At 55.3% G+C, this 56623-nt stretch carries 56 protein-coding genes and 1 pseudogene (1 of these 57 cut by a window edge); 43 read left to right on the top strand and 14 right to left on the bottom strand.

Annotated features, from left to right (window positions below; translation table 11 throughout):
* The 15 genes from coxB to EDC90_RS12765 form a co-directional block, all read left to right on the top strand.
* Nucleotides 1-503 carry the 3' portion of a cytochrome c oxidase subunit II gene (coxB, locus tag EDC90_RS12830; protein ID WP_132312209.1) on the top strand. Its footprint begins 394 nt before the window's first position, so the window shows 503 of its 897 coding nt (coding positions 395-897); the start codon falls outside the window, past its left edge; it ends in the stop codon at nt 501-503.
* Nucleotides 504-516: 13 nt separating this feature from the next.
* Nucleotides 517-2166: a cytochrome c oxidase subunit I gene (ctaD, locus tag EDC90_RS12825; RefSeq protein WP_132312207.1), complete on the top strand. Its 1650-nt coding sequence runs from the start codon at nt 517-519 to the stop codon at nt 2164-2166.
* A gap of 87 nt (nt 2167-2253) precedes the next feature.
* Nucleotides 2254-3189: a heme o synthase gene (locus tag EDC90_RS12820; protein WP_132312205.1), complete on the top strand. Its 936-nt coding sequence runs from the start codon at nt 2254-2256 to the stop codon at nt 3187-3189.
* 14 nt (nt 3190-3203) lie between these two features.
* Entirely contained in the window at nt 3204-3338 is a 135-nt protein-coding gene (locus EDC90_RS21435; protein WP_281015411.1) for a hypothetical protein, read from the top strand.
* Between the two features lie 83 nt (nt 3339-3421).
* A complete protein-coding gene (locus EDC90_RS12815; RefSeq protein WP_132312203.1) occupies nt 3422-4012 on the top strand; it encodes a cytochrome c oxidase assembly protein in 591 nt (196 codons plus the stop codon).
* Between the two features lie 115 nt (nt 4013-4127).
* On the top strand, nt 4128-5012 hold the full coding sequence (locus EDC90_RS12810; RefSeq protein WP_132312201.1) for a cytochrome c oxidase subunit 3: 885 nt from the start codon (nt 4128-4130) through the stop codon (nt 5010-5012).
* A 31-nt stretch (nt 5013-5043) separates the two neighbouring features.
* Nucleotides 5044-5322: a GNAT family N-acetyltransferase gene (locus EDC90_RS12805; RefSeq protein ID WP_132312199.1), complete on the top strand. Its 279-nt coding sequence runs from the start codon at nt 5044-5046 to the stop codon at nt 5320-5322.
* Nucleotides 5323-5357: 35 nt separating this feature from the next.
* A complete protein-coding gene (locus EDC90_RS12800) occupies nt 5358-5750 on the top strand; it encodes a DUF983 domain-containing protein (protein ID WP_245511049.1) in 393 nt (130 codons plus the stop codon).
* The gene (locus EDC90_RS12795; RefSeq protein ID WP_132312195.1) at nt 5743-6486 is read left to right on the top strand and encodes an SURF1 family protein; all 744 of its coding nucleotides are present in this window, start codon (nt 5743-5745) and stop codon (nt 6484-6486) included. The genes EDC90_RS12800 and EDC90_RS12795 overlap by 8 nt, the downstream gene beginning before the upstream one ends.
* Entirely contained in the window at nt 6479-6967 is a 489-nt protein-coding gene (locus tag EDC90_RS12790; protein WP_132312193.1) for a mismatch-specific DNA-glycosylase, read from the top strand. Before EDC90_RS12795 ends, EDC90_RS12790 begins: the two co-directional genes overlap by 8 nt.
* 94 nt (nt 6968-7061) lie before the next feature.
* Entirely contained in the window at nt 7062-8057 is a 996-nt protein-coding gene (ispH, locus tag EDC90_RS12785) for a 4-hydroxy-3-methylbut-2-enyl diphosphate reductase (RefSeq protein ID WP_132312191.1), read from the top strand.
* A gap of 4 nt (nt 8058-8061) precedes the next feature.
* Entirely contained in the window at nt 8062-9030 is a 969-nt protein-coding gene (locus tag EDC90_RS12780; protein ID WP_132312189.1) for a homoserine kinase, read from the top strand.
* Nucleotides 9027-9464, top strand: coding sequence for a ribonuclease HI (gene rnhA / locus EDC90_RS12775; RefSeq protein ID WP_132312187.1), 438 nt, complete (start codon nt 9027-9029; stop codon nt 9462-9464). Before EDC90_RS12780 ends, rnhA begins: the two co-directional genes overlap by 4 nt.
* Nucleotides 9465-9509: 45 nt before the next feature.
* On the top strand, nt 9510-9818 hold the full coding sequence (locus EDC90_RS12770; protein WP_132312185.1) for a Dabb family protein: 309 nt from the start codon (nt 9510-9512) through the stop codon (nt 9816-9818).
* A gap of 227 nt (nt 9819-10045) precedes the next feature.
* Nucleotides 10046-10534 carry a superoxide dismutase family protein gene (locus EDC90_RS12765; RefSeq protein ID WP_432420005.1) on the top strand — a complete coding sequence of 163 codons (489 nt, stop codon included), beginning with the start codon at nt 10046-10048 and terminating at the stop codon, nt 10532-10534.
* A 192-nt stretch (nt 10535-10726) separates the two neighbouring features.
* Here the strand turns inward: EDC90_RS12765 and EDC90_RS12760 are convergent, their stop codons facing one another.
* Both EDC90_RS12760 and EDC90_RS12755 read right to left on the bottom strand, forming a co-directional pair.
* Nucleotides 10727-11218: a peroxiredoxin gene (locus EDC90_RS12760; RefSeq protein ID WP_132312181.1), complete on the bottom strand. Its 492-nt coding sequence runs from the start codon at nt 11216-11218 to the stop codon at nt 10727-10729.
* A 41-nt stretch (nt 11219-11259) separates the two neighbouring features.
* Nucleotides 11260-12093, bottom strand: a complete 834-nt coding sequence (locus tag EDC90_RS12755) for a protein-disulfide reductase DsbD domain-containing protein (protein ID WP_132312179.1) — start codon at nt 12091-12093, stop codon at nt 11260-11262.
* 219 nt (nt 12094-12312) lie between these two features.
* On the opposite strand from EDC90_RS12755, the gene EDC90_RS12750 reads away from it, so the two are divergent.
* Both EDC90_RS12750 and EDC90_RS12745 read left to right on the top strand, forming a co-directional pair.
* Nucleotides 12313-12852 (top strand): YqgE/AlgH family protein, encoded by a 540-nt coding sequence (locus EDC90_RS12750; RefSeq protein WP_245511048.1) that lies wholly within the window; start codon nt 12313-12315, stop codon nt 12850-12852.
* Between the two features lie 67 nt (nt 12853-12919).
* Complete coding sequence (locus EDC90_RS12745; protein WP_132312175.1) at nt 12920-13993, top strand: zinc-binding metallopeptidase family protein; 1074 nt, start codon at nt 12920-12922, stop codon at nt 13991-13993.
* 106 nt (nt 13994-14099) lie between these two features.
* On the opposite strand, the gene EDC90_RS12740 is transcribed toward EDC90_RS12745, so the two are convergent.
* The 4 genes from EDC90_RS12740 to thrC form a co-directional block, all read right to left on the bottom strand.
* Nucleotides 14100-17000, bottom strand: a complete 2901-nt coding sequence (locus EDC90_RS12740) for an EAL domain-containing protein (RefSeq protein ID WP_132312173.1) — start codon at nt 16998-17000, stop codon at nt 14100-14102.
* Nucleotides 17001-17009: 9 nt separating this feature from the next.
* Nucleotides 17010-17594: a GNAT family N-acetyltransferase gene (locus EDC90_RS12735; RefSeq protein ID WP_132312171.1), complete on the bottom strand. Its 585-nt coding sequence runs from the start codon at nt 17592-17594 to the stop codon at nt 17010-17012.
* 93 nt (nt 17595-17687) lie between these two features.
* Nucleotides 17688-18983, bottom strand: coding sequence for a M16 family metallopeptidase (locus tag EDC90_RS12730; RefSeq protein WP_132312169.1), 1296 nt, complete (start codon nt 18981-18983; stop codon nt 17688-17690).
* Nucleotides 18984-19006: 23 nt separating this feature from the next.
* Entirely contained in the window at nt 19007-20404 is a 1398-nt protein-coding gene (gene thrC / locus EDC90_RS12725) for a threonine synthase (RefSeq protein WP_132312167.1), read from the bottom strand.
* A gap of 330 nt (nt 20405-20734) precedes the next feature.
* On the opposite strand from thrC, the gene EDC90_RS12720 reads away from it, so the two are divergent.
* On the top strand, nt 20735-21277 hold the full coding sequence (locus tag EDC90_RS12720; protein WP_132312165.1) for a hypothetical protein: 543 nt from the start codon (nt 20735-20737) through the stop codon (nt 21275-21277).
* Between the two features lie 67 nt (nt 21278-21344).
* Here the strand turns inward: EDC90_RS12720 and EDC90_RS12715 are convergent, their stop codons facing one another.
* The 4 genes and pseudogenes from EDC90_RS12715 to EDC90_RS12700 all read right to left on the bottom strand — a co-directional run bounded on the left by EDC90_RS12715 (nt 21345) and on the right by EDC90_RS12700 (nt 25156).
* The gene (locus tag EDC90_RS12715) at nt 21345-22034 is read right to left on the bottom strand and encodes an HAD family hydrolase (RefSeq protein WP_132312163.1); all 690 of its coding nucleotides are present in this window, start codon (nt 22032-22034) and stop codon (nt 21345-21347) included.
* Between the two features lie 123 nt (nt 22035-22157).
* Nucleotides 22158-23074, bottom strand: a pseudogene (locus tag EDC90_RS12710) (NAD-dependent epimerase/dehydratase family protein).
* Nucleotides 23071-23931 (bottom strand): glycosyltransferase, encoded by an 861-nt coding sequence (locus EDC90_RS12705; protein ID WP_132312159.1) that lies wholly within the window; start codon nt 23929-23931, stop codon nt 23071-23073. The pseudogene EDC90_RS12710 and the gene EDC90_RS12705 overlap by 4 nt, the downstream one beginning before the upstream one ends.
* 4 nt (nt 23932-23935) lie before the next feature.
* Nucleotides 23936-25156: an NAD-dependent epimerase/dehydratase family protein gene (locus EDC90_RS12700; RefSeq protein ID WP_132312157.1), complete on the bottom strand. Its 1221-nt coding sequence runs from the start codon at nt 25154-25156 to the stop codon at nt 23936-23938.
* Nucleotides 25157-25368: 212 nt separating this feature from the next.
* On the opposite strand from EDC90_RS12700, the gene ybgC reads away from it, so the two are divergent.
* The 11 genes from ybgC (at nt 25369) to EDC90_RS12640 (ending at nt 38272) form a co-directional block, all read left to right on the top strand.
* Nucleotides 25369-25845: a tol-pal system-associated acyl-CoA thioesterase gene (gene ybgC, locus EDC90_RS12695; RefSeq protein ID WP_132312155.1), complete on the top strand. Its 477-nt coding sequence runs from the start codon at nt 25369-25371 to the stop codon at nt 25843-25845.
* Nucleotides 25846-26137: 292 nt separating this feature from the next.
* Nucleotides 26138-26857, top strand: coding sequence for a protein TolQ (gene tolQ, locus EDC90_RS12690; RefSeq protein ID WP_132312143.1), 720 nt, complete (start codon nt 26138-26140; stop codon nt 26855-26857).
* 27 nt (nt 26858-26884) lie between these two features.
* Nucleotides 26885-27337, top strand: a complete 453-nt coding sequence (tolR, locus tag EDC90_RS12685) for a protein TolR (RefSeq protein ID WP_132312141.1) — start codon at nt 26885-26887, stop codon at nt 27335-27337.
* Nucleotides 27338-27346: 9 nt separating this feature from the next.
* Nucleotides 27347-28456 (top strand): hypothetical protein, encoded by a 1110-nt coding sequence (locus EDC90_RS20905; RefSeq protein WP_165972836.1) that lies wholly within the window; start codon nt 27347-27349, stop codon nt 28454-28456.
* 77 nt (nt 28457-28533) lie between these two features.
* Entirely contained in the window at nt 28534-29841 is a 1308-nt protein-coding gene (gene tolB, locus EDC90_RS12670; protein WP_132312137.1) for a Tol-Pal system beta propeller repeat protein TolB, read from the top strand.
* 307 nt (nt 29842-30148) lie between these two features.
* Nucleotides 30149-30697: a peptidoglycan-associated lipoprotein Pal gene (gene pal, locus EDC90_RS12665; RefSeq protein WP_132312135.1), complete on the top strand. Its 549-nt coding sequence runs from the start codon at nt 30149-30151 to the stop codon at nt 30695-30697.
* Nucleotides 30698-30854: 157 nt separating this feature from the next.
* On the top strand, nt 30855-31715 hold the full coding sequence (ybgF, locus tag EDC90_RS12660; RefSeq protein WP_132312133.1) for a tol-pal system protein YbgF: 861 nt from the start codon (nt 30855-30857) through the stop codon (nt 31713-31715).
* Nucleotides 31709-33079, top strand: a complete 1371-nt coding sequence (tilS, locus tag EDC90_RS12655) for a tRNA lysidine(34) synthetase TilS (RefSeq protein ID WP_132312131.1) — start codon at nt 31709-31711, stop codon at nt 33077-33079. Before ybgF ends, tilS begins: the two co-directional genes overlap by 7 nt.
* 94 nt (nt 33080-33173) lie before the next feature.
* Nucleotides 33174-35135, top strand: a complete 1962-nt coding sequence (gene ftsH / locus EDC90_RS12650; RefSeq protein WP_207903905.1) for an ATP-dependent zinc metalloprotease FtsH — start codon at nt 33174-33176, stop codon at nt 35133-35135.
* A 317-nt stretch (nt 35136-35452) separates the two neighbouring features.
* On the top strand, nt 35453-36811 hold the full coding sequence (glmM, locus tag EDC90_RS12645) for a phosphoglucosamine mutase (protein ID WP_132312129.1): 1359 nt from the start codon (nt 35453-35455) through the stop codon (nt 36809-36811).
* Nucleotides 36812-37165: 354 nt separating this feature from the next.
* On the top strand, nt 37166-38272 hold the full coding sequence (locus EDC90_RS12640) for a linear amide C-N hydrolase (protein ID WP_132312127.1): 1107 nt from the start codon (nt 37166-37168) through the stop codon (nt 38270-38272).
* Nucleotides 38273-38425: 153 nt separating this feature from the next.
* On the opposite strand, the gene EDC90_RS12635 is transcribed toward EDC90_RS12640, so the two are convergent.
* Entirely contained in the window at nt 38426-39250 is an 825-nt protein-coding gene (locus EDC90_RS12635) for a glycosyltransferase family 25 protein (RefSeq protein WP_165972835.1), read from the bottom strand.
* Between the two features lie 279 nt (nt 39251-39529).
* Nucleotides 39530-40531, bottom strand: coding sequence for a tyrosine-type recombinase/integrase (locus tag EDC90_RS12630; protein ID WP_132312123.1), 1002 nt, complete (start codon nt 40529-40531; stop codon nt 39530-39532).
* A 301-nt stretch (nt 40532-40832) separates the two neighbouring features.
* Between EDC90_RS12630 and EDC90_RS12625 the strand changes: the two genes are divergently transcribed.
* Nucleotides 40833-41920 (top strand): IS3 family transposase gene (locus EDC90_RS12625; protein WP_132312121.1). Its coding sequence is split into 2 segments (ribosomal slippage): nt 40833-41082 and nt 41082-41920, totalling 1089 coding nucleotides; the frame shifts between segments, so codons are not numbered across the junction.
* 214 nt (nt 41921-42134) lie between these two features.
* On the opposite strand, the gene EDC90_RS12620 is transcribed toward EDC90_RS12625, so the two are convergent.
* The gene (locus tag EDC90_RS12620; RefSeq protein ID WP_245511045.1) at nt 42135-43472 is read right to left on the bottom strand and encodes a deoxyguanosinetriphosphate triphosphohydrolase family protein; all 1338 of its coding nucleotides are present in this window, start codon (nt 43470-43472) and stop codon (nt 42135-42137) included.
* 895 nt (nt 43473-44367) lie between these two features.
* Between EDC90_RS12620 and EDC90_RS12615 the strand changes: the two genes are divergently transcribed.
* A complete protein-coding gene (locus EDC90_RS12615) occupies nt 44368-45042 on the top strand; it encodes a hypothetical protein (RefSeq protein WP_132312119.1) in 675 nt (224 codons plus the stop codon).
* Between the two features lie 4 nt (nt 45043-45046).
* Nucleotides 45047-46132: an XRE family transcriptional regulator gene (locus EDC90_RS12610; RefSeq protein WP_132312117.1), complete on the top strand. Its 1086-nt coding sequence runs from the start codon at nt 45047-45049 to the stop codon at nt 46130-46132.
* 34 nt (nt 46133-46166) lie between these two features.
* On the opposite strand, the gene EDC90_RS12605 is transcribed toward EDC90_RS12610, so the two are convergent.
* Nucleotides 46167-47006: a S24 family peptidase gene (locus EDC90_RS12605; protein ID WP_165972834.1), complete on the bottom strand. Its 840-nt coding sequence runs from the start codon at nt 47004-47006 to the stop codon at nt 46167-46169.
* Nucleotides 47007-47266: 260 nt separating this feature from the next.
* Between EDC90_RS12605 and EDC90_RS12600 the strand changes: the two genes are divergently transcribed.
* The 11 genes from EDC90_RS12600 to EDC90_RS12555 form a co-directional block, all read left to right on the top strand.
* The gene (locus EDC90_RS12600) at nt 47267-47734 is read left to right on the top strand and encodes a hypothetical protein (protein WP_132312113.1); all 468 of its coding nucleotides are present in this window, start codon (nt 47267-47269) and stop codon (nt 47732-47734) included.
* Complete coding sequence (locus tag EDC90_RS12595) at nt 47731-48366, top strand: GcrA family cell cycle regulator (RefSeq protein WP_132312111.1); 636 nt, start codon at nt 47731-47733, stop codon at nt 48364-48366. The genes EDC90_RS12600 and EDC90_RS12595 overlap by 4 nt, the downstream gene beginning before the upstream one ends.
* A complete protein-coding gene (locus tag EDC90_RS12590) occupies nt 48363-48866 on the top strand; it encodes a hypothetical protein (protein ID WP_132312109.1) in 504 nt (167 codons plus the stop codon). The genes EDC90_RS12595 and EDC90_RS12590 overlap by 4 nt, the downstream gene beginning before the upstream one ends.
* Entirely contained in the window at nt 48859-49230 is a 372-nt protein-coding gene (locus EDC90_RS12585) for a hypothetical protein (protein WP_132312107.1), read from the top strand. Before EDC90_RS12590 ends, EDC90_RS12585 begins: the two co-directional genes overlap by 8 nt.
* A complete protein-coding gene (locus EDC90_RS20900) occupies nt 49221-49391 on the top strand; it encodes a hypothetical protein (RefSeq protein ID WP_165972833.1) in 171 nt (56 codons plus the stop codon). The genes EDC90_RS12585 and EDC90_RS20900 overlap by 10 nt, the downstream gene beginning before the upstream one ends.
* A complete protein-coding gene (locus tag EDC90_RS12580) occupies nt 49360-50622 on the top strand; it encodes a hypothetical protein (protein WP_245511044.1) in 1263 nt (420 codons plus the stop codon). Before EDC90_RS20900 ends, EDC90_RS12580 begins: the two co-directional genes overlap by 32 nt.
* A complete protein-coding gene (locus EDC90_RS12575; RefSeq protein ID WP_132312103.1) occupies nt 50615-52624 on the top strand; it encodes a phage/plasmid primase, P4 family in 2010 nt (669 codons plus the stop codon). The genes EDC90_RS12580 and EDC90_RS12575 overlap by 8 nt, the downstream gene beginning before the upstream one ends.
* 426 nt (nt 52625-53050) lie before the next feature.
* On the top strand, nt 53051-53845 hold the full coding sequence (locus EDC90_RS12570) for a hypothetical protein (protein ID WP_132312101.1): 795 nt from the start codon (nt 53051-53053) through the stop codon (nt 53843-53845).
* A gap of 219 nt (nt 53846-54064) precedes the next feature.
* Nucleotides 54065-54805 carry a hypothetical protein gene (locus EDC90_RS12565; RefSeq protein WP_132312099.1) on the top strand — a complete coding sequence of 247 codons (741 nt, stop codon included), beginning with the start codon at nt 54065-54067 and terminating at the stop codon, nt 54803-54805.
* 170 nt (nt 54806-54975) lie between these two features.
* Nucleotides 54976-55617, top strand: coding sequence for a hypothetical protein (locus EDC90_RS12560; RefSeq protein ID WP_207903904.1), 642 nt, complete (start codon nt 54976-54978; stop codon nt 55615-55617).
* A partial coding sequence (locus EDC90_RS12555) for a phage terminase large subunit family protein (protein WP_207903903.1) occupies nt 55614-56623 on the top strand: 1010 nt, incomplete at its 3' end. The genes EDC90_RS12560 and EDC90_RS12555, both read left to right, overlap by 4 nt.

Below are 56623 nucleotides of genomic sequence, written 5' to 3'. Positions count from 1 at the left end.
CCCAGTGGCTGTGGTCCTACGATTATCCGGAAATCGAGGATGGCGAGATTTCCTACTCATCCTACATGCTGACTGAAGATCAGCGTGCAGAATACGGCAAGGAAAACAAAGCCGAATATCCCCGGCTGTTGGCTGTCGATAATGAAATGGTCGTGCCTGTAGGTGAAGTCGTCCGGCTGCTGGTCACAGCTGCGCCGACTGATGTTATTCATTCCTTCGCTATGCCTGCTTTCGGCATCAAGATCGACGCGATACCCGGTCGTCTGAATGAAACCTGGTTCAAGGCTGAGGAAGAAGGCATTTATTACGGTCAGTGTTCCGAGCTTTGCGGCAAGGACCATGCCTTTATGCCGATCGCCATCAGGGCTGTTTCCCCGGAACAGTTTGAAAGCTGGCAGGCCGAGGCCAAAAACGACGTTGAAGCTGCAAATCAGGCACTGATGGCGTCCATTGAACAACATAAGCAGGCAGGCGGTTCCGTTCTGCTTGCGGATAACGAATAAGGGAGGGTGAACCATGGCTGATGCAGGCGCACACGTTGCTGACGATCACAAGCCCGGCTTTTTCGCCCGGTGGTTTCTATCCACCAACCATAAAGACATCGGAACCCTCTACCTGATTTTCGCGATCTGCGCGGGCATCATTGGCGGTGGCCTTTCCATCGCAATGCGCATGGAGCTGCAAGAGCCGGGGATCCAGATTTTCAACGGTCTGGCTGCCATGGTTTATGGCGATTCCGGTGCTGCGGCAATGGATCAGGGCAAGCACCTTTACAACGTCTTCACCACGGCCCATGGTCTGATCATGATCTTCTTCATGGTCATGCCAGCGCTGATCGGCGGTTTTGCAAACTGGATGATCCCGATCATGATCGGCGCACCGGATATGGCATTCCCGCGTCTGAACAATATCTCGTTCTGGCTGCTCGTACCTGCCTTTATCCTGCTGCTCCTGTCTATGTTTGTGGAAGGGCCTGCCGGGTCTTATGGCGTTGGCGGCGGCTGGACTATGTATCCGCCGTTCTCAACAACCGGTATGCCCGGGCCTGCGGTCGATCTCGCGATCTTCGCGCTGCATGTCGCCGGTATTTCCTCGATCCTCGGCGCAATCAATTTCATTACCACGATCCTCAATATGCGTGCGCCGGGCATGACGCTGCATAAAATGCCGCTGTTTGCCTGGTCGGTATTGGTCACGGCTTTTCTGCTGCTGTTGTCACTTCCTGTTCTGGCAGGCGGCATTACGATGCTTCTGACCGACCGAAATTTTGGTACGACCTTCTTCTCGCCGGATGGCGGTGGCGATCCTATACTCTACCAGCACCTGTTCTGGTTCTTCGGTCATCCGGAAGTCTATATTCTGATCCTGCCGGCTTTCGGCATCGTCAGCCATATCGTTTCGACGTTTTCGAAAAAGCCGGTCTTTGGTTATCTCGGCATGGCTTATGCCATGGTTGCTATCGGTGCGGTCGGCTTCATCGTCTGGGCGCATCACATGTATACGGTGGGATTGTCGCTTGATACGCAGCGTTATTTTGTGTTTGCCACGATGGTGATTGCCGTTCCCACCGGCGTGAAAATCTTCTCCTGGATTGCGACAATGTGGGGTGGATCGATCAGCTTCAAGGCACCCATGGTCTGGGCGATCGGCTTTATCTTCCTGTTCACCGTTGGCGGTGTAACCGGCGTTCAGCTGGCCAATGCCGGGCTTGATCGCTCGCTTCACGATACTTATTACGTGGTCGCACACTTCCATTATGTCCTGTCGCTCGGGGCCGTGTTTGCGATATTCGCCGGTTGGTATTACTGGTTCCCGAAGATCACGGGCTATATGTACAGCGACCGGGTGGCGGTTCTCCATTTCTGGGTCATGTTTATCGGTGTGAACCTTGTGTTCTTCCCGCAGCATTTCCTCGGCCTTTCCGGGATGCCGCGCCGCTATGTGGATTACCCTGATGCCTTTGCCGGATGGAATGCGGTTTCATCCTACGGTTCCTATATCTCGGCAATTGGCGTTTTGATTTTCCTTTATGGCGTGTATGAAGCCTTCGCCAAGAAACGGATTGCAGGGGATAACCCGTGGGGTCCCGGTGCGACAACGCTGGAGTGGCAGCTGTCTTCACCGCCGCCCTATCACCAGTGGTCGGAACTGCCGCGTGTCCGGTAACGACAGCGGCGGGGAAATTTTAAAATATTCTGCGCGTCTGTCAGACCGGGCGTGCAGGCGCTTTAAAAAAGGCACACAGAGAAGCGAATGACAGTAGTGAATGACGAGGCCGGTTATGCCTCTGCCGATATCGGGCTTTCGGAAGCCACAGCGCGGGATTATTTCGATCTCCTGAAACCGCGTGTGATGTCGCTTGTGGTATTCACGGCCTTTGCCGGACTGTTTCTGGCACCGGGTGGCATGAACCCGGTCATGGGTGCTATCGCGATTTTGTGCATTGCCATCGGTGCCGGTGCCTCGGGTGCACTGAATATGTGGTATGATGCTGATATCGACGCGATTATGACGCGCACGGCCAAACGTCCGATCCCGAGCGGGCGTATACGCCGCAGTGAGGCGCTTGCGTTCGGCGTTGCGCTTTCGTGTTTTTCGGTTGCCACACTCGGGCTGGCCATAAACTGGTTTGCAGCTTTTCTGCTTGCTTTCACAATTGTTTATTACGCGCTGTTTTACACCGTCTGGCTCAAGCGTTCGACCCCACAGAACATCGTCATCGGCGGTGCCGCGGGTGCCTTTCCGCCAATGATCGGCTGGGCCTGTGTGACCGGCGGTGTCTCGATCGACAGTATCATCCTGTTCTCGATCACCTTTCTGTGGACGCCACCACATTTCTGGGCCCTGGCTTTGTTCAAAATGCGCGACTATGGCGATGTCGGTATTCCGATGATGCCGAATGTGGCGGGGCAGGCTTCGACCAAGCGCCAGATGTTTGTCTATGCGGTTCTCACTGCATTTGCAGGCGTTGCGCCAGCACTGACAGGACTTGCAAGTCCGGCATATGCCGTTTTCGCAGGATTGCTTGGTCTTTATTTCATCTATGGTTCCATCCGTGTCTGGCAGATGCCTGAGACGGATGAAAAAATGATACCGGCCAAGAAGCTGTTCGGTTTCTCGATTTTCTATCTCTTTGCGATTTTTGCTGGTCTGATAGTCGACCGTGCCGTTGCGTTGTTGATTGGCTGAGGTGGCTTTGTCTGATGATTGAAACAGTCAAACTGACGGAAAAGCAGAAGAAGGCCCGGCGCGGACGCAATATCGCGCTCGGTTTTGTGCTCGCCGCGCTGGTGGTGCTGTTTTATATTATTACAATGGTTAAAATCGGTGCCAATTAGAGCGCCGGACACAAGCAATGAGACTCGGAAGTTATATAAAGTGATGAGGCAGAGCCGGAACAGCTGAGGAGGGCGTGAAGGCGATGAGCGAAGAAGACAGAACACCGGAGAAGCGCAATAACGGTCTCATCGTTGCGATGTGCCTTTTTTTCGTGGTTGGCATGACGGGCATGAGTTTTGCCGCTGTTCCGCTTTACCGGATTTTCTGCCAGGTGACCGGCTATAACGGCACGATCAGCCGCACAGAGCAGTTTTCAAATACGATCCTCGATAAAAAGATCAAGGTTACGTTCGATGCCAATACCGCGCCCGGGCTTGATTGGGCGTTTAAGGCCGATCAGCCATCCGTATCACCACGGATCGGTGAAACCGTACAGGTCTCGTTCACCGCGACAAACACCAGTGACGAACCGGTCACCGGTCAGGCAATCTTTAATGTGACGCCACTTCAGGCCGGCGCCTATTTCAATAAGGTTGAGTGTTTCTGCTTCACCGAAACCGAGCTGCAGCCCGGCGAAACGCTTGATATGCCAGTGGTCTTTTTCGTTGATCCGGCAATCATCGAGGCTGAAGAAACGAAAGATATCAGGGTCCTGACCCTGTCCTACACCTTTTTTGAGCATGAACGCCCGGTCGCAGCCCGGGTGTCGGAAGAAAGCGGCAGCAATATATAAGCGGCATTGAACGCAGCTTTGAGGAGTGGGCTGCGGGCATGTCGATAAACGGGGATTGAAAAGGGCGGTATTTTCACATCAAAATGCCGTCAGGAGAGAGGAAACGGGGACTGATATGGCGAACGCGCACCAGAAGAACCACGATTATCATATTATGGAGCCCAGTCCGTGGCCGCTCGTTGCGTCAATTGGCGTGTTTGTCATGGCCTTTGGTGGCGTCGGTTATATGCGCTATCTCTCCGGTGGTTCTTTCAAGCTTCTGGGGCTGGAACTGGCGCAGCCCTGGATGTTCTTCATTGGTCTCGTTCTGGTGGCCTATGTTCTATACGAATGGTGGGCCGATACGATCAAGGAAGGGCGTGAAGGTCATCACACGCCGGTGGTTTCGCTGCATCTTCGCTATGGCATGATCATGTTCATCGCCTCAGAGGTGATGTTTTTTGTCGCCTGGTTCTGGGCGTTTTTTGATGCAAGCCTGTTTACCGGTGAGGCGATACAGGCCACGCGCGCCGAGGTGACTGGCGGAACATGGCCGCCTTCGGGTATCGAGGTCATCGATCCGTGGCATTACCCGCTCTATAATACCGTCATTCTGCTCCTGTCCGGCACGACCCTGACATGGGCGCATCATGCGCTTTTGCATGGGGATCGCAAAGGGATGATCCAGGGCCTGTCTCTGACTGTTGTTCTGGGCCTGCTGTTTACCTGTGTTCAGGCTTACGAATATTACGAAGCGCCTTTTGCGTTTAAAAACTCGATCTATGGCGCAACCTTTTTCATGGCAACCGGATTTCACGGCTTTCATGTGGTGGTCGGTACGGTATTCCTGATTGTCTGCCTCATTCGGGCAACGCGAGGGGCTTTTACACCAGAGAAGCATTTCGGACTGGAGGCTGCAGCCTGGTACTGGCACTTTGTGGACGTTGTCTGGCTGTTCCTGTTCTTCTCGATTTATATCTGGGGCGGCTGGGGTGCTCCGATAGCCGAGACCGGTCATTGACCCCACGGCAGGCAACAGGGAAAGCAAGACCATTCATATTAGCGAAGAGAATACCGAAAGTGGCGGTCGTTATGTCGCGCATGTCGATGGCTTTGAGGCGGAAATGACGTTTTCACGCGCTTCCGGTCACCTTATCATTATCGATCATACCAGAGTGCCGGATGCATTGCGTGGCAAAGGCGTCGGTCAGGCACTGGCCGAATATGCCGTCAGCCGCGCTCGTGCGGGCGAATGGAAGATTGTTCCGCTTTGCCCTTTCTTCAAAGCGCAAAGCAGACAGCATCCGGAGTGGAGTGATGTCCTACAATAGACCTTGTTTCTGATGACCAGACGACCGGATTGATGATGGATAATCAAGAAAAGCAGCCTTCCCATTCCAAGCTGATTATGGATGGGCTGAATGGCAGATGCCCGCGTTGCGGCGAGGGAAAGCTTTTTGATGGATTTCTGGCGATCAAACCACAATGTGATCATTGCGATCTGGATTACGGGTTTGCCGATTCCGGCGATGGGCCTGCCGTTTTTGTCATGTTCGCCGTCGGCTTTTTGATGATTGCTCTGGTGTTGTGGTCGGAGGTCAGTTGGTCGCCACCGCTGTGGCTTCATGTGGTTGTGTGGGCACCACTGACCGTTGTTCTCAGTCTGGCAGCCTTGCGGGCGTTCAAGGGCGCGCTGATCGCACTGCAATATCGCCATCGCGCTGCCGAGGGTGTGATCGACAGGTCCGGGGATGAGTGAACCGGAATACAGGCGCCTCTCACCTCTGCGTATTTTTGGACTGGTTCTCACCATCCTTGCGTTCTTGTGCCTGATCCTGCTGGGAAACTGGCAGGTCCGGCGTTTGCACTGGAAACAGGATCTTCTGGCAGCCGTCGAAGACCGGCTCGCGAAGGCGCCGGTTTCACTTGCTCAGATTGAATCCTTGAAGGCTGCCGGAGGAGAAATCGAATACCGCCCTGTGGCGGTTTCCGGATATTTCCTTCACGACCAGGAGAAGCATTTTTTCGCGACCTTCAACGGGCAGTCCGGTTATTATGTCTACACGCCGCTGAAGCTGGATGATGGCCGTTTCATCTTCGTCAATCGCGGTTTTGTTCCTTTCGACATGAAGGCGCCTTCGCTGCGCCCGGAAGGTCAGATTGATGGCAGAGTTACCATTGATGGTCTCGCCCGCGACCGGCTTTCGACGAAACCGTCTTTCATCGTGCCGGATAATGATGTCGAGCAGAATATATATTACTGGAAAGATCTGGATGCGATGGCGGCCCGGAGCGGCCTTGATCGTGAGGTTGTACTGCCTTTCTTCATCGATGCCAATGATGCGAAGAACCCCGGTGGTCTTCCTGTTGGTGGTGTGACCCGGATCTCCTTTCCGAATAATCACCTCCAATACGCGCTGACCTGGTACGGGCTGGCGGTGGTTCTGGCGGCTGGCGTTGGTATTCTGATCTTTCGGCGGCGGCGCGATGACTGATTTGCTGGTGCATGATCTGAAAATTGTTTTCTGCGGCACGGCCAAGGGAAAGCTTTCCGCGCAAACGGGCTCGTTTTATGCCCATCCGTCGAACAGGTTTTACAAAACGCTTTTCGACGCCGGGCTGACGGACCGCATGCTTATTCCCGAAAATTTTCAACACCTTCTGAAATACGGGATTGGCCTGACCGATCTCAATCAGACAGAAAGCGGCATGGACCGGTCTTTGTCTCTGGATGGCTTCGACATTGCCGGATTTCACCAAAAGATGCTGACTTTCAGTCCGAAGATTGTAGCGTTTACCAGCCTTAAGGCAGGGCGGGTCTATTTCGGCAACCGCCATATATCCTGCGGTTTGCAGAGACAGAAGATCGGGACATCGCTGACCTGCGTCCTGCCGTCGACATCGGCGGCAAATGGTCATTGGACAAGAGACCGGCATCATTGGTATCAGTTGGCTGAGCTTCTGACGGAGACCTGAGCAGCAGAGTTCAGGCTTGTCTCCGGCTTTTTGCACCGGTATCACACACGCCGGATTAAGATTGACCCGCTACCGGGAGCCTAAGGGCCGATATATGACACTCTCACCACTTCAGATTCGTCTTTGCGGGCCACGTGGCTTTTGCGCAGGCGTCGACCGTGCCATTCAGATTGTCGTTCTGGCGCTCAAACGCTATGGCGCGCCGGTGTATGTGCGCCATGAAATTGTCCATAACCGCTACGTCGTTGAGGGGCTTGAAGCCAAAGGCGCGGTTTTCGTTGAGGAACTGGACGAAATTCCGGCAGAGCATCGCGATCAGCCTGTGGTTTTCTCCGCCCATGGCGTGCCTAAATCTGTTCCAGCTGATGCCGAGAGCCGCAATCTGTTTTACCTCGATGCAACATGCCCGCTGGTGTCCAAGGTTCACAAACAGGCCATGCGTCACGAGCGCTTGGGCCGCCACGTCGTGCTGATCGGCCATGCGGGGCATCCGGAAGTCATTGGAACGATGGGGCAACTGCCCGAAGGGGCTGTTTCTCTGGTCGAGACTGTTGAAGATGCCGAGACATATCAACCGGAGGATCCGGATAATCTTGGCTTCGTGACCCAGACAACTTTGTCGGTTCAGGATACGGCGGCTGTGATTGCCAAGCTGAAAGAGCGATTTCCCAATCTGACAGCACCGTCTGCCGATTCGATCTGTTATGCGACGACCAACCGCCAGGAAGCTGTCTCTGCTGCTGCGCCGGGCTGCGATCTTTTCATCATTGTCGGTGCGCCGAATTCATCCAATTCACGACGTCTGGTTGAGGTTGCACTTCGGGCCGGTGCAAGGCGTTCCATGCTGGTGCAGCGTGCCTCGGAGCTTGACTTCGATGAAATCGGTGCGATTGCAACGCTTGGGATTTCCGCTGGTGCGTCAGCGCCGGAAGTGGTGGTCAATGAAATCATCGAGGCCTTCAAAGCACGGTTCGACGCCTTCGTTGAACTGGCTGAAACGGCTGTCGAAAACGAACATTTTCTTGTTAACCGGGAGTTGCGCGATGTCGAGCTCACGGTTGATGATATGGCTTTTGTAAACGGAAAATAATCAGGTGGCAGTTTATACTGAAATCAATGAGGTTGATCTGAAAGACTTCCTCAAAGCCTATGATGCTGGCGAACTGATGTCTTTCAAAGGCATCACTGAGGGTGTCGAGAATTCCAATTTTCTGCTGCATACTGATCGGGAGGCCCTGATCCTGACGCTTTATGAAAAGCGCGTGGATGAGGGAGATCTTCCGTTTTATCTTGGCCTGATGGAGCATCTGGCAGAGCAGGGGCTATCCTGCCCTTTGCCGTTGCCGCGCCACGATGGCGCGCTTTATGGTCTCCTGTGCGGCCGCCCGGCAGCGCTGATTTCCTTCCTTGAGGGGATGTGGCTTAGAAAGTCCGAGGCGAAACACTGCCGGGAGGTCGGGGTCGCCATGGCAAAGATGCATCTGGCTGGTCAGGATTTTGCCATTCGGCGTGAGAATGCCTTGTCGCTGAAAGGCTGGGTCGATCTTTGGGATAAATCGGCTGCCCGCGCTGATGAAGTTGAGGCCGGGCTTGAAGATGAGATTACCAACGAGCTGGCCTATCTGGAAGATCACTGGCCGGTCGATCTGCCGGAGGGCGTGATCCACGCTGACCTTTTTCCCGACAACGTGTTTTTCATTGGCGATGAGCTGTCCGGGCTAATCGATTTTTACTTCGCCTGCAATGATTTCTTCGCCTATGATCTTGCGATATGCCTGAATGCGTGGTGCTTTGAAAAGGACGGTGCCTTTAATGTGACGAAGGCCAGAGCGTTGATTGAGGGGTATCAATCGGTGCGTTCCTTAAGCGCTGCAGAAGTCGAAGCGCTGCCTTTGCTCGCGCGTGGTTCGGCGCTCAGATTCTTTCTGACGCGACTCTACGATTGGTTGATGACACCGGAAGGTGCGATGGTGGTGAAGAAGGATCCGTTGGAGTATCTCCGCTATCTCCGGTTCCATCGTTCTGTGAAAAGCGCCAGCGAGTATGGGCTCGTAAAAGCATGAAGAAGGTCGAGATTTTCACGGACGGTGCGTGTTCGGGCAATCCCGGCCCGGGTGGCTGGGGCGCTGTTCTTCGTTACGGCGAAAAAGAACGTGATCTTTGCGGCGGCGAGAAGAATACAACCAATAACCGCATGGAGCTCATGGCGGCGATCGAGGCACTCAAAGCTCTCAAGGAGCCTTGCGAAGTCGAGCTTTACACCGATAGCGTCTATCTGAAAGATGGCATCGGCAAATGGATTTACGGCTGGAAAAAAAACGGCTGGAAAACCGCCGCGAAAAAGCCCGTCAAGAATGCTGAGCTTTGGCAAATGCTGGAAGAGCAACGCAACCGGCACACGGTGAACCTTCACTGGGTGAAAGGCCATGCCGGGCATGAAGAGAATGAGCGTGCCGATGAACTGGCGCGTAAAGGGATGGAACCATATAAAGCATGAACCTTTTCAGGTGACGTGCGTTTTAAAAACGGGAGGCCTGTTTCAATGATTATGCATTGTGTTCTTGTTCGTTTTCGCTCCGAGGTCCAGGCGGAGGAAAAGCAGGCCATTTATGATGGTATCGCAGCGCTGCAATCCGTTATCGACGGGATCGTGGATGTGAAAGCCGGTCCGAATGTTTCGCCCGAAGGGCTGGATTGCGGCTATATGGATGGTTTCGTCGTTACCTTTGAGAACGCGGGTGCACGCGATACTTATCTGGATCACCCCGATCACAAGGCAGTCGGGTACAAGCTGGTCGAAGCCGCAGCTGGTGGTCAGTCAGGTATTCTCGTGTTTGACTGGAAAGTCTGACTTTCAAGCATTTTGCGGGCTGGCTTTGAAAAGTGAAGCGCCATTGCTGCGCGGTCGGGGCGATGTTGCGTACGTCGTCACTTCTATAACGAAAATCGTTTTCGTTATCCCGGCGCCTTTGAGGAAAAACCGCTTACACAATGCTTGAGAGGAGATCCGTATTGTTTAAGATTGGAATTCCATCTGCCGCCCTTTGTTTCTTCGCCGTGCCTGCTCTGGCTGCTGATATGCCCACACCAGACTGGATGCTTCAGGATGCTACCACGGCGCAAGCTACCATTGCCTTTCTCGGCACCGATGGGTCAGAGATCGGTACGGGTGTTTTGACCCAGACCGCTGAAGGCGTTCTCGTTCAGGCTGAAGTGAACGATCTTCAACCGGATATGTGGCACGCATTTCATATCCATGAAAAAGGTGTCTGCGAAGCAGAAAATGGCTTTAAAACCGCTGGCGGGCACTTTGCACCCGAAGGCCATGCGCATGGCTATCTTGCAGAAAGCGGTGCCCATGCAGGCGATATGCCGAATCAGTATGTTCCGGCGAGTGGCACTTTGAAAACGCAGATCCTTAATGACGCCGTTACGCTTGCAGATGCAAAAAACGGCATCGACGGACATGCGATCGTGATCCACGCCGGGGCGGATGATTATAAATCCCAGCCGTCCGGAGCAGCCGGATCGCGTTTGGCCTGCGGCATCATCCACGTCGTGAAGTGAAACGAGGCCTCCATTCAGGCCAATTTCGCTCGAACCAAAAAAGCCGGACGGCTGATGCATAGCTGTCCGGCCCGTTAATAGAGCGGTTCCGCCTTTCATGAAAACGCGCAACCGCTCTATCTCTTTGTTTTGACGCATTTTCGCGGACGTCAGATGTTTCCATCTGACTGCGAAATGCTCTAGATGCCGAGGTCAGTCTTGAAGCTGGCCAAGGATCGTAGCCGCAGCCGAAACCGTTGCCTGGCTGGAGTCGTCTTCGATGTTCAGTTCTTTTACCACGCCATCATCAATGAGCATGGAATAGCGCACCGAGCGTGTTCCGAGTCCGGCGCCGGAAAGGTCCAGTTCCATCCCGACAGCCTTGGTGAAGTCTGCATTCGGGTCGGAAAGGTAGCGGATTTTACCTTCACCACCGGTCGCCTTTGCCCAGCCCCCCATGACGAAGGGATCGTTGACTGCAACAACAACGATTTCATCGACGTTGCGCGAAAGGATCGCGTCACGGTTTTCCAGATAGGTTGGCAGATGATTGATAGAGCAGGTGGGGGTGAACGCGCCGGGTACGGCGAACAGAACGACGCGCTTGCCTTTGAATATATCTTCGCTGGCGACTTTTTCCGGCCCGTTTTCCGTCAGCTCCATAAGGGTTGCTGAAGGCAGGGTGTCTCCTTTGGCAATCGACATTTCAAAATCCTTCTCGTGAGCGTGAAAGGTCTCTAAGCGTTTTAGTTTTGCCTTGTGTCAAAAACAAGCAGTGTTTCCATGGCACGTCCACCGGACTTCACAAGCACTGACCATTCTGCGTCTGTTCCTGTTGCGCCTTCTGGAATCTGAGATGCCGGGATTGCCACCGCGTAAACATGGTCCTTCCACGCGCCATCCGGCGCCGCAATCACGAAGCCTTTCGAGCTTGCGATAATGATTTCAGGTTTTCCATTTCCGTTTGGGAGGTTTAGCGAAAGCGCGATGCCTTCTTCGGAAAGCCTGGCGCTTTTCACATCGAAGTCTGATGACGGATTTTCGGGAAGCCTGGTTTCGGCCACGGCCAGAATGGCGGTCTCGACCGGAGAGGTTTTATAGGCTCCAGCCTCCGGGGGAATGTTGAAAGAGGCCTGAAACGGAATGCAGATATTCTTGCAGAGCCCGATAAATGCCGAAACGCTCATATCTGGTAATCTGCCGGCCTTTGCTGAAAAGGTCAGCGGAAATGTTACCGGTTGATCATAGCCCATATCGTAGCCGCCGGCGATTTCCATACGTTCAGGTGTCGGATATCGCATCCTGGAAAGGCGGACATCATCGCTTCCTGAAACGCTGATATGCGGCGGGATGCCACTTTCACCGGGCTCACGCCAATAGGTGATGAAACCGGGGGCAGGCTCAACCTGAAGCGCACCACGGATCGTCCCGTCTTCGTCCGGGGCGGTCACAATGAGCCGCATTCGTCCGCCCGTGTCCTCTGCCCAGTCGGTAACCGCTGCGAATACATGCGATGAAACGAGCGTGGCGAAAATCACGAGAGCTGCGCGAAAACTGTGTTTCAGGTGCGTTTCTTTCATGAAATGGTTTTTACTCTGCCTTTCTTGTCGGCGCCACCGGTTTGCAATCCGGTTAAAGACAAATTGAGTTGAATGCGGTGTGAGCTTGCCCCATCTTCAGATATAGGCGATGCTGTTGGCTCATGATCTGGTGCCAACTTGCGAAAGGAGGCCCGTGTGCTGGAAAATTTCAAAGCTGATCGCGAGCGCGGCCCTTTTGATGGCCAGTTCCTGATCGCAATGCCGCAACTGTCTGATAGTACGTTTGAGCGCAGCGTCGTTTATATCTGTGCCCACTCTGATGAAGGCGCAATGGGCTTTGTGATCAATCGAACCCAGCAGGTTACCTTCCCCGAAGTTCTGAAGCAGCTTAAACTGGTGGGCGAAGATACAGAGCCGCTTCAGTCGCCCTCACTGGCCGATTTTCCGGTCCTGTGTGGCGGGCCGGTGGAGCCCGGACGCGGATTTGTTCTCCATTCCGATGATTATGCCTGCGAGACGTCCATGCCCATCAGTGACGAACTCTACATGACCGGCACTCTGGATGTGCTGAAGTCTGTCGCGGCGGGAACGGGGCCGCAAAAGGCAATCCTGTTACTGGGCTATGCCGGATGGGCACCGGGACAACTGGAAGCCGAAGTGCTGAATAACGACTGGCTGACATGTCCCTCAAACGATGATCTGGTTTTTGACCGGGCACTTGAAAGTAAATATGAGCGGGCGCTTCTGACCATGGGGGTCCAGCCCTCTCTTCTGTCTTCCAGTGCCGGGCACGCCTGACTGTCCTGCCGAACGAAACGCAGAACTCCTATCGTCAAATAAAAGCAGACATGCAGCAGAGGTCGATATGAAGCTCTTCGAATGCGACCATTGCGGTCAGACCGTATATTTTGAAAACGGAACATGTGTATCTTGCGGTCACCGACTTGGCTTTGATCCCGGGACAACGTCGCTGATTGCCCTTGAAGTTGAGGGTAATGGCGCATGCCATAAAACTACAGACCCCACGCAACGGTTTTACTTCTGCGCCAATGCCGAGCTGCAGGGCTGCAACTGGCTTGTGTCAGCAAATAGCGGGGACAGTTTTTGTCCCGCCTGCCGGTATAACCGTCTTGTGCCAGATATTTCCACCGACAGGGGGCAGGAGCGTTTCCGGCGCATCGGTGTCGCCGAACGGCATTTTTTCTATTCGCTTTTGCGGTGGAACATTGCCCCGCCCGGTCTTTCGGAAATGCCGGATGGTGGGCTCGTTTTCGACTTTCTGGAAGATGAGGTCGACGGGAATGGAAACGTCACGCCTGCCATGACCGGCCATCAGGAAGGGGTTATTTCGCTGCGGGCGGCTGAGGCTGATGATGTTACCCGTGAGATCGCCCGCACCGAAATGAATGAACCTTACAGGACACTACTCGGGCATTTCCGGCATGAAGTGGGACATTACATCTGGAACCTGATGGTTCGGGATGCGGGGCGGTTAGATACCTGCCGCGCTGTTTTCGGGGATGATCGTGAAGATTATGGAGAGGCACTTGAACAGCACTACCGGAATGGTCCGGTGGATGGCTGGGAGAAAAACTTCGTCAGTGCCTATGCGTCGACGCACCCCTGGGAAGATTTTGCCGAGACATTTGCCCATACGCTGCATATCGTTGATACGCTGGAGACAGCAAGGGCGTTTGGCTTATCCGTCGATGGCAATGAGGACAGCCCGCTTGGAGATCCTTATGCCTGTTCCAGCGCTAAACGCCTGGCAAAGGCCTGGGTGCCTCTCACACTGGCAATGAATTCCATCCATCGCAGCATGGGGCAGCGCGACTTTTATCCGTTTGTGCTGACGCCGCCAATCGTCGGGAAAATCGATTTTATGCTGACACTTCTGACGAGTGGTCACCCTCATAATGTCGAAGGTGTTTCCGTATAAGCGCGGTTCTGTCGTGATCTTCTGAGCATTCGGCGAACGCCGGATAAAGTGGTGGTCGCCCGTCAGGGCGCCACATGGCATATCGCGTATGTCCAACGCCTGATGCTCAGCCTTTGTCCCGGCCGAGTTCATCGCGCAACAAGCGCTGAACGGCAGTTGAGTCTGCGGAGGTGCCGTAGAGAGGGCCGGTCGCAAATGTGCATCCGGACTGCGCAAGCAGCGTTGTGTCGGCTTCCGTGGTGACATTGCTGACGCCAACATCAACGCCGAGTTTATCTGCCAGTGCTGCGAAGGTCTGCAAAAGCCCCGCCTGTTCTTCCTGATGCTGCCTGAACAAAGAAATATCGATGAAGGCCGAGTCAAAATGAAATCGGTTCAGCAATGTCAGTGAGCCATGCCCATCGCCAAACCGTGTCAGTGACAGGCCTGTTCCGATTGAGCGCAAGTGCTGAAGGGCAAGCCTTGCCTGCTCCGGTGCTTCGAGAGCAACATTTTCCGGAAGCGCGAACACGATCTGACGTGGTGCGATCTCGGACTGGCGCACTATGTTTTCCAGCTCAATCAATGTGCTGGTCCTCAGCATCTCGGCGCAGGCAAGCTCGATAATGACGAAAGGTTTGGCTTTCGGCATAGCCTGCTGCCAGACTGAGAGATCTTTGGCGGCCTGACGCACCGTATAAAGAACAAGTTCCGGTGCCGTGCCATTCTCCTCGCTCATTTCAAAAATCTCAGCCGAACTGATTTCACCGCGCTGCGGGTGTTTCCAGTTCAGCATGCATTGAAAACCGGTGATGGAGAGCCCGTTTACCCTGATCACTGGTCGATAGAGGACCGACATTTCCTTACGATCAATTGCCCGTGTGAGATCAGCCTGAACCTGCTCACGCTCATCCAGAAGCATTCTGAAAGACGGACGATAGGTTTCTACAGAGCCGCCACCGGCCCGTTTTACGCGGTGCATAGCAAGGCGAGCATCTTCAATCAGTGCGTCGGCGGTTTCCTGTTCATCGTGCCAGGATGCGATGCCGATTGAAGCGGTGAGAACAATTTCCCTGTTATCGAAACTCACCGGAACTGCGATGGCTGAAGCAAGTGCTTCTGTGAATTCGGCAATGTCTTCCGGATCTGTCTGGGACAGGAGAACGATTGCGAAACTGTTTCCGGAAAGTCTGGAAAGTGTATCTTCCGGGCGCAGCAGTCGCTGAATGCGTCGGGTCAGCGCAATCAGAATATTGTCGCCCGCAGCGAAACCAAGCGTGTTGTTGATGTCTGCATAGCGGTCAATATCAGCAATGATAAGGGTGGGGCGCAGGGCCGGGGCAAACGCAGACAGGCCGATCAGCGATTGCAGCCGGTCAACAAAGATAGTGCGGTTGGGAAGGCCGGTCAGGTTGTCGATGACTGCATCCTGAAGCAGGCGCTGGGTACTGACCTTCCGGTCGGTCATGTCTGTCAGCGAGCCGACGCAGCGTATGACTTCGCCATCTGTGCTGAGCACCGGGCGTGCCTTGATCAGCATCCAGTGATAGTGCCCATCGCTGGCACGAATTCTGAACTCCAGTTTGAGCTTGCCGCGCTTCCACTCCAGAAACATGTCCAGCGTTGAACGGAACCTGTCACGATCTCCGGGATGCAGGTAATTCAGCCATGAACGTGCCGGTCCGTTTAATGTGCCACCTGACAAGCCAAGCTTGGGTGAAAAATCCGGCTCGGTGATAATCCGGTCACGGCTGACATCCCAGTCCCATACGACGCCATCGGACCCCAGAAGGGCCAGTGCCTGTCGTTCAAGATCAGAAAACAAGCCTGTCTGATATCCACCGCTGGCAAAGGCATGCTGGATAACCGTGAACCCCAGAAGCAGAACCAGCAGAACGAGGCCGCCGTCAAGCGCAGGCTGGACAATATCATTGTCTATTCGGCCGGTGACAGTCATCCATGCTGCAAACAGCCAGGCCGAAATCAACGCCCATGCAGGCATTAACAGGATCGCGCGGTCGTAACGGCGGAAACTGAGGTAAAGGATCAGAGCAATGCCAGCCCCGACGGTCAGGGCTCCCGAAAGGCGCGCAATACCGGCTGCTGCAGGCGGGTCAAAAATTGCGACACCAAACAGTGCCATCAGGATAACACCCCAGACCGCAGCGCCATAACCCAGATGGACATGCCAGCGCGAAAGGTTGAGATATGTAAACAAAAACACCACGAGACTGAATGCGATGGCCACATCCGCGCTTGCCCGCCAGATTCTGAGATCGCCGGCAGAAAGCGGTATCAGCATATTCAGAAAGCCAAAATCTATTGCCACATAAAGAAGAACAGACCAGGCGAGCATGGCTGTCGCAGGCAATACCGAGGTGCCTTTCACGACGAACAGGATTGTCAGAAAAACCGCCAGAAGTCCGGCAATGCCAAGCACGACGCCGTGGTAGAGGGTGAAGGCATTTTCAGTGTCTTTATACGCATCCGGTTGCCAGAGATAGAGCTGCGGCAGGGTTGGGCTTTCCAGTTCTGCAACGAAGGTGACAACGGCACCGGGATTCAGCGTGATCGAGAAAACATCAGCCTCGGCATTTTTTTCACGTGTCAGGGCAAAGCCTTCGCTTGGCGTGATCGCGGCGATGCGAGCAGAGCCAAGATCGGGCCAGAAAAGTCCTGAATCAGGAAGCCGGAAATGCGGCGCAACGATCACCCGTTCCAACTGTTCATCAGATATATTGGCCAGCGAGAAGACTGCCCAGTCACCGGGGCCGTTACTGTCTGTTGCACGAACCTCGATACGGCGGCGGATTCCGTTGGCGTCCGGCACTGTCGACACTTGAAATGCGTTGCCCTGACCTTCATGGATTTCAACGCTGTTTGTCAGGTCGATGGCAACATCGTCTCGTGACACTTCGACCGGATCAAGTGCGAAAGTAGGCAAGGCCGTAGTCAGCAGCATGACGATCAATATAAATGGCAGAAAAGCGATCTTGACGATCCGGTCGGGCAGGCGGCTTGGGCGCATTGTCAGCTTTCAGTTTGTGTTGGCGTCAAAGTCTTCGCGCAGCAGGGAGAATATATAATGATCCTGCCAGACTCCGTTTATGCGAAGATATTTGCGCAACAGCCCCTCCTGTGTGAAACCGGCTTTTCTCAGCAGCGATGCGCTGCGATCATTCGAAGGGATACAGGCCGCTTCAATACGGTGCAACCTCAACTCATCGAATACAAAAGGAATAACAAGGCCAAGTGCGGCAAACATATGGCCTTTTCCGGCATATTCCTCACCCATCCAGTAACCCAGCATGCACATTTGTGCCACGCCGCGCCTTATAAGCCCGATGGTTATGCCCCCAACGAGCATTTCCGGCTTACGCATAAAAATAAATAATTGGATACTTGTGCCGGAATCATACTCGCGATTAAGGCGGGCCACTCTTTTGCGAAATGCCGCCTCACTCATGTCGTGGACACTCCACAGCGGTTCCCATGGCTGAAGAAAAGAACGCCCGCGCATACGCAAAGCACGCCAGTCCTCAAAGTCCGACATGCGTGGCAGACGAAGCATATGTTCGTCCGATTCGAGAGCAAAGCGTCGACGCTTCAACGCGCCGGGCATAGGCACAACATTAAGCACCGGCGTCCCTCCACAATTTCACACAAGGTATCTCCGACCACCGCAACAGCGGGAGAACCTCGTCAGTTGCGGCACTTACAAAGCCTTTATAGACTTGTGTTCGTGAAAGGAAAGGTTCTCGATAATGTCTTCCAGCGGTGCCAGATATTCCAGCGGACCAATGGCTGAGAGTGTTGGCATCGTGTCGTAAAACGTCCGGCCTGCCAGGTCGGTCAGGCGTTTGGGCGTGATGTTCTCAATCCGCATCATCATTTCTTCATTGGGGATCGGTCTGCCCCAAAGCATGATCTGGCGGGCAATCTGCCCGGCACGGGCTGCCGCGCTTTCCTGGCCCATCAGGAGTTGCGCGCGGATCTGAGCGCGCGCCCGCTCGATTTCCACCTGGTCTACGCTGTCTGCGGCACGATGAAGCTCATCGATGACCACGGGAATCAGTTCGGGCAGCTGTTCGCCGCCGGTTGCTGCGTGAACGGCGAAGACCCCCGAATCAGAAAAACCCCAGTGAAACGAGTAAACCGAATAGCAAAGCCCGCGTACCTCGCGGACCTGTTGAAACAGTCGCGATGACATGCCGCCGCCCAGAACATTGGCGAGAATCTGCGAACAGTAGAAATCCTGAGCGTGATAGGCCGGTCCTTCAAAGCCAAGGATCACCTGAGCATCTGACAGCGTTCTTGTTTCGCGCATTTCTCCGCCGGTGTAGTCAGCTGCTTCCATCAGGGGCGGTGTTTCCGGCTTTTGCGGCAGGCCTGCAAATTTCTCCTCGATCATCTTAACGAAGGCGTCATGATCAACAGCACCGGTTGCGACGATGAAAATTCTGTCGGTCGTATAGTTGCGGGCCAGATACCGGCGAATATCATTCGGGCTGAACGCCATAACCGTTTCAGGCGTTCCAAGAATCGGACGTCCGATCGTCTGATCACGATAGGCAGCACCTGCAAAATTATCGAACACCACATCATCGGGAATATCGCTGGCTGCACCGATTTCCTGCATGATGACATTCTTTTCCCGCGCCAGCTCTTCTTCATCGAACTGTGAGTTGGTCAGAATGTCTGCGAGAATATCAACGGCAAGCGGAAGGTGATCCTTCAGAACACGTGCATAATACGACGTTGTCTCGGTCGATGTCGCGGCATTGACCTCACCACCGACGTTCTCGATTTCCTCCGCGATCTGGCGGGCTGAGCGCCGTTTGGTGCCTTTGAAGGCCATGTGTTCCAGCAGGTGGGCAATACCATGTTCGTTTTCCAACTCATTCCGCGCGCCCGATTTGATCCATGTTCCCATGGCGACGCTTTCGATATGCGGCATGTTCTGGGTGACAACGGTAAGCCCGGAACCAAGCCGGGTAAACTCTACGGTCATGCGATCCTGCTTTCGTCTTTTTATCAGCTTTCCGATCCGCGCTGGGCGCGAATAAAGGCCTCAAGCATATCCAGATCGGGGGACAGGACGCTGAATTGCTCCTCCTTGTCCATCAGGCCAGCAAGCCATGCCGGAAGCGCCGGGTCAATACCACTTGCCGATTTTACCGCAGCCGGGAACTTGGCCGGATGCGCTGTTGAAAGTACGACCATGGGGGCTTGGCTCCGCTCGTGCTGACGGGCAACGGCGTGCGCGACGGCGGTGTGTGGATCGATCAGAAGGCCTGTTTCTTCGAGCGTTCGTTTGATTTCCGAGGCCACGGCGTCTTCATCCGTTCGTCCCGCGGCAAAGCTCTTGCGGATCGTTTTAAGCGTTTCAGATTCGATATCGAAAGCACCCGACTGCTTCAGGCCGGCCATCGCCCGGCGCACATATTCGCTGTCGCGTGCGCTGGCTTCAAACAGGAGTCGTTCGAAGTTTGATGAAATCTGAATGTCCATCGAAGGAGACGTCGTGGCCTGCACACCGCGCATCTCATAGCGACCGGTTTCAAGCGTTCGTGCCAGAATGTCGTTTTCATTGGTGGCAATGATCAGTCGACCAATCGGTAGTCCCATCTTTTTGGCGACGTAGCCTGCAAAAATGTCACCGAAATTCCCTGTTGGGACTGTGAAGTCGATTTCGCGATCAGGCGCACCCAGCGAAACCGCCGAGGTGAAATAATAGACCACCTGCGCCATGATCCGCGCCCAGTTGATCGAGTTGACGCCTGAAAGCTTCACCTCGTTGCGAAAGCTCGTGTCGGCAAACATGGCTTTGACCAGATTCTGACAGTCGTCGAAGTGTCCCTCAATCGCAAGTGCGTGAACGTTTGCAGCGCCCACGGTCGTCATCTGGCGCTGCTGAACCGGCGAAACCTTGCCATGCGGAAACAGGATAAACATGTCGGTTCGGGTGCTTGCGGCAAAAGCGTCGATTGCCGCACCGCCAGTGTCGCCGGAAGTCGCCCCGACAATCGTGGCGCGCTGGCCGCGCTCCGCCAGAACGTGATCCATCAGACGGGCAAGAAGCTGCATTGCGACATCTTTAAATGCCAGTGTGGAACCATGAAACAGCTCCAGAATGAAACGATTCGAATCTGCCTGCACAACCGGGGCGACTGCTTGGTGGCGGAAGGTTGCATAGGCATCATCGATCATGCCGCGAAGACGGTCATCGGCAATTTCCCCGCCAATAAAGGGCTTGAGGATGGCGAAGGCGATTTCCTGATAGGGTTTTCCACGCAGTGCCCTGATGTCTTCGAACGTCAATGCTGGCCATTCGCGCGGAAGGTAAAGGCCGCCATCAGCGGCCAGTCCGGCCAGAAGGGCGTCGGAAAAATTCAGGACCGGAGCGTCGCCCCGCGTTGAGATGTAATCCACGGAAAGCCCCTTTTGCGCTTGCCACCACCAGATGCGCCTGCGGGTTTGGCGCGCCGCCTGCCGCCTGCCTCCTGAAAAATGTCAGGTCTTGTCAGCAACAGCGCTTGAAAACCGTGTTTCAGGCAATCGAAATTTTCTGTCGGCGCTGGTATAGACTAAAGCCAAAGCTCTTGAAAAGACCCGATACCCGCGAGGCTGGCAGCTAAAGGCTTTTCTTGTTTCTTTTAATTTGCTTAAACGCTTCTGAGGATTAAAATTTCTGAGCTTTTCGTGAAAGTGCCGAGGCCGTATTTTCAGGGAAGGCCGCTGCAGAAAAAAGGAAGAATGCTCGTGACAATGCGCCAATCTCGTCGTCTTGCCGCAGTTCTGCTGGTTTTCGGACTGGCTGGCTGTGCGTCGGATCAAGCCGCGCCTGAGCCGGAAGCCAGTCAGGCACTGAAGGTAACACCGGGAATGAATCTGACGGCTCTGGCGCGTCTGTGCCCGCCAGCCGTTATCGATGACGAGGACGCGTATCGGCAGGTCTTCTCACCGTCCAGCTCCACAGATCAGGCAAATCTGGTTTACCAGGCATCTCTGGTTAAGTATGCCCGAACCTGTGCGCCGGCGGCTTCAGGTGATCAGCTTGAGGCCAAGATTGCTGTTGCCGGGCGTGTTGTCGGTGGACCCAAAGCAAAAGCCGGTCCTTTGACGCTTCCGATCCGGGTTGAGGTCGTTAATGGTTCTCAGGTCTATTACGACAAGGTGATCAATCAGCAGGTGACGCTTCCGCCGGATAGTCTGACGACACAGTTTCTGTTCAAGGCTGTAAATCTGCCGGTCCCGCTCAATGTCAGTGATACTGCACGTATTCGTGTTGGCATCGAAGACTGAAATAAAACATAAGCGGCGGCCATATCGACCGCCGCTTACGTGTTTTCTGCTTTTCCTATATGAAAGCTTATACCAGTCCCGACCACTCATTCAGGGCGGTCAAAACGGCATGAAGGTCTTCCATCCGGTTGATGGTTGTTTCCGCACCGGCTTCCATAAGGCGGTCTGCATGGGAAGGATATGTGTGTGATCCGCCGGTAAAGCCGATCACCCGCATGCCAGCAGCTTTCGCCCCGGTGATACCGTGTACGGAATCCTCAATCACAATGGTCTTTTGCGGCTGGGCGCCCATTTGTTCTGCACCATGCAGGAAGATATCAGGTTTGGGCTTCACGCGATCCGGCCCAAGGTCTTCAGCTGAGAAAATGTTGGGTGCGAATAGGTCGTAAAGGCCAACTTTGGTCAGCATCATTTTCAGGCGGCCGGTACTGGAGTTCGAACAGATGCAGCGCGGTTCGCTCACCTGGGCGACGGCCTGACCAGCACCGGGAATCGCTTTGAGCTCTTTTTTGATCCGCTCATCAAGAATACTGTGAGACTGGTCCAGAAGCGTGGCCTGCAACGGAATAGAGGCCTCATGCTCGACTGCCAGCAGAATATCGCGCCAGGTCAGGCCAGCGAAGCGTTCACCAATCTCTCCTGCGGTAATCGGATAGCCAGCGTCGGTCAGAAGCTTGGCTTCAACCTGAGCTGCGAGAATTTCGGAATCGACCAGAACGCCATCACAGTCAAAAATCACAAGATCAAAACGGCTCATTAAAATATCCTGTCGGTCATATAGGTTTGTGAGCAAAAGTCTGAGCTTTTGAAACTTTCTATCAGATCTAGTTGTTTCAGGCCGTCTTCTCAAGGAAAAGGCGGTCGCCCGGTTGCACAATAATCACGTTCCAGCTTTTAGCTTCGGCGATCGAGGAAGTCGGAAATCAATGCCTCAAGTGTCGCATCAAAGAGGGGAATGCCACCGGTGCGCCACCCCAGAGCATTCAGCTTTGCGGTGGTCATTACGCTGACGCCTTCATGATCGCCCCGTTCCGGCAGGGGGCGGGACCCCGCGATAGCAGATTTCAGCGGCGATAAAATTGCGCGCGTGTCGGTGACGATGTCCGAGACGTTGAAGGCTTTTCCGCTGACCTTATAGACAGGGGCGGCAGCGACGGTGAGAGCGGCTCGGGCAAGGTCGCGTCCGTGCACCTCGCTGCCAGCCCGTGCTGCAACCGGTTCACCTTTCATATAACGCTCAAACAGATCGTGCCACTTATTCGGCGACAGGTCGCCGTAAACGCCGGTCGCACGCAGGCTGGTCGGGACAAAGCCCGGCGCGGCAAGTTCGGCGATGGCCTGTTCGGCCTCCCATTTGACTTTGCCATAAAGACTTTCCGGCTCTGGCGTCATGCTTTCGGACAGTTCCGTGCCAGCTGGATAGCCATCATAGACGGCGCGGCTGGACAGAAAGACGGCACGATTGATACCCGCACGTCTGGCGGCCCTGAAGAGAGCGATTGTGCCATCGCGGTTTTGCCGGATGAAGCCTTCCGGGTCATCGCCTTCGCCACCGCGATAGCGCCCTGAAACATGCTGAAAAGCGGCGTGGACAAAAATATCGATGCCATCGAAAATCGCGGTCTGATCGCGGTCCGGATCAAGTGTCAGCGGTCTGAAACCGACTTTGCTGTAAAACAGATCCTCCGCAGGACGTGTGCGCCCTGCGACGGTGACGCTGAAACCGGCAGCCAGACATTCTTCGACAATATAACGGCCGACCAAACCTGTGCCGCCGCTCACAAGGACGTGCTTCATTTTGCTTCGGCTGGGTTCTCAAGCGTTGTTACGTCGGGAATGGCATCACCATCGAAATAGGCCCACCAAAGGTCGATCAAGGGCTTCAACTGCTCTGCGCGTGGATTCTCTTCTTCCCACGGTTTTTCATACTGGTAGTGCAGCACGCCAATTTCATCCCAGCGCCAGAGTTCCGGCAGGTTGAACCAGACATATTGCAGCATATTCATGAAGACCGGCAGGCCGTGCCAGTCCGGGAAAAACGCCTGAAGAAAGGTCTGGTCGGTGCGCCGCCAGAAGGCGTCCGTTGCGTCCAGCGCTTCCAGCATCGCTTCGAATGTTGCTTCTGACGGCCGCGCGACAAAAACCCCGGAGTTCAGCCGGTGAAAGTCCGCGATCGTTTCATAAACATTCGGGGCGGCTGAAAATTCCGGATAGAAAAACAGTTTATCGATATTCTGCAGGACCAGTGCATCAGCATCAATGAAGACTGTTGCGCTGTATTCCACCAGCTGCCAGAGGCGCAGCTTGCAGAAATTGTCGAGCGGCGTGTGAAATTCCGGCTTGCGGCCCTTGGTGAACGGGGCGTTGCCATGAATCTCCTTGCGTGCATGGCGCGCGTTGAATGCGTCAGATGTTGGAAGATGATCTGCGGCAATCAGCCGGCAACCGATCTCTTCCAGTGGTTTCAGCGCAGCATCCGGTGTGCCACCGGTATAAAGCACGACAACATCGGCAGGCGTGCCGGTCAGAAAGATGGAGCGCGCCAGTGCCAGCGCGCCCATGGCATAGTCATTGTTGGTGACAAGCGTGACGAACGCAAAAGGAGAGTTTGCCTCCGCCGAGCGGCGAAGGCTTTCATTCTGTATCTCAGCCATATTTTCAGGAAACCGATTTCAGTGATTTGCCTTCGGGATCGCGATTGATCGTCGATGCGATATCCTTTGTCCAGGCCGAAACGGCCGGAACACGGCTGCGGTCGACGCGGTAAGCATACTTTTTGGCAATTTCCACGATCTCTTCCAGAAGGCCTTCTTTCAGCGTGATCGGGTCGAGGCCGAGGGCGATGAACTTGTCGTTTTTCACGATCAGCTCGTTTTCCGGTGCTTCCTTGCGTGGGTTGGGCAACCAGGCGATTTCAGTTCCGCTCATTTCAGAAATCATTTTTGCCAGATCACGGACCCGGTGGGTTTCCGTCATCTGATTGAAGATTTCGACGCGCGAATTACGTTCCGGCGGGTTTTTAAGCGCCAGCTCGATGCACCGAACAGAATCCTGAATGTGAATAAAGGCACGCGTCTGGCCACCAACACCATGGACAGTCAGCGGATAGCCGATTGCAGCCTGTATAAGGAAGCGGTTCAGTACTGTGCCGTAGTCACCATCATAATCGAAGCGGTTGATAAGCTGCGGGTGACGCTTGGTCTGTTCTGTATGTGTGCCCCAGACAATGCCCTGATGCAGGTCGGTGATCCGCAAACCGTCATTCTTGGCATAAAAGGCAAAAAGAAGCTGATCGAGGCACTTCGTCATATGATAGATCGAGCCGGGATTGGCCGGGTACAGGATCTCCTGCGATACCTTCTCGCCCGTGACCGCTGTGATGTCGACTGGCAGGTACCCTTCCGGGATGGCAGCGCCAACCGTGGAATAACCGTAAACACCCATCGTGCCGAGGTGAACGATGTGAGAATCAAGGCCAACTTCAACGATTGCGTTCAGCAGATTGTGCGTAGCACTTACGTTGTTATCGACCGTGTAGTTTTTGTGCCGGTCCGACTTCATTGAGTAGGGGGCTGCACGCTGTTCAGCGAAATGGATAATCGCATCCGGCCGCTCATCCGCCAGCCACTGCTTCAGGATCTCGTAATCCTTTGCCAGATCGATCAGATGAAAATGAATGCGGCGACCGGTTTCGGCCTGCCAGATACGTGTACGTTCCTGGATGGAATCCATCGGTGTCAGCGACTGAACGCCAAGCTCGGTATCGATCCAGCGGCGCGAAAGATTATCGATGATGTGGACATCGTGTCCGGCATCCGAAAGATGCAGGGATGTCGGCCAACCGACAAATCCGTCTCCGCCCATAACCGCGATTTTCATTGGCGTCTCTCCGATCAGTTCTAAAGAAAACTCAGGATTCAGTTTGTATTGAATTCAGTATGACATAAATGCGATGAAATTGTTACACAAGCGCCCTTTGCCATAACCTGTACGCCTCTTGCAGCTTTGCCCCGTGCGCCTCAATGGAGCGCTTGCGGAGCATTCCGGGCGTGGCGTATGAAGCGATCTGATACACGACAGTGAGGTGTGCCATGGGTTCGAGCAGCAATATCGATTTTGAAGCGGTGCCGTTGAGCGGCTGGCTTGAAGGGGGTGAGCACCGCCTGCGTCAACGCATTTATTATGAAGATACCGATTTTTCCGGCATCGTCTATCACGCGCGGTATCTGCACTTCTTTGAACGCGGGCGGACGGACTATCTGCGATGCCTCGGCGTTGAGCAGGGTGCGCTACATGATTATGATGAAGAGGGTCTTGCCTTCGCGGTTCATCATATGGATCTGAAGTTCATCCGTCCCGCGCGCATGGATGATATACTGCTGATCACGACCCGGACAAAGAAGGCGACCGGTGTACGCCTTATCCTTGAGCAGGCGATTTATGCTCATGATACGCTTCTAACCACAGCAACAGTGACAGTCGTGATTATCAACAAGGCGGGCCGGGCGCGCCGTATGCCCGATGATCTGGCCAAGACGCTGCAAAGCGGCGGGCTTGATAAAACTTGAATATTATGTGAAGGAATTGCGCCGCAATTCGGTTCTCCACCTTCCTTGCCCTGAAAATCACAGGTTTTCGTGCCGGGGGGCGGGCTGGAAGTAACCGGGCGTTAACTACGTCTGTGTTTAATGCGTTTTCAGGTTTATTGGGCATGAATGCCAACCTTTCACCACGTTTGTGTTAGAGGAAGGCGATAAATGATGTTTCCAAGCACACCGGAAGTTCAAACCGCGTCTTGCAGGCGACTCTAATCTGTACTGCCCGGTGCGCCGGGCTCATATATTCAAGGACACGCGTCACATGGAACAGCTTGGGTTGGAAGCAGCACATACCGATGTCGGCCTTCTGGCGCTTTTTTGGCAGGCCGGTCTGATTGTCAAACTCGTCATGCTGGGGCTGATCGCAGCTTCAGTCTGGACCTGGGCAATCGTGATCGAAAAGATCATCGCCTATAACAAAGAGCGTCGCGCCTATAACCAGTTTGAAGATGCTTTCTGGTCCGGCACATCGCTGGAAAAGCTCTACAGTACACTTTCGGAACGGAAGACCTCCGGCATGGCTGCAATTTTTGTTTCCGCCATGCGCGAATGGAAGAAATCATTCGAGCGCGGGGCACGCACGCCGGTCGGCCTGCAAATGCGCGTCGATAAGGCCATGGATGTTGCGATCCAGCGCGAATCCGATGCGCTTGAGGCCCGGTTGGGCTTTCTGGCCAGTGTCGGTTCAGCAGCGCCATTCATCGGCCTTTTCGGTACCGTTGTGGGTATCATGACGTCGTTTCAGGCCATTGCGGGTTCGAAATCGACCAATCTGGCGGTTGTCGCGCCGGGTATTGCCGAAGCGCTTCTGGCGACGGCGATCGGTCTGGTTGCGGCTATCCCCGCGGTGATTGCCTATAACAAGTTCTCCGCTGATGCCGGCAAGCTTTCTGCCCGCATGGAAGGCTTTGCAGACGAGTTCTCCGCGATCCTGTCACGGCAGATCGATGAGAAAATGCAGTCCCGTCCGGCTGCCGAGTAACGCCTGAAACCAAAGGAGATCAACGATATGGGAATGTCCATGGGATCGGGCGGATCAGGCGGCGGACGGCGTGGGCGCCGCCGCGGCCATCGCGCTCCGGTCAGTGAAATCAATGTCACACCACTCGTCGACGTCATGCTGGTGTTGCTGATCATCTTTATGGTGGCTGCACCAATGATGACAGTTGGCGTACCGATCGATCTACCTGAGACACAGGCACAGGCGATGAATTCCGATACGCAGCCGATCACGATTTCGGTGACGCCTGACGGAAAGATATTCCTGCAGGAAAGCGAAATCGGCATTGATGAAGTGGTTCCAAAGCTCGAAGCAATTGCGACAACGGGATACAGCGAGCGCATTTATGTGCGCGGCGATGCCAATGCCGGTTATGGCACGGTCATGAAGGTGATGGCACGTATTTCGTCTGCGGGCTTTAATAATATCGGGCTTGTGACACTACAGGAACAGGATAGCTGATTAGCCGCCATGAAGCGCAGCCTCGCCATTTCATTTGTTCTGCACTGTCTGGTCCTTGGCTGGGCAGTGTTTCTGCTTGGCGCACCTGCCTCATTCGAGGTTGCAGATGTCGAGGCGTTGCCGGTTACCCTCATACCGGTTCAGGACGTGACGCAAGTTCAGCAGGGCGATGACAGTGCCGAACTGACGGATCAGCCCGCACCGGTGCCAACCAAGCGTCCCGATGAAGTGGCCGACGCCACAAATGTCGGCAATAACGATATCGATCTGGACACGCAGGAAAATGCCGAGGCTTCCGATGTGGAGCAGGAAGCCGCCGCTCCGCCGAAGCCCTCGGAGAGCGTTCAGAATGAGGTTGCGCCGGAAGAAAGTGCTCCGCCGCCGGTTCCCGAGCCTGCGCCTCAGCCGGAGCCTGAAGCTGCGGCTGCACCGGAGCCGGAGCCAACCCCGGAACCAGAACCGAAACCGGCGCCTGCTCCTGAAGCTGTAGAGACCCCTGAACCTGCGCCGGCACCAACGCCGGAACCGCAGGTCGCGGAGAACGAACCGGAAGCCCAAGAGCCGCCGCAAGAACTCGTCTTTCCGGACCAGGCGCCGCTTCCTGAAAGACGGCCGCAGCAACAGGTTGCCGAGCAGCCGCCGAAGCCTGATACAGATACGCAGACGACTGCATCAACGACGAGCGAAAGCAGTGATAATTTCAACGTCGATGAAATCTCTGCACTTTTGAACAGGGCAGACAGTCAGGGCGGTGGTGCCGCGCGCTCTCAGGCGGAAGCCTCACTTGGCACGCAGACTTCGACAAGTGCTGCCCAGTTATCTCAAAGTGAACTGGATGCCCTTCGCGGGCAGATCCAGCGCAACTGGTCGATCCTTGCCGGGCTCGATGGCGCGGAAGGCGTTCGGATCCGTATTCATATTCGTCTCGATCCTTCCGGGGCTATTATCGGGCAACCGGAAGTCACCGCGACGGGTGGAAGCGAAAGCGCCCGCAACATTCTGGCCGGTGGCGCGCGCCGTGCCGTGCTGAAAGCATCACCATTCGTCAATCTTCCGCCTGAAAAATATGAAGCCTGGAGAGAAGTCATCGTGAACTTTGATCCAAGTCAGATGTTATAACTGAATAATCCGGAACCGCTGGGGTGCGCTCTATCAATCGCAGCAACCGGCAGAATCGCTGAAAGGCAAGTCCGATCATGCTAAAACGCTGTCTAATGTTCCTTTCTGTCACCTATGCAGGGCTGTCTCTGCTGTTTGTGGCGCCCGCAAATGCTCTGGTGGAGATCGATGTTTCGCAGGGCAATGTCCAGCCATTGCCGATTGCGATTACCGATTTTGTCTCCGATGACGGGTTGGGAATTCAGATATCAGATGTGGTCGCAGCAGACCTGAAACGTTCCGGTCTTTTCAAGCCGATCGACAAGTCTGCGTTTATCCAGAATATCGCCAACCCCGATGATATGCCACGCTTTGAGGACTGGCGGCTTCTGAATGCCGAGGCGCTCGTCGTTGGGCGCGTCACGCAGGAGGCCGATGGCCGTCTAAACGTTCAGTTCAGGCTCTGGGATACCTATGCAGGGCAGCAGATCATTGGCCAGCAGTTTTATACGCAGCCGGACAAGTGGCGCCGCGTTTCGCACATCATTGCTGATGCAATCTACAAGGCGCTGACGGGTGAGGACGGTTACTTCGACAGCCAGATTGTGTTTGTTTCTGAATCCGGTCCCAAGACCGACAGAAAGCGCCAGCTGGCGATCATGGATCAGGACGGCCATAATGTCCGCATGCTGACCAACGGGCAGTATATGGTTCTGACGCCTCGTTTTTCACCGACACAGCAAGAGGTGGCCTACATGTCCTACGAGACCGGCCAGCCCCGTGTTTACCTCTGGCAGGTCGACACAGGTCAGCGTGAGGTTGTCGGTAATTTTCCCGGTATGACGTTTGCACCGCGTTTCTCGCCAGACGGCCAGCGCATTATCATGAGCCTCCAGCAGGATGGCAATGCCAATATCTATACGATGGATCTGCGGACCCGCGCGACAACGCGGCTGACAAGTTCGAATGCCATCGATACCTCGCCATCATATGCGCCTGATGGTCAGCAGATTGTGTTTGAAAGTGACCGTGGCGGCCGTCAGCAGCTTTATGTCATGAACGCAGACGGTTCCAACCAGCACCGCATTTCCTTCGGTGACGGCAGCTATTCGACCCCTGTCTGGTCTCCGCGTGGTGACCTGATCGCATTCACCAAGCAATCCGGTGGAAAATTCTCGATCGGTGTGATGAAACCTGATGGCAGCGGTGAGCGGATTCTCACGACAGGCTTCCATAATGAAGGGCCGACATGGGCGCCAAACGGCCGGGTTATTATGTTCTTCCGACAGAATGCCGGTGAGGGCGGTCCGCATCTCTATTCAATCGATCTGTCCGGTTATAACGAGCAGAAAGTGCCGACACCGAACTATGCTTCAGATCCGGCCTGGTCGCCGCTTCTGAACTGATGGAGGAAGGGGGCGGTCCGTTCAGCAAGCTTTGCCTGCGGACCGTTTTTTACCAGATGTTAACGAAGTTTGTTTGTTACAGGTTAACGATGCTATGGTATCGCAAATGACAGACCAGTTGTCCCTTCGAGGTCTGCCGGGCGGTCGATGACCTGTCCTGCTTGAGGGGGAACCCGGATTGTGCGCCGGGCAACCGTAAAAAGCGCTGCAAGAGATTGATGATTGCCGACATTTAAACGAGTTCTTTTGATGAGTGGGCGTCGTTTGTTAGGTCGGAAGAGTTTTAAACGCATGAAGGAGAGCGGCGATGCGCCGAGCCATGTCCGGGGCACAAACCCTGTCGAAAAAGAACGCAATGAAGCCCGCCATTGTCGCGCTTTGCGCGGTTATGGCGCTGGGGCTTGCAGGTTGTGCCTCGCGCGGTGATCAGCAATTGCCGGGCAGTGGTGCTCAGGCTGCCGGTGCCAATGGTGGTATTGCTTCACCGGGTAGCGCCCAGGATTTTGACCTGAACGTCGGTGATACCGTCTACTTTGAAACCGATTCTTCCGCGATAACACCGATTGCTGCGAAGACGCTCGACAAGCAGGCGCAGTGGCTGATGCGGTATCCGAACTACGGCATCCGTATCGAAGGCCATGCCGATGAGCGCGGGACGCGCGAGTATAACCTGGCGCTTGGTGCGCGCCGTGCCACCGCAACCAAGAACTATCTCGTCTCACGTGGTGTTCCCGCATCACGCATCAGCACGATTTCCTATGGGAAAGAGCGTCCTGTCGCGACCTGCGACAATATCAGTTGCTGGTCGCAGAACCGCCGGACTGTCACGGTCCTGCAGGGTGGGGCTGGAAGCTGAGACCTGCCGACTTGAATTTTTCAGAAAACCGGCATTCGTGCCGGTTTTTTTGTATCTTGTGATGAAGATGTCCGGGTTTTGTCCTAAATAAGGACAGAAAGTCTGGCTACGCGGTCCAGAAATACGTCACGTGATATTGCGGATTGGAACATTTGCTATGAAAAAAGCTGTTTTATGCCTTTTGACAGGCTTTGCTATGGTCAGCGTTCAGCCCGCTGCATACGCGCAGGGTTTTTCTCTGTTTCCCGGCAAGGGCAACCAGAATGGCGGCAATCAGGCTGTGCAGGTTCAGGGCACCGATTCCTCGATGCGGGTCATGCAGCTTGAAGAACAGGTGCGTGATCTGACAGGTAAGATTGAAGACCTCAATTTCCAGATGCTCCAGATGGAAGAAAAACTGCGGAAGATGCAGGAGGATATGGAGTTCCGTCTTCAGGATATTGAAAGCGGTGCTTCAACATCCGGCTCGACGCAGAGTGGAAACGCGTCGTCCGCCAGCACGCAATCCGCCAACACGCAATCCGGTAGTGTGGACAGCAATCAGAGCAGCTCAGATAGGACTGCCTCATCGGGGTCGGCAGGTAACACTGCATCATCACCTTCTTCGACGCTTCCCACGGCAGCTGAAGGCAGTGGTGATGACGCACAGTTTTATAAAACTGCCTATGACCTGATCCTTTCAGGAGACTATCCTCAGGCCGAACAGGCTTTCGGAGAATTCGTTCTGTCTTATCCGGAAAGTCCGCTGATTCCCGATGCCAGTTTCTGGTTGGGTGAGTCGATGCTGGCACAGCAGAAGTATAATGACGCGGCCCGCACTTTTCTAAACGCCTACAAGGCCTATGGTGAATCCGACAAGGCGCCTGAAATGCTGCTGAAACTTGGACAGTCTTTGGCTGGGCTTGATAACAGGGACGCTGCCTGCGCAACCTTCTCCGAGGTTCCCGTGCGGTATCCTGAGGCCAGTCAGGCCGTTCTGAGTAAAGCCAAGTCAGAAATGTCTGATCTGGGATGCTGACAGACGGTCCGGCTGAAAGCGGGATCGGCTCTGATCCCACTGACGCCGCACATAGTTTCATTTCATCGCTGAAGCCGGACTGTCTTGTTCTTGTTGCTGTCTCCGGCGGGAGCGACTCGGTCGGGATGCTGGTTGCACTTTGCGAAGCTGTTGAGACCTGCGCGCGCACGGATGTCCGACTTGCAGCCGTTACCGTCGATCATCGGCTCCGGTTGGCTTCTGCGGAGGAGGCTGAAGGTGTGGCTGCGCTTAGCGCCCGTCTTTCTGTGCCTCATGAGATCCTCAGCTGGGATGACGAAAAGCCTTCAACCGGCGTGATGGCAGAGGCGCGTCATGCGCGATACCAGATGCTCGCCAGGTATGCAGAAACCATTCGCGCTGATGTGATCGTTGTCGCGCATACGCTTAACGATCAGGCCGAAACGCTTTTCATGCGGCAACAGCGTAAGTCCAGCGATGCGGCTTTGCCAGCTTCCGGTATGGCATCCTCAACGCTCGTGGCAGCAAGGCACTGGGTTGCCCGACCGTTTCTTTCTGTTGAACGGGAGCCGATACGTCAATTTCTGCGGTTGAGGCGCATTCGCTGGGTCGATGATCCGAGCAACAGCGACGCGCATTATGAGCGTGTACGTGTCCGCAACCGGCTTATTGACAGCAGCGAGAGGCGTATGCTTGCCGAACGCGCAGAAGCAGCCGGTCTCAGACGAACGCATGTCTCAGAACAAGCGGCAGAGCTTTTTGTCAAAAGCTGCAAAATCCACGCGGGTGTGGTCGCAGAAATCAGTGTTGCGCCTTTGCTCGATACGCCTGAGGCCGGGCGCTACCTGTTGAGCACGCTTCTGGCTGTCATCGGTGGCAGGCCTTATGGTCCCGGCGGCGATGTGCTTGCTCGTGCCATGCTTTTTTTAAAAGATGGCCACAAGGCCCGCATGACAGGTGGGCGTTGTCTTCTGGATAGGCGCGGGGATCATCTCTTCATTCTGCGTGAAGCGCGGGATGTGCCTGAATGTGAAATCGCAGCCGGTGAGACAGGCCTCTGGGATCACCGTTTTCGAATTGAAAACCGGTCTGGCATCACGCTGGCAGTGAGACCGGCAAGCACGGTTTGCAAGTCGGCAGACATAGAGAAACCAGTTTGCTCTGATTTGCCACCAGGGATCCGCAAGACGTCACAGAAGGTCTTTCCTGTTATCAACAATGATGTTGCTGCCGCAGAAACAGAGATTACACCATTTCTTGCGCCGTTTGACCTGTTTTTGCCGTTGTTTGACCTGAAACTGGCACGCAGTGTTGCAGCCGGTTTCAATCGTGTGCCATATCCGGATCGATCTTTTGTGCATTTGCCAAATGAAAAAGATTCTTGATGGTCCCTCGTCTTGGCAAGACATGTTGCCAACCCTATGTTAGAGGGCAAATAAGCGGCCTGACAGTGCCGTCCATGAGAATTCGGGGAGTTTAATGAACCCAAACCTACGCAATATAGCACTGTGGGCTATCATCGCGCTTCTACTGGTCGCGCTGTTTAGCATGTTCCAGTCGGCACCTTCGCATGATGGTGCCAGCCAGGTGGCTTATTCGCAGTTCGTCAGTGATGTCGACTCCGGCAAGGTCAGAAGTGTGACCATTACCGGCAATGACATAACCGGGACGTACTCGTCGAATGGTCAAAATTTCCATACCTACGCCCCGGTCATTGATGACTCGCTTCTCAATAAGCTGGAGACCAATAGTGTCGATGTGACGGCAAAGCCGGTCGATACCGGCTCGGGCGGCATTCTGAGCTATGTCGGAACGCTTCTGCCAATGCTTCTGATCCTTGGCGTCTGGTTGTTCTTCATGCGCCAGATGCAGGGTGGTTCCCGCGGCGCCATGGGCTTTGGCAAGTCGAAGGCTAAGCTTCTGACCGAGGCACATGGCCGGGTGACATTTGACGATGTGGCCGGCGTGGACGAAGCCAAGCAGGACCTTGAAGAAATTGTTGAATTTCTGCGCGACCCGCAGAAGTTTCAGCGTCTCGGTGGCCGTATTCCGCGCGGCGTTCTGCTGGTCGGCCCGCCCGGTACCGGTAAGACGCTTCTGGCCCGGTCTGTTGCGGGGGAAGCCAATGTACCGTTCTTCACGATCTCCGGTTCCGACTTCGTTGAAATGTTTGTCGGTGTCGGTGCGTCGCGTGTCCGCGACATGTTTGAGCAGGCAAAGAAGAATGCCCCCTGCATTATCTTCATTGACGAGATCGATGCGGTTGGCCGTCATCGCGGTGCCGGTCTTGGCGGCGGCAATGACGAACGTGAGCAGACTCTGAACCAGTTGCTGGTCGAGATGGACGGCTTCGAGGCCAATGAAGGCGTGATCCTGATCGCCGCCACCAACCGCCCCGATGTTCTGGACCCGGCTCTGCTGCGTCCCGGCCGTTTCGACCGTCAGGTTGTTGTGCCGAACCCGGATATTGTCGGTCGCGAGCGGATTCTGAAGGTCCATGCGCGCAACACCCCGCTGGCTCCGAATGTCGACCTCAAGGTCGTTGCCCGTGGTACCCCCGGCTTCTCCGGTGCTGACCTGATGAATCTCGTGAACGAAGCTGCTCTGATGGCGGCACGGCGCAACAAGCGCCTTGTCACAATGCAGGAGTTCGAGGACGCCAAGGACAAGATCATGATGGGCGCTGAGCGGCGGTCTTCTGCAATGACCGAGGCAGAGAAGAAGCTTACTGCTTATCATGAGGCCGGACACGCGATTGTCGCTCTGAAAGTTCCGGTTGCGGATCCTGTTCACAAGGCGACGATTATTCCGCGTGGGCGTGCGCTTGGCATGGTCATGCAGTTGCCGGAAGGCGATCGCTATTCGATGAGCTACAAGTGGATGGTTTCCCGTCTGGCCATCATGATGGGGGGTCGTGTTGCCGAAGAAATCACTTTCGGCAAGGATAACATTACGTCCGGTGCGTCATCTGATATCGAGCAGGCGACAAAGCTTGCCCGTGCGATGGTGACCCAGTGGGGCTTTTCGGATGAGCTCGGTCAGGTTTCCTATGGTGAAAACCAGCAGGAAGTCTTCCTTGGCCATTCGGTGTCGCAGAGCAAGACCGTCTCCGAATCGACCGCTCAGAAAATCGACTCCGAAGTGCGGCGCCTGATTGATGAAGCCTATATCGAGGCGACCAATATCCTGAAGGACAACCATGACGGTTTTGTTGCCATTGCCGAAGGCCTTCTCGAATATGAGACGCTTTCCGGTGACGAAATCAAAGCAATCATGCAAGGCGAGAAGCCATCGCGCGATCTTGGCGATGATACGCCGCCCTCACGCGGCTCGGCGGTTCCATCCATGGGGCCGAAGAAGGCAGCGCCGACGGATTCTGGCGAAAAATCTGAGGATTCTGACGCCAAGAAGGGTGATGATGGAGAGCCGCAGACACCCTGATTTCGGGCTTAAGCGTTTACGTATTGAAAGAGGCTGCCGTTTACCGGTAGCCTTTTTTGTGACTGTGTTTCGCCCCGCAGATAGAGCGCCATGCATCCGTTCGGGTGCACAAAGGACGCTTTTACCTATTGAATCTAAGCATCGCCGGTAACGCCATATTAGCGTTATTGACTTAAATTTACGTGCGAAAGTGCCTGTTTTCTGCCAATTGGTGCCTTATTGAGAAAAGGCAGGGCCGGAAGGTCATTTCTTTCTGCCCCATGAACAAAAATCTGAAACGCCGTTTTGCAGACGGCGTGGAGAAGGATTGAGAACTTATGACGCGCAAATATTTCGGAACCGATGGTATTCGTGGCCAGTCCAATATTTTCCCGATGACACCTGATCTGGCGATGCGCGTCGGTGTTGCGGTTGGCACGATTTTCCGTCGCGACGACCATGCGCATCGTGTCGTGATTGGAAAGGATACACGCCTTTCCGGCTATATGATCGAAAACGCGCTGGTCGCCGGATTTACGGCTGCTGGTATGAATGTCTACCTGCTGGGGCCGATCCCGACACCGGCGGTTGCCATGCTTACCCGTTCGCTGCGCGCTGACGTCGGTGTCATGATTTCTGCGTCTCACAATCCCTATGCAGATAACGGTATTAAGCTGTTCGGTCCGGATGGCTACAAGATGTCTGATGAGATCGAGGCCCGGATCGAAACCCTTATCGACAGAGACAATTTTTATGCCCAGCTGGCCAAACCGAACGAGATCGGGCGGGCAAGCCGCGTTGATGGCGACATCTATCGCTATATCGAGTTTGTCAAACGGACTTTGCCGCGCGACGTAACCCTGCACGGGCTCCGCGTGGTTGTGGATTGCGCCAATGGCGCTGCCTATAAGGCGGCGCCGACTGCATTGTGGGAGTTGGGCGCTGATGTCGTCACAATTGGCACAGAGCCCAATGGTGTGAATATCAACAAGGATTGCGGCTCAACCAGCCCGAAGGCCTTGCAGCAGAAAGTTCATGAGGTGCGTGCCGATATCGGTATCGCGCTCGATGGCGATGCAGATCGGGTCATCATTGTTGACGAGAAAGGCGAGATCATCGATGGCGACCAGCTGATGGCGGTGATCACCAAGAATATGGTGGAAGACGCGGCCCTGAAAGGAAATGGCCTTGTTGCAACCGTGATGTCAAATCTCGGCCTCGAACGCTATCTCGGCGAAATGGATCTTGAACTTGTTCGCACCAAAGTTGGCGACCGTTATGTTGTCGAGCATATGCGCAAGCACGGCTTCAATGTTGGTGGCGAACAGTCAGGCCATATTGTGCTGTCTGATTTCGGGACGACCGGCGATGGGCTCGTTGCTGCATTGCAAATCCTTGCCGCGGTAAAACGCGCTGACAAGCCTGTGAGCGAAGTTTGCCGCCGGTTCGAGCCTGTTCCCCAGCTTTTGCGTAATGTTCGGATTGTACCTGGAGCAACGCCGCTGGATGATGCAGGCGTCAAGAAAGCTATTTCGGCAGCGGAAGCGGAGCTGAAAGGGAAGGGGCGTCTGGTCATCAGGCCTTCTGGTACTGAGCCGCTGATCCGCGTGATGGCCGAAGGTGACGACCCGGCCCAGGTTGAGCGCGTCGTGTCAGATCTGATTGATGTGATTGGCAATGTTCGCAATGCCGCCTGACTTTGATGTCGAGGGCGAGATGACGGTTTATGTCCGGCGTGGCGGATGATGCACCGTCCGCTCGCTCGTGCTAGAATGACCTTCCCTGCCGTATTGGCCTGCTTTTGCGGCTTATCTGCGCCTCATGCGCGACCGCGGTTCTCCGGGGCTGAGCCAGACCAATTCTGGTAATTCGCTCTCCGGTTCGTTGACGCTTTCGCTTTTCCCTGACTACTCATAATGTCAGCCTCGTTGGACGTCCCTCGTCCGCGCTGACAGGGTGTAGCAGGTCGTTTCGGCATCGGCGGCGTCTGTTTCCCTGAGCGGCAGAGCGGAGCTGCATCAAAAACAGTGGCACCAAAGGAAACCCCTTTCATGAAGCGTTACTTTTCAAATAGCAGCAGGATCATCGCTGCTGCGACAATTTTAGCCATTCTGTCGGCTTCGGTGGCGCAGGCCTGCACAGGCATTACGCTGACGGCGAATGACGGCGATATTGTGCGTGCACGCACGATGGAGTTCAACATTGATCTTGATGCCTCCGTCATTCTGGTGCCGCGCGGCACGGAACGCACCGGAGCAACGCCGGACGGTGAGAACGGCCTTGGCTGGAATGCCAAATATGCCAACATCGGCGCCAATCCCATGGGCATGCCCTATCTCGTGGACGGCGTGAACGAAAAGGGCCTTTCGATGGGCCTGTTCTATTTTGCCCAGGCTGCCGAATACCAACCTTACGAGCCTCAGAATGCCGACAAGACAATGGCGTCCTGGCAGCTTGGATCTTACATCCTCGACAACTTCGCGACGGTTGAAGAAGTGAAGGCTGCGCTTTCGGATATCGTCGTTGCCCCGGTCGTCTTCAAGCAGTTCAACATGGTCCTGCCTGTCCATTTTGTCGTGACCGACGCTTCTGGCAAGACGATTGTTATCGAATATGTCGGCGGGGAGCTGCAGGTGACCGACAACCCGCTTGGCACATTCACCAACAATCCGCCATTCGACTGGCACATGACCAATCTGCAGAACTACGTCAATCTCGGCGTCGACAATGTGCCGCCGCAAAAGCTTGGCGACGTCACGATCCAGGGTCTCGGTCAGGGCACGGGCCTGCTCGGCATGCCGGGTGACTTTACCTCGCCCTCGCGGTTCGTGCGCGCTGCGATCTACTCCCATGGCGTGGAACCGAGCAAAACCGGCAACGACGCGATCTTCCAGGCCTTTCACATCCTCAACAATTTCGACATTCCGCGCGGCGTTGCGCGCGAGGAGGAAAAGGACGAGCACGGCAACACTGTTTCCGACTACACGCAGTGGACCTCGGCTGTCGATACAGCCAACAAGCGCTTCTTTTTCCGGACCTATGACAACAGCGACATCCGCTTTGTCGACCTGATGAAGCAGGATCTGGACGCATCGGACATCAAAACCTGGCAGATGAGCGGCTATGAAACCGCCACCGAGCTCGGCGCACCGGAATAAACCTGGAAATGCAACGGGAGACGGGCGGCGTCATGCCGCCCGTTTCAGCAAGGTTCGGTTGTCCCGCGGCCCGCATTGGGGTCATGGTCTTTTTCCGGCCGCAAATGTGCATACAGGTAAAAAATACTGCTTTCTTCCCCTTTCGAATCGACGCTACCGGAAATCAATCGTCCGGCGCGTGTTGCCTTTCAGCCAGTGGATGAAAGGGGCAAGCATTTTGCCGGTGCGACGCTTCAGTTTTTGCCGGAGGTAAGTGCTAAAACCCAGAGCCTTGAGGTTCTTTGGCGGCACCCGGCGGTTTGCCTGAGCTTTTTCGGCGGTGATTTCCGAGACAATCTCTGTTCGCCTGGGATCACTTTCCGGCAGGCACTGATCCTGAACGCAGAGTGCAGGTTCTAACTGGTAGATCGTGAGTGAAAGATTAGCCACCGCTCCGGGTGTGAACATGAACGTATCGACGGCCATGCCGATGCGGGCGCTTTCAGCCAGCAGCTTCTTCATGCCAGCGCGTGTGACAATGTAGCCACCTGTTCCCCAGTGATCGCTGTGAAGGTGGCGAAGTATGATCCCCGGTCTGATCTGGTGGAAATGCTTTGAAACAGCGACCTTCTTGAAAACGGTTTCCAGCTTGATGATATCGGCATCTGGCGGTAGCCAGTCATTCACCGAATTCAGAACCGTGCTGGCATGATCGGCAAGGTGGACGTCATCTTCAAAAACGGCAACCCAGTTGAGGTTGCGGTTCACACCTGTCTCCCAAATACCCCGGTGGCTTAAGAAACACCCCACTTCCGAGGGCAGGAGCGGGCGCTGCATTTCACGGTCAGAAACAGTCACATCTGCAATTTGTTTGGCAGTCATCGCTCTGGCATCAGTGGCGACGAAACGTTCGAAGGCGATACCCTGTTTGGAAAAGGCACGACTCATCTGTTCAAGCCGGTGGTGGCTTTGTTCCAGATTAATCAGGAAGACTTTCATTGAAGAGCCTTTTTTCACTGACTTTGTAAAAAAAACAACCGACTTGCAAACAGCCTGCATCTGCCGTTTCGCATAATATGCAGGGTTCAGTAATCTTGCTTATGGCATAAAACAAAACCTGCGTTTCAAAGCAATGTCGTTATTTTATGGAAGCTATTGCAGTGACATGCCGCCTTCGCGCGGTGGTCACGCGATTTTCCACTTGCTATTTTTTCGATGCTCCCGTATCAGCGATGGCGGGACACCTCTCCCCAACGAGGGATGAGCGAAAAAGCGGTATCATTTTGATATCGCTTTTATTTTTGTCTTGTTGTCAGCTTCTTGTGTCAAATTTGTGCCAACGATGCGCTCTGTGAGGGTGTCGTCGTCCATGGCGTGGCCGTAGGTGCGGAAGACGTGTTCGGGCGTTGCCCAGCCGCCGAGCTTGGCGACTGTGACCGGGTCGACGCCGGCATGTAGGAGTGCTGTCGCGAAGCCGTGACGGCAGGCGTGGAATGTCAGGTCTTCGATGCCTGCTCGGGTGCAGGCCTTGCGCCATTGCGGCTTGACGGTGTGGCGCGACGAATATTTGAATACCTTCGCTGAACGCTCCCGGTTGCTTTCGATGTTGGCGATGGCGGCCACGAGAACGGGCGGCAGGTGCGGGCGGCGCTCGGCGCCGACCTTTGTCTGCCGGATCAGGACTCTGCGCTCAGTGAGGTCAATGTCTGCCCAGGTGACGGCGAGCGCTTCTGATATGCGCGCGCCTGTCAGGAACATGAAACAGGCCAGCGCGCCAAGGTGGGGATTGGCGGATCCCATGAAGGCGGCAATCCAATCCCAGTCCGCCGGCTTCTTTTCCTTGCGGGTAACGGGAAAGCGCTTCACGCGGATATGCTGGCAAAGCTCCAGTTCGGCGGCATGGTTGATGATGGCCTGGGTTGGCACGATCACATGCCGGTTTCTGGTGGCCGCCGATGCGTTGGGATAGAGAATGATGGAGGATTGGCGGATGGCGCCGGCGGTGATGTCCTTGACGCGCGTGTCGCGCCAGTGGGCGGCGATCTTGTCGATGAAGCGGTGCGGCTTGCCCGCATCGAGGTAAAGGTTCGCGGCCTGAGCGAAGGTCAGGACGGCCGCTGGTCCATCGAGATGACCTTTCCACGCTTCCGCTTCGCGCTCGGCTGCGATTCTTTGCGCTGTAGCTTTGTCAGACGTGCCTGTAGATCCGCGTAGCCGCCGACCGGCAACGCTGCCCCTGTAGTGCCAGATGTCGCCTCTGAGGTGGAGCTTGAGGGACATGGTCGCGTTGCCTCCATGATCGCGTCTACGTCTTGCTGCGACAGCAGCATCTTATTGCCGACAACGCGGCATTGTCCAAGGTCGCGCGCGATCTGGCGGATCCGGCGCGGCGACCAGCCCGCATGGGCGGCAAGTTCTTCCGGGGTGATGAGATCAGGCAGGTTGACCATTTGGACTCCCTTTGTGCGGTCCATGTACCGTATTTGGGTACATGGACGCAGTCAAGGGGTGGTAATCCCCCCTAAAAATAATTGGCTTTAAAAGTAGAATTTTCTCAGGTTTTATGACTGAGGAGATTTTGATGAAAAAGACGAGATTTAGCGAAGCACAGATTATTGGCATCTTGCGCCAAGCAGAAGGTGGCGTTCCTGTGCCTGAACTTTGCCGTGAGCACGGGATGAGTTCCGCGAGTTTTTACAAATGGCGGGCCAAATATGGCGGCATGGATGCGTCGATGATCAGCCAGATGAAGGCGCTGGAAGACGAAAACCGCCGTCTGAAAAAGATGTATGCAGAGATGAGCATGCAGACTGAACTGCTGAAAGAGGCTTTGGAAAAAAAATGACGCGGCCATCTCAACGCCGGGAGGTGGCCGCGCAAGCCGTGGCGATACGTGGGGTAAGCATAGCACTTGCCTGCCGAACGTTTGATGTTAGCGAAACCTGCTACCGATACAAAGGCAAACGCAATGATGAGAATGAACAGATCGCCGACCTTCTGACCGGCTTGACGCAGGCAAAGAAGAACTGGGGCTTTGGCCTTTGTTTTCTCTATCTGCGGAACGTGCAGGGATGGCGCTGGAACCATAAGCGTGTTTATCGTATATACCGTGCGCTTGAGCTGAACCTCAGGATCAAGCCACGCCGGCGGCTGAAACGGGAAAAACCTGATACACTCAATGTCCCGACAGCGCCGAACATGGTCTGGTCCATGGACTTTATGGCGGATCGGCTGGCCGATGGCCGGCAGTTTCGGCTTTTGAATGTTCTGGATGACTTTAACCGTGAGGGGCTTGGCATTGAGGTTGATTTCTCGCTACCTGCAGAGCGTGTCATTCGCAGCCTTAACCAGATCATTGAGTGGCGCGGCAAACCGCTGGCAATACGTGTTGATAATGGCCCGGAATATGTCAGTGGAAGGCTTATGGACTGGGCTGAAAATCAGGGCATTGCGCTGAATTACATCCAGCCTGGAAAACCGCAGCAGAACGCTTATGTCGAGCGCTACAACCGGACAGTACGACACGAATGGCTTGACCAATACATCATCGAGAGTATTGAAGAGGCGCAGGCGTTCGCCACACAATGGTTGTGGAGCTATAACAACGAGCGACCCAATATGGGCATCGGCGGAATGACACCCGCACAGAAACTGAAAATGGCCGCGTGAATTCTACCAAAAAGCCCCGTTAAAAAGGGGAGGATTACCGGGTCTGCTGTCAATCTCAGCTTGTGACAAACATGAGGTAGACCAGCGTGCTGGATGACTGAATAGTCGCTACTGCTACAGACTTGGGGATGCCAAGCTACAGAACATACCTTAGGGGCTGCCGCTTGCTGGTGCCTGTAATGGGTTTAAAGTCAGGTCCGCAATGAATGCAGTGCTACCTTACAATTGGATCAAGAACGGAGCCGGTAATCGCACCGGTTAGCCGAGAATGAAGTGCTATGGCTTCAGACTCGGAAAGGCTTGCAATGCAGTCGCAAACAAACCGTGCTGGGCTAGTGCCCGCCATTGGTCGTAAATACCTGAGCCTGACAGGCAAAAAATCGGGGTAGCCAGTTTGACCGTTGGAGCCGGTAGTCAGCGTTTCAAATAGCTCTCGTATGATTCTCTGCTGCCCATACTGTTGGGCTGATAGAGTTGGGCTGCCTATTATATAGTCCCGAGTTATCTGTTTTAGGATTTTTACCTCACAAACCTTGTCTTCATCAAAAGTGACGGCTTTGGGTGAAGATCTGTCTGTGTTGATTTTTACCGAATTTATATAGGTTCCTATGAGCTGCGATGTCATTCTTCGGAGCTGTTCACGTTGTTCGCGTCCGCCTTCGTAAGGTTCGGAAAGAAGTTCAGAATAGGTGCCCTCTAGGAACCCTTTAAGGCGGTCGTAAGCCTCGTCAAATCTGATGCGCTCTTCTTGGCTTGGGCATCCATTCGCCGCATGAGAGATGATTTTATCTTTTTCCGCGAATACTTTCTGCCATGGCAGGGCATTGCAGCGATGGAAATCTTCCAAATCATGAACAGAGTAGGCAACGTCGTCTGCCCAGTCCATCAATTCTGCTTCGAGCGTTTTTTCTTCATGCTCAGCATGGTGAGCGCGCGCGAAATCAAATTCGTCTTTTTCCGAACTGTAAACGGACCATTTCTTTGACTTTTTCCCAGCCTTCGATCGGTACCATGGATACTTCAGGCACGCTGCCAACGTGGCGCGCGTCATATCTATGCCATCGACGTCTGGGAAGCGGACAGCGAGTTTGGTGATAATACGGAAAGACTGCGCATTGCCCTCAAAGCCGTCATCGTCATTTTGAATGACGAGGTCGTTCAATGTGTGTTCGCCTATGTGTCCAAACGGCGGGTGACCCAAATCGTGCGCGATACAGGCGGCTTCTACAACTTCGGGATCTAGGCCCCTGAAGTTTGCCTCGTCTCGTTGCTCAAATAGAAGCTTTTGCGCAAGTCGTCTTCCTACTTGCGCAACCTTAATCGTGTGCTGTTGGCGTGTGTGAAATACATTCGCTTCGCCAGCTCGAACAATTTGAGTGATCCCAGCCAACCTATGAAAGGCAGACGAATATAATAACCGATCCCGATCACGTTCAAACTCATTCCTTTGATCAGGTTCAGCTTTGTTATGTCTACGTTCTCTGCGATGGCTTATATTCCAGCTATCTGTGGTCAGGCTGCAACCGCCTTTTTGGCTACGCTTAACTTCCAATCAGATCCTATTGAGATACGTCCGCGCTCTACTGTGCGCTGAATCGCCAACTGGCTAGCTCTACGCGAATGCTTTAATTCCACGAGTCGATCACACAATTCGGATGCTGTGGCGTTGTCGCCTATCTTTTCCAAAGCACTGACAACTGTGTCGTCTGACGGTATTTCTGGGTATGGCATAGCTCTATCCCTCCGCTGTCACTAACGTTTAAATGCTGTTCCTGTCGAGCGGGTTCCTTCATCGCAGCACACATGAAGCGCATGATGCATGAAAATCGGTAACAGTACCTTAATACGTGGTGTGTGTGTCGTCCAGTCAGCGTGCGTTGCTATTCGTTTGTAACGCAAATAGCAACGCGATTCATATCATAACAGCTATCGAAGGCACAATTGCCTGTGACGTCGGTCCTAGCGCAGCTCACATACTATTTTCATTTGAGTAGCTGATCGACAGTATGTTTGCCCATCGGTCGTATTCAATAGCCTTGCCCAGGGCATCGTTCTCGTCGACGGCTTCAATCAGAAGCTCGCAGGGCGGGTAGTCATATGGCCAAGCTCGGCACTCGAGGCGAACGATGAAATGATTGAGAGTCCTTCGAGGCGTTTCAGCGTGACTTGGTCGGTTATCGGACGAATTAGAGGGCATGGCACATTTGCAGTCTCCGACTATTCTTAATGTCAAATGTATTGGTATAGGTACCGCTGTCAACCTTAAGGTGGTTCATGTACCGTGAAAGGCGATTTTGCCATCGCAAAGTGCTCGCAGGATAGAAGTATGGCTCTCGTCGGAGGAGGTGCTCAGTCAGATCGCAGATAGCAATAGCGACAGATTAGGCTTGACAGCCCACTTCATTTTTTCTACCTCCTTGTAGGATTGAAAAATGAAGTGGTGAGTTATGCAAGCTTTATCCCAACCTTCGGAGCCGGTCGTTCACGCCACACCTTTGTCGGTGAAAGAGAAGTTGCAGAGACTTGATATACCGCTCGAGCTGTTGATAGCAGGAGCTCAGGCTGGTTTTATTGAGCGGCAGAATGCTAGTCGTGGTGACCCGGTCACAAAGGCCGGTACAGACGCCTGGTCATATCCTGTCCGAGTAGTGCGAGAAGGGCTTGAGGCTCGCGGTTGGCGACTCGATGATCCGAAAAATCTTCCATTGGTTATCTCAGATGAGCGCAAGATCAATGTCACTGTAAGTAGTGGTGACGAGATGACGGGCGTCGAGAAACCTAGACGGCCTCCGCGCAGCAAAAATCCGAAGGGCGTCCTTTTGGAATGCGCCGTCGAGCGGAATATTGGCCAATTCGACATGTTCCCCGATGAACTTCCAGAGAATGTGATGAAGTTCGATAAGACGTTGGAATACCCTACGTGGGTTTTCTTGCTGTACATCACTGACGACGAAATTCGAGCGGAGCTTTCACTTCCCAATTCCATTGATGGGAGTGATCATTTGGACGGCTGGGCAGAGAGGATCGTTCTGCATGTGCCTCTGCCTGATGAAGAGCAGATTGATGACACGGACAATGGTGAGGGAGCGGAAATCGTTCCTACAGTGACTGCAAAGATATAGAGCAATGTTTAATGGAGATCGTTTACGAGTGGCCCGTCAGCGGCGGGCGCTAACCAAAAAGAGTCTGGCTTCAGCACTGAGCGTTGCTCCTCGTGCAGTCACCGGATGGGAAGCGGATGAATATCCTCCTGATCCAGAAAAGGTAGCCGCAATTTCGCGCGTGCTGGGTTTTCCTACATCATTCTTTGAGCTGGATGATACAAGCAAGACTCCGGAAGGAGCTGTTAGCTTCCGGTCACTCACGAAAAAGACAGCTGGTCAGCGAGATGCAGCACTTTCGATGTGTGACATAGCAAAGGACGTAACCGATTGGATAAATGACCGATTCGATGTTCCGAAGCCAGTTTTGCCGGACATGCGTGATGAGGCTCCTTACATAGCGGCTTCTCTGCTGAGGCAGGAGTGGGGCTTGGGCAATAAGCCTATCAAAAATCTATTGCATTTGCTCGAAGCCAAGGGGGTAAGAGTTTTCTCTTTGGCCGAAAATTGTCGCGAAATTGACGCTTGCTCTTTTTGGTCGAATAACGTGCCGTTCGTGCTTTTGAACACAGACATGTCGAGCGAGCGCATGCGATTTGATATGGCGCATGAGCTTGGTCATTTGGTCTTGCATAAGCATGCGGCGCCGATGGGCCGGTTGGCGGAGAACGAGGCAAATGCATTTGCGTCAGAACTACTTATGCCTGAGCAGAGTGTACGAGCCAATCGAGCAAGCAACTGGTCAATCCCCGTCCTTGTCCAACGAAAGAAGATATGGAATGTGTCTGTCTCTGCACTTGCCTATCGTGTGCACCAATTGGGTTTAATGTCTGAGTGGCACTTCAAATCTTTGAATATTGAAATGCGGAGACGTGGTTACAAAACCAGCGAGCCCGAAAGCTCTCCTAGAGAGCAATCCAAAGTGCTTGAGATCGTCTTGCAGCGGTTACGCGAACTGGGCATGCCCCTAAAGTTCGCAGCCAACCAAATGGCACTTCCCGAATCTGAGCTGCGAGGTCTCTTTTATGGAATCGCTAAGGTCGCAGTTGAAGGGATGGCAGACCTAGAACAACAGCGCGGATCCAGCGCGCATTTGCGCATAATTAAGTGAACCGCTGAGAAAAAAACAAATTTAGTGGTCGGGACTAAATTCGCGAGAAGCGCCCGACCACTCGGCCTATGATCCTAAATTCGTCCCCACGCAATTCGTCGGGTTGGGATGGATTGGCCTCTGAGACAATGCGGAATCTCGGCGGGTTTGAGCCTGCGACTTTGTTCAGAGTTTTGACTTTCATGACGTCGTCACCATCGTTGATGACGTAGATTGCATCTCCCTGATAGGAGGATTGCGAAATGTCGACCATGACGCGGTCGCCGGCGTAGAGGCGCGGCTCCATGGAATGTCCGACAACCGGTATCAGAACAATTTGATTGGGGTTGGCGCCGAGGCTGTGGCGGACAAACTCCGGCGGTATCAGCCACTCGCTGGTGACCGGATGCCCTGACGCGATGCCCTTGGAAGACACTGATACGACCCTATCGTCGCGAATTGAACCTTGGCCTGCGCCTGCTGCTGCCGGTATTTCCGGTGAGGTTCCAGGTATCGCGCCTTTGAAGTGAAGGCCGCCATTGACGAAGGCTGTCGCACTCTCGCCCGCTTCCCAATCTGTCCTGTCCTGATTGAGCGCTTCTTCATTCTCGGGATCGTAGCTGCTCACAATCTTGAGTGCCGGTCTGCCCGGTGACAAGTCGTCTCCTCCATACATCAGCCACGTCGCGGACGTTTCGAGCACTTCAGCTAGAGCCTCGATCGAATCCATGCGTGGAAGAACGTTCTTGTCTTTGCGTCCCCAATTCCGAATCGTATCAGGCTTTCCGAAAGCCTTTAAGGAAGCCGCGCGGCGGCTCATCCCCATGCCTTCAAGCCGTTGATCGATGCGGGCCAATAAGGCTTCCCGAAATTTTTCAGTCTTGTCGCTACTCATGACGGTATCATTACCGTTCGAAGAATATTGCGAAAGCGGTACATGGGCCGTTGACAGTGCGGTATATGAACCTCTATTGTTTTCACAAATGCTTCGCCAGTCCGGCGACATGCTGTGGAGCGATCTTGATGCCCTTCTTTTCATGCGGTCCTCCGTGAATCGGGACTGACCATCAAACCCTAGCGGCGGGGGCAACGCCGATCACCGAATGACACCGAAACACTCATTCCCAAAGCAGGCGCTTTGCGGGAGCAGGACAGTTGCGCTCAATTTCCGACAAAACAATCCAGATGTTGAAGGCGGTTTGCCGCCGGGCGGTCGATATCTCCGGCGGACCGGAGAATTTCCAGCATTGCACGCGGGTGGGGCAGGCGCAGCTTTCGCGCTACACGCTGCCTTCGCCCGACTTTGCCAAATATCTGATGCCGATTGATGTGGCGCTTGAGGCCGATCTGGAGGCCGGCATGCCGATCATCGTTTCCGAATTGGCGCGGCTGCAGGGCTACCGACTGGTGCGCGATGATGTGGCCCATGATGTTGAGGCGCTGGCTTATCGCGACATTGGCGAGTTGAACCGTGGTTTCGGCGCTCTTTTGAACGCCGCCTTCGAGGCGCTGGAAGACGGCAATGTCGATCCACGCGAAAAGCGGGTTCTGCAGCGGCTTCTCGATGAATTCATGAAGGTCATGACGGTTTTTGCCGATCGTGTTGAAGGGCGCAGCGAATGAGCGTCTGGACCGAGGCAAAAATAGACCGTGCGGTCGCCATGAAACGAAACGGCGCGACGAATGCCGAAGTCGCCAAGGCTTTCGGCATTAATCGCAGCGCGGTTTCCGGAATGATCCGGCGCAATCGCTCTCGTTTTCCAGCGCAACGCGCCACGGAAAGCAAGGCACCGCAGGCCGGTTTCTGGACCGAAGAACGTGTGCGGCGAGCCGTTTCGCTTTGGCGGGCCGGTGAGCCCAATACCGTGATTGCCGAAACAATCGGCAGCCATCGGCTCACTGTCGGCCGGTTTATTGCCGCGCATCCGGAATTGTTTCCCGAACGGGGCGAGGCCGCGCCGGCGCGCGAGCGTCCAACGGTTGTCAAAAACTCGGCGCGGCTGGCTGACCTTGGCGTCAAAGCCCGGCCTGAAGCGCGCGCGGGGAGCAAGCGCGATCTTTCCGGGCTGCATGCGCCGGATGAGCAGCCTGTTTCCATTCTCGATGCCGGGCGGCGCCAATGCCGCTTTCCGCTTGTCGCCTTCGATGCAGCGCCAAGCGCCGACATGCCCTGTTGCGGGGCAGAAACGCTGGAAGGCTCCAGTTGGTGCGCCTTCCATTTTCGCATCGTGTTTCCGGGGAGGGCGGCGCCATGACAGCCCTGCTTTTCCTCACGACTTTCGAGACTTCCACTTCTGACAGGAGCAAGACCATGAATGCCATGCCGCGTGTCACACGCCTGATTTGCCCGGAATGCAAGGGCGAGGGGTATCTGCGTTTCAACGAATGCCGGTGCAGGACTTGTGCCGGCAATGGCCGGGTGAGTGTTGCCGACGCCATGCATTATGGCATCCATTGCCGGAAGACGGCGGAAGCCATGGGGCCCGGACCGTTGCGGGATCCTGTTCGTCAGGAGCTTTATCTGCTGGCCGACCAGATTTTTGAGACGCTAGGCGTTGTCGCGCCCTGGCGCAGCCATCGGAGTCAAAGCGCCGATCCGGTCATGCCGGTTGCGATCACCAAGACGATAAAGCTGCGCATTCTCGATTTGTGGGAAACGGAACTTCTGACCACGGAAGAGATTGGTCGTGTCTGCCGCATCCCTGAGGCGGATGTGTGCCGGGTTCTCGATGCCGCAGGGCGGGGCGATGACTGACATTCGCCTGCATCTTCTGACCGATGATCCATACAAGGCCTGCCTGATGGTGTTTCGCCAGGGGCTTTATGGCCTGCCGGCGTGGGCTGCGATTGCGGACAGCGTGGCCGCGATCGGCGTCATCCCCGATGGTTCCCGCGCGGTCGGCTACTGGTTCAGGGGAACGCTCGACAGCTTCGAAATGCAGGAGGCATTCCGGTTTCGGCGTCAGCACGGCGAGCTATTCGGGATGACGGCGGAATTTGCCGCGCAGCTGGATGACTGGCGCGCGCGCCGTGACGCGGCCGAGGCCGCGTTGCTCGCCAGCATTCACGATGCTGCACCTATGCAGAAGCGCGTGGCGGGAGGCGGGAAATGGAGCTGAGCAGGTTGAACCCGGATTGGCGCAAACGCCGCTTTGGCGATTTCGCGATCGGGAAGGATTTTCGGCACGCTCCTGACAGGTTTCAGCGTGAGGCGCGCTTGCTGCAGGAAGAAATGCAGGCTGAACGGCATGCGGCAGAAAGCGGTGATCGGCATGAGTGACATGATCGAGAGCTTTATCGAGGAAGCACGGGCGGTCTCACTTTCCGTCGCAGCGGTGACGTTTGAGCGGCTGGCGGCGCGCGGGGCGGAATGGACGGGGCCCTGCCCGCAGATGGGCGGTACGGATGCCTATGCGGTGAATGTCATCAAAGGTGTCTGGAACTGCCGCAAATGCGGAACGGGCGGGCACGATGCCATTTCTCTGGCGGCGCATGAATGTGGTTACGATCTTTCCGCGCGCGCCGGGTTTCTTGGCGCATGCGCGGCTGTGCTGGGTCGACCTGTACCTGATGGAGAAAATTCAGAAAGCGCGGAAGAGCAACGGGAACGGGAAGACCGGCTGGCGAAAGCCCGGGCCGAAGCCGAAGCGCGCGCGGCAACGGCGGCGAAGCACAAGCAGTATTATCGCACAAAAGCGATGAACAAGGCGCGTGGCATTTATTTTGGCGCTGCGCTTGTGAGGCCGGGTGAGGGCAGGACGTTGCGCGAATATCTTCGTCTGCGCACAGGGCATGTGATGCCAGAGGGTGTGTTTGAAAACATCCGTTGCGATTTGCGGCATACCTATTGGCACGGCATCGACCAGTTTGGCCGGCCGGCCCATATTTATTCCGGTCCGGCTATGATTGCGCCTTTTGTCGACCTTTCCGGCAAGGTGCTTGGATGTCACGAAACCTGGATTGACCTGAAGGTGAAGCCGAAACGCCGTCCGGAGATCCTTGACGATGATGGCGCGACCTTGCCCACCAAAAAGATGCAGGGCCTGCACAAGGGCATGATTATTCCCGTGCTCGGAGACCTGACCTTGAAGCGCTGGGTGGTTGCCGAGGGCATTGAAAATGTCGCCGCCGTTGCCGGTCTGGAGCGTTTTCGCTCCGACACGTTTTATTGCGCCGCCGGATCGCTCGGCAATCTCGCCGGGCCTGCAGCGAACCGGGAAAAACACCCGATCCAGAAACGCATAGACAAGCGTGGCGTGGAGCGGTCTGTCTTTGTTGACGGGCCTCTGCCGAAGCCGGACGCCGATCCGGCATCCGCCTTTCAGGCGCCGGAGCATGTGGAAGAACTGGTGCTGATCGGCGATGGCGACAGCGAACCGTTGATGACCGCATTTGCGATGAAGCGCGCCGAGCTTCGGCTTTCGGCGCCCGGCCGCGTGGTGACAACAGACTGGCCGCCGAAGACGGCGGGCGATTTCTCCGAACTTTGCATGGATGGGGCTGATGGCTGACAAGAAAAAGACGGGCGGCCTTTCGCCGGAAGCGCGCGCCGCCATTGCCGAGATGGAAGCCAAGCGGGCCTCCTATTCCCAAAACCCGGACCCTTTGCCGATTGCCGAGCCTGAGGCGGACGAACCTTCCCTGGCGCTTTCGCCTGAGGAACTGACGGAAGAATGCGCCGGCGAACCGGAAACCGACATTGGCAATGGCCGGCGCTTTGTGGCCCGGTACGGTGACCGCGCGGTGAGCGTGATCAATGTGGGCTGGCACGGATATGACGGCAAGCGCTGGAAGGAAGACCCGGCCGGGGCGATTGTGCGTTCCTGGGCGCACCGGACAGCCGAGTTCATCGACGATGAAGCAATCATGCTTGATTGCTCGGACGATGAACGGGCAAAAATCGAGGCCGGACGATTGGCGCGTGAGCGCATGCGGGCCATGGGCAAGCCCCCGGCGGTGAACGACGACGCCAGCGGCGAGCGGCTGCGGCATCTGGACAGCCTTATTGCCGACGCCAGCGAGGCGGAAAAGGAAAAGGTGCGTTTGGGTCCGGCTTCCAAGGACTGGGAAGACGAGAAGTATGATCTTCTCGCCGACATCAAGGTGCGCATCAAGAAAGGTCGCGAGGCTGAGCGGGAGAAGCGCAAGCTGGTAGATGCCACCGCATCATGGTCTGCCGAGCACTATGCCGAATATGGCCGGCTGGAAAAGGATGTGGCGGCCATGGAGGCGGTGGAGGAAGACCGCAAGGGCCGGATGTCGTCTCGCCACAACCATGCAAAATCGTCTTGTTCGACCAACAAGCTGAACTGCATGCTGAGCGAGGCGACGCCCTATCTTTCTCGGGAAGTGAGCGAATTCAACCGCGATTTCTATGCGGTCAACTGCCAGTCCGGCACCTTGCGGTTTATGTGCGAGGAAGTGGACGGCAAGCGCCAATGGCGCGCGCGCCTCGATACACACCGCTCCCGCGACCTGATCAGCAAGCTTGCCGAGGTGGAACTCAAGACTGACGCCATGGCGCCGGCCTTCGAGCGATTCTTTCAGCAGGTGATGCCGAATGCGGATCTGCGGGCCTATATCCAGCGCTATATGGGCTATTGCCTGCTGGGGCTGACAACCGAACAGTGCCTCTTGTTTTTCTATGGCGCGGGGCGGAACGGCAAGTCCACCTTTGTCGATTTGATGGTCGAGATCCTTGGCGACTATGCCGTTTCCATGTCGATCGACAGTTTTGCCGGTGACAAGCGCCGCTCCGGCGCCGAGGCCACGCCGGACCTTGCCCGGTTGCCCGGCGCGCGGCTGGTGGCGGCTTCCGAACCGGAAATGGGCGTGCATCTGAAGGATGCGCTGGTGAAAAGCCTGACCGGCGGCGAGGTGATTGCCGTTCGGCGGCTTAACCAGGATTTCTTCGAGCTGATCCCGCAATTCAAGATCATTCTGTCGGGCAACCACAAGCCGATCATTCGCGACGACAGCGACGGGATCTGGCGACGGGTGAAGCTGGTGCCATGGGATGTGCAGATCCCGGAAAGCGAGGTCGATCGCGACCTTCCGCGCAAGCTTCGGGGTGAAAAGGCCGGCATCTTTGCCTGGATGGTGAAAGGTGCGCTCGACTATCTCCAGCGTGGATTGATGGAGCCTGAGGGGATTTCCGCCGCCACGCGGGAATACCGCGAGGAGAACGACCCGCTGGGCGCCTTTGTGCGCGGCGCGTGTATGGTGACCGGCTCCGATGGCGACCGGGAAAGCCCGCTTGAGCTCTTCAACGCCTATTCGCGTTTTGCGCGGCAGGAGGGGCTTTCCGAATTCAAGCAGGCGACCTTCACCAAGCGCTTTCCCGACCAGACGCGGAAGAACTGGAAGGGCGAGGACGGACTGATGCATTCGTTCCGCAAGGGCAAGTCCTCTGTCACCGTCTATTACGGCATTCGCATTCGCGATGAATTCCGCGAGCAGGTTGGCGCTGCCTCCGGGTATCACGATGACGGCCCGCTGCCGGAGCCATTTTGATGATGTGCGAACCCGGACCCTTTGACCTGAGTGCGACGCCGTTTTCGGCATTTGCGGCCGTGGCTGCCCGCCGGCGGGAGAAAGACGGGCGGAAAGGGAAGGTGCGGGAGGCTTTGACGCAATATCCTCCCGCTCAAAAGGTTTGGAAAATCAATAGGTTTCGCCGCTGGGGAAGGTAGGGAGGGAAAACGCGCCCCTACGCATGACGCGCGCGAGAAGAGAGAAATGGTGAAGGCTATGGCGTCATTTAAAATACAAATCCGTTTCTCGCGCATGTGTAGGGTTACTGCGTACCCTCCCTATCTTCCCTATCGTCCCATTGGGACGAAATTATTCAATAAAAACAATAAATCTCAAAATCTCCTGTGGGAGGGAAATTCTCAAAACGGGAAGCAAACGGCAAATTTGGGAAGGAAATGGGACGCTATGCAGAAATTGACGATCAAAGAGCTGTTGACCTGGGCTTTCACGGAAGAGCTTTGCAAGGAAGGGGCGGGCACGTCCTTCGGGCCGCCCATGATCCGCAGCGCCTGGGCGGCCATGGCGGAAGTGGAGGCGCTTGGCACAATGGTGGACCGTTCGCCAAACAGCTATGGGGTCATTCCGGGTTTTGTCGACGCAGGCGAACCGCATGAGGATGCGCTCAAGGTTGCCGATGCGGTGCGGGCGCTGACGCGGGAAGGTTTCGATATCCCTGAAGGTTGGCAGCCGTTTCCCGAATGGGAGGATGAGCGCGGACTTATCGCCGACGAGGTGGAGCGAGTGCTTGAGCAGGAACGGGCGCGGGGTGAGCGGCAGACGGGCCGATACGCCTATAATCTCATTGTTGCATGCGCTGTGCTGAAGCGCGGGCCGGACTGGTGGGCAGAACGGCCGACCGAACACATGGTCATGCGCCGGGGAAGCCCGGCATGGTTTGTTCAAAAGCGCATGAAGGACAGCTTCGGCCAATGGCATTTCTATGAGGCAGATGGTTTCGATCGTCGGGCGCGTCGGCCGATGAAGGGGGCTTATCGTAAATATGAACTGGCTGAGCCTGTGCGCGGCGCGGTTCTGTCCCGGATTGACTGGATGGTCTGGCAGGCGGCGCTGCAGCTGCTTGAAAGGGAGCTGCTCGGGCGAACCAAAGAGTATCACCTTGTGCCGATGCGGTTCTCGTTTGCTCCTTGGAAGAGCGCAGTTCGGGCGAAAGTAAGCGAGCAAGTTATTGAAATAGCGTGATTATTATTGCGTTAGATTTTTCTTGATTTGCGACGGTGAGTTGACATAGCGTGAGCACACTGAAAAAGATCAGAACACACCCGCCGGCGGAAAACGCCCGGCGGGTGTTTTGTTTTCGTGTATTATTCGGGAAAAGAGGACGGGTGCACATTTATCGTATCAGGCGGGCAGGTTGCCAAACAGCCTGCCTGTTCTGTTCTTGCACCTTAATTCATCGGTTTGCTTTCCGCCCATATCGACATCGACCTGACGCGCTTTGAGGCAAAGCTGACGTCGGTGCAACGCCGTGAACTGCCCAAGGCGGAAGCGCTGGCGCTGAACTGGCTGGCCTATGACGGGATGCGGGCGGTGCGGGCGAAGATGAAGGTCGTGTTCGACCGGCCGACTGCGCGAGCCATTCGCGGGATCGTCTATGATAAGGCGAGCGAGAGCAATCGGGTTTCAGCGGTCGTTGTCGGCGGATCGGGGCGCAAGGGCGGGCTTCCGGCGGCGGCCTATCTCGGCCCGGAAATCCATGGCGGCATGCGTCGGCACAAGTCGTTCGAGGAGCAGCTGATCGGCCGAGGGCTGATGGCGCGCAATCAGGTGGCCGTGCCGGCGGATCGGACACCGCTCGACCGCTACGGCAACATGACGCAAGGGTTCTTGAACCGCGTGATGCGAGATCTTCGGATCGACTATCGCGGGGCAGGAGCAACGCGGGTTGCCAGCGGCTCGAAACGGCGTAAGCGCCGGGCAAAGCCCAACCAGTTCTTCGTCCCGCAAGGGCGTTCGGACCTGTTCCCGGGCGTCTGGTTTTCCGGGCGCAGTGAGCGGGAGTTCTATCCGGTGATCCTGTTTGTGCGGATGACGTCCTATTCGGAGCGGCTGAAGCTCAATGAGATCGTCGCCGACCTGGTGCGGCAGAAGAAGGACCGGACATTCCGCCGGGCCTTCAAGAAGGTTTTCCCGAAGACCTGACCTCAACGTCATTCCAAATCGCGACGGGTCCTTCCTGGGGCCCTTTGCCACGCGGGTATTTGGCACCGCGCGGTATCGTCAGTCTGAGCCGGATTTTGAAGCCTTAAATTCGAGCCTTAAAATTAAAATTAAGAGACAGTTTTATTGCGATGGAAAACACACCGGAAAGCATGAGCAAAGGTGACTTTGCCAACCTGATTTCGGTGTCGGGCGCGTGTGTTTCGCAATACCTGAAATCAGGCAAGATCTACGGCGATGCGATTGTCGGTCAGGGCCATCGTGCGCGTATCCGCCCCGACATTGCGATCAGGCAGCTTGAGCTTTCCATTGACCCTTCACAAGGATTGGGGGCCAACGGCAAGGCCTTCTTGAACGGCGCATCGGGTCGGCAAAAAACACAAAAAGAGAAAGATGTTCCTGAGGCTCCGGCGTCAGAGCTTCCGCTGCATCAGCCGTCTGCTCAAGACGCAATGGCCGAACAGCTGGCGCGTGAACGGCTTCGCCAGCAACAGATCAAAACCGGCCGGATGGAACGTCAGGAGCTGGAAGAGGCCGGGATTTATACGCGCAGCGAAGATGCCCGGCGCGATATGGGGCGCGGGATATCGGAAGCGTTCAAGGTGATGGAGCAGGGGATCCCTGATCTTGCGACAGCACTGGCTGAAGAATTCGGTTTACCGCAGCGGGATCTGCAAAAGGCACTGGCACGCCGCTGGCGCGGGATCCGCTCGAAGGCGGCTTCCGGTTTCAGGGATATCCGGGATGAAACACCCGAAATGATTGAAGACGAAGAGGCGTATGAAACAACATGACGATGCTCTTCAATCCCGAACGGCTGATGTATGAAGCGCTGGCCGATGCCTGCGAACCGCCGCCGCCGGTCAATTATCTGGCTTGGGCGAAAGACAATATCGTTTTCTCCGAACGTATCTCTGCGTTTCCGGGACCATACCGTGAAGACATGTTCCCGTTCTTCTCGGAGATACTGCGGGCGTTGTCACCGGATGATCCATGCTCGATCATCTCGCTTGCTAAATCGGCACAGGTGGGCGGAACCGTTCTGGCGAATATCTTTCTGCTTGGAACGCTGGATCTCGACCCGTGCGATTTTCTCTATGTCCATCCGACAGAGGAAAATGCCTCGCGCTGGTCGAAGACAAAGCTGATGCCGTTGTTGCGGGAAACCACGTCTGTCCGTGCACTCTTTCCCGAAGCCGGGCGCGATGGCGGCAACTCGATCCTTTACAAGGAACGTGTTGATGGTCGTGGCGCCATTCAGGCTGCCGGAGCCAATTCTCCGGCAGGGCTTTCGATGATCTCGCCACGGGCACAGGTGCAGGACGATCTGGCGAAATGGAACAAGAATGATGCCGGTGACCCGGAGGCACAGGCAGACAGCCGGTCGAAGGCCTTCTTCAACCGCAAGGTTTTTAAGATCTCGACCCCGCTGATTACGCCGGGCTGCCGGATTACGGCCAACTATCTGGCCGGGACACAGGAGCGATATCATGTGCCGTGTCCGCATTGCGGTGAGCTTCAGGTGCTGGAATGGGAAAATATGCGCGATCACATTGATCCGCAACACCCGGAGAAGGCGCACTTCTGCTGTGTTCATTGCGGTTGCGAGATCCATGAACATCACCGTGCATGGATGGTCGATCCGGCCAATGGTGCAAAATGGATTGCCAGATATCCGGAGCGCGCGCGCTATCATCGCTCATTCCATATCTGGGTGCCGTATTCACCGCTTGAAAGCTGGGAGTCGATTGCGCGGGCATGGCTGACCGTTCAGGCCGGTGGTGCTGACGACAAGGAAAA

Source organism: Martelella mediterranea, from assembly GCF_004342225.1.
Classification (GTDB): domain Bacteria; phylum Pseudomonadota; class Alphaproteobacteria; order Rhizobiales; family Rhizobiaceae; genus Martelella; species Martelella mediterranea_B.
Note: the sequence above shows the minus strand (reverse complement) of the source record. Positions and strands in the feature narration are given on the sequence as shown.

What these genes read in the sequence shown, in the direction of transcription:
- ctaD (WP_132312207.1), top strand. Translation starts at nt 517, where the DNA reads ATGGCTGATGCAGGCGCACACGTTGCTGACGATCACAAGCCCGGCTTT.
- EDC90_RS12820 (WP_132312205.1), top strand. Translation starts at nt 2,254, where the DNA reads ATGACAGTAGTGAATGACGAGGCCGGTTATGCCTCTGCCGATATCGGG.
- EDC90_RS21435 (WP_281015411.1), top strand. Translation starts at nt 3,204, where the DNA reads ATGATTGAAACAGTCAAACTGACGGAAAAGCAGAAGAAGGCCCGGCGC.
- EDC90_RS12815 (WP_132312203.1), top strand. Translation starts at nt 3,422, where the DNA reads ATGAGCGAAGAAGACAGAACACCGGAGAAGCGCAATAACGGTCTCATC.
- EDC90_RS12810 (WP_132312201.1), top strand. Translation starts at nt 4,128, where the DNA reads ATGGCGAACGCGCACCAGAAGAACCACGATTATCATATTATGGAGCCC.
- EDC90_RS12800 (WP_245511049.1), top strand. Translation starts at nt 5,358, where the DNA reads ATGGATAATCAAGAAAAGCAGCCTTCCCATTCCAAGCTGATTATGGAT.
- EDC90_RS12795 (WP_132312195.1), top strand. Translation starts at nt 5,743, where the DNA reads ATGAGTGAACCGGAATACAGGCGCCTCTCACCTCTGCGTATTTTTGGA.
- EDC90_RS12790 (WP_132312193.1), top strand. Translation starts at nt 6,479, where the DNA reads ATGACTGATTTGCTGGTGCATGATCTGAAAATTGTTTTCTGCGGCACG.
- ispH (WP_132312191.1), top strand. Translation starts at nt 7,062, where the DNA reads ATGACACTCTCACCACTTCAGATTCGTCTTTGCGGGCCACGTGGCTTT.
- rnhA (WP_132312187.1), top strand. Translation starts at nt 9,027, where the DNA reads ATGAAGAAGGTCGAGATTTTCACGGACGGTGCGTGTTCGGGCAATCCC.
- EDC90_RS12770 (WP_132312185.1), top strand. Translation starts at nt 9,510, where the DNA reads ATGATTATGCATTGTGTTCTTGTTCGTTTTCGCTCCGAGGTCCAGGCG.
- EDC90_RS12765 (WP_432420005.1), top strand. Translation starts at nt 10,046, where the DNA reads ATGCCCACACCAGACTGGATGCTTCAGGATGCTACCACGGCGCAAGCT.
- EDC90_RS12760 (WP_132312181.1), bottom strand. Translation starts at nt 11,218, where the DNA reads ATGTCGATTGCCAAAGGAGACACCCTGCCTTCAGCAACCCTTATGGAG.
- EDC90_RS12755 (WP_132312179.1), bottom strand. Translation starts at nt 12,093, where the DNA reads ATGAAAGAAACGCACCTGAAACACAGTTTTCGCGCAGCTCTCGTGATT.
- EDC90_RS12750 (WP_245511048.1), top strand. Translation starts at nt 12,313, where the DNA reads ATGCCGCAACTGTCTGATAGTACGTTTGAGCGCAGCGTCGTTTATATC.
- EDC90_RS12745 (WP_132312175.1), top strand. Translation starts at nt 12,920, where the DNA reads ATGAAGCTCTTCGAATGCGACCATTGCGGTCAGACCGTATATTTTGAA.
- EDC90_RS12740 (WP_132312173.1), bottom strand. Translation starts at nt 17,000, where the DNA reads ATGCGCCCAAGCCGCCTGCCCGACCGGATCGTCAAGATCGCTTTTCTG.
- EDC90_RS12735 (WP_132312171.1), bottom strand. Translation starts at nt 17,594, where the DNA reads ATGCCCGGCGCGTTGAAGCGTCGACGCTTTGCTCTCGAATCGGACGAA.
- EDC90_RS12730 (WP_132312169.1), bottom strand. Translation starts at nt 18,983, where the DNA reads ATGACCGTAGAGTTTACCCGGCTTGGTTCCGGGCTTACCGTTGTCACC.
- EDC90_RS12715 (WP_132312163.1), bottom strand. Translation starts at nt 22,034, where the DNA reads ATGAGCCGTTTTGATCTTGTGATTTTTGACTGTGATGGCGTTCTGGTC.
- EDC90_RS12705 (WP_132312159.1), bottom strand. Translation starts at nt 23,931, where the DNA reads ATGGCTGAGATACAGAATGAAAGCCTTCGCCGCTCGGCGGAGGCAAAC.
- EDC90_RS12700 (WP_132312157.1), bottom strand. Translation starts at nt 25,156, where the DNA reads ATGAAAATCGCGGTTATGGGCGGAGACGGATTTGTCGGTTGGCCGACA.
- ybgC (WP_132312155.1), top strand. Translation starts at nt 25,369, where the DNA reads ATGGGTTCGAGCAGCAATATCGATTTTGAAGCGGTGCCGTTGAGCGGC.
- tolQ (WP_132312143.1), top strand. Translation starts at nt 26,138, where the DNA reads ATGGAACAGCTTGGGTTGGAAGCAGCACATACCGATGTCGGCCTTCTG.
- tolR (WP_132312141.1), top strand. Translation starts at nt 26,885, where the DNA reads ATGGGAATGTCCATGGGATCGGGCGGATCAGGCGGCGGACGGCGTGGG.
- EDC90_RS20905 (WP_165972836.1), top strand. Translation starts at nt 27,347, where the DNA reads ATGAAGCGCAGCCTCGCCATTTCATTTGTTCTGCACTGTCTGGTCCTT.
- tolB (WP_132312137.1), top strand. Translation starts at nt 28,534, where the DNA reads ATGCTAAAACGCTGTCTAATGTTCCTTTCTGTCACCTATGCAGGGCTG.
- pal (WP_132312135.1), top strand. Translation starts at nt 30,149, where the DNA reads ATGCGCCGAGCCATGTCCGGGGCACAAACCCTGTCGAAAAAGAACGCA.
- ybgF (WP_132312133.1), top strand. Translation starts at nt 30,855, where the DNA reads ATGAAAAAAGCTGTTTTATGCCTTTTGACAGGCTTTGCTATGGTCAGC.
- tilS (WP_132312131.1), top strand. Translation starts at nt 31,709, where the DNA reads ATGCTGACAGACGGTCCGGCTGAAAGCGGGATCGGCTCTGATCCCACT.
- ftsH (WP_207903905.1), top strand. Translation starts at nt 33,174, where the DNA reads ATGAACCCAAACCTACGCAATATAGCACTGTGGGCTATCATCGCGCTT.
- glmM (WP_132312129.1), top strand. Translation starts at nt 35,453, where the DNA reads ATGACGCGCAAATATTTCGGAACCGATGGTATTCGTGGCCAGTCCAAT.
- EDC90_RS12640 (WP_132312127.1), top strand. Translation starts at nt 37,166, where the DNA reads ATGAAGCGTTACTTTTCAAATAGCAGCAGGATCATCGCTGCTGCGACA.
- EDC90_RS12635 (WP_165972835.1), bottom strand. Translation starts at nt 39,250, where the DNA reads ATGAAAGTCTTCCTGATTAATCTGGAACAAAGCCACCACCGGCTTGAA.
- EDC90_RS12630 (WP_132312123.1), bottom strand. Translation starts at nt 40,531, where the DNA reads ATGTCCCTCAAGCTCCACCTCAGAGGCGACATCTGGCACTACAGGGGC.
- EDC90_RS12615 (WP_132312119.1), top strand. Translation starts at nt 44,368, where the DNA reads ATGCAAGCTTTATCCCAACCTTCGGAGCCGGTCGTTCACGCCACACCT.
- EDC90_RS12610 (WP_132312117.1), top strand. Translation starts at nt 45,047, where the DNA reads ATGTTTAATGGAGATCGTTTACGAGTGGCCCGTCAGCGGCGGGCGCTA.
- EDC90_RS12605 (WP_165972834.1), bottom strand. Translation starts at nt 47,006, where the DNA reads ATGAGTAGCGACAAGACTGAAAAATTTCGGGAAGCCTTATTGGCCCGC.
- EDC90_RS12595 (WP_132312111.1), top strand. Translation starts at nt 47,731, where the DNA reads ATGAGCGTCTGGACCGAGGCAAAAATAGACCGTGCGGTCGCCATGAAA.
- EDC90_RS12590 (WP_132312109.1), top strand. Translation starts at nt 48,363, where the DNA reads ATGACAGCCCTGCTTTTCCTCACGACTTTCGAGACTTCCACTTCTGAC.
- EDC90_RS12585 (WP_132312107.1), top strand. Translation starts at nt 48,859, where the DNA reads ATGACTGACATTCGCCTGCATCTTCTGACCGATGATCCATACAAGGCC.
- EDC90_RS20900 (WP_165972833.1), top strand. Translation starts at nt 49,221, where the DNA reads ATGGAGCTGAGCAGGTTGAACCCGGATTGGCGCAAACGCCGCTTTGGC.
- EDC90_RS12580 (WP_245511044.1), top strand. Translation starts at nt 49,360, where the DNA reads ATGCGGCAGAAAGCGGTGATCGGCATGAGTGACATGATCGAGAGCTTT.
- EDC90_RS12575 (WP_132312103.1), top strand. Translation starts at nt 50,615, where the DNA reads ATGGCTGACAAGAAAAAGACGGGCGGCCTTTCGCCGGAAGCGCGCGCC.
- EDC90_RS12570 (WP_132312101.1), top strand. Translation starts at nt 53,051, where the DNA reads ATGCAGAAATTGACGATCAAAGAGCTGTTGACCTGGGCTTTCACGGAA.
- EDC90_RS12560 (WP_207903904.1), top strand. Translation starts at nt 54,976, where the DNA reads ATGAGCAAAGGTGACTTTGCCAACCTGATTTCGGTGTCGGGCGCGTGT.